This is a genomic window from Halobacillus sp. HZG1, from assembly GCF_035818575.1.
Lineage (GTDB): Bacteria > Bacillota > Bacilli > Bacillales > Halobacillaceae > Halobacillus > Halobacillus litoralis.
On the sequence record NZ_JAYLVQ010000069.1, the window covers coordinates 1 to 48,171 of the forward strand.

At 45.9% G+C, this 48,171-nt stretch carries 46 protein-coding genes and 1 riboswitch; of the genes, 33 read left to right on the forward strand and 13 right to left on the reverse strand.

Going from position 1 to position 48,171, the window contains the following annotated elements; translation table 11 throughout:
• Positions 1 to 716: 716 nt before the first annotated feature.
• Both VKA52_RS12915 and VKA52_RS12920 read left to right on the forward strand, forming a co-directional pair.
• On the forward strand, positions 717 to 1,097 hold the full coding sequence (locus tag VKA52_RS12915) for a sporulation protein (protein WP_326315944.1): 381 nt from the start codon (positions 717 to 719) through the stop codon (positions 1,095 to 1,097).
• A 27-nt stretch (positions 1,098 to 1,124) separates the two neighbouring features.
• The gene (locus VKA52_RS12920) at positions 1,125 to 1,910 is read left to right on the forward strand and encodes a TerC family protein (RefSeq protein WP_326315945.1); all 786 of its coding nucleotides are present in this window, start codon (positions 1,125 to 1,127) and stop codon (positions 1,908 to 1,910) included.
• Positions 1,911 to 1,984: 74 nt separating this feature from the next.
• On the opposite strand, the gene VKA52_RS12925 is transcribed toward VKA52_RS12920, so the two are convergent.
• Together VKA52_RS12925 and VKA52_RS12930 are read right to left on the reverse strand one after the other, a co-directional pair.
• Complete coding sequence (locus tag VKA52_RS12925) at positions 1,985 to 2,461, reverse strand: DUF456 domain-containing protein (protein WP_326315946.1); 477 nt, start codon at positions 2,459 to 2,461, stop codon at positions 1,985 to 1,987.
• A gap of 179 nt (positions 2,462 to 2,640) precedes the next feature.
• Positions 2,641 to 3,645, reverse strand: a complete 1,005-nt coding sequence (locus tag VKA52_RS12930; protein WP_326315947.1) for an aldo/keto reductase — start codon at positions 3,643 to 3,645, stop codon at positions 2,641 to 2,643.
• A 109-nt stretch (positions 3,646 to 3,754) separates the two neighbouring features.
• On the opposite strand from VKA52_RS12930, the gene VKA52_RS12935 reads away from it, so the two are divergent.
• Positions 3,755 to 6,109 carry a penicillin acylase family protein gene (locus VKA52_RS12935; protein ID WP_326315948.1) on the forward strand — a complete coding sequence of 785 codons (2,355 nt, stop codon included), beginning with the start codon at positions 3,755 to 3,757 and terminating at the stop codon, positions 6,107 to 6,109.
• A 4-nt stretch (positions 6,110 to 6,113) separates the two neighbouring features.
• Here VKA52_RS12935 and VKA52_RS12940 read toward each other — a convergent pair whose 3' ends face one another.
• Complete coding sequence (locus VKA52_RS12940) at positions 6,114 to 6,593, reverse strand: SRPBCC family protein (RefSeq protein ID WP_326315949.1); 480 nt, start codon at positions 6,591 to 6,593, stop codon at positions 6,114 to 6,116.
• Between the two features lie 266 nt (positions 6,594 to 6,859).
• Between VKA52_RS12940 and VKA52_RS12945 the strand changes: the two genes are divergently transcribed.
• From VKA52_RS12945 to VKA52_RS13000, 12 genes are all read left to right on the forward strand, one after another.
• A complete protein-coding gene (locus VKA52_RS12945) occupies positions 6,860 to 7,084 on the forward strand; it encodes a hypothetical protein (RefSeq protein ID WP_160912703.1) in 225 nt (74 codons plus the stop codon).
• A 190-nt stretch (positions 7,085 to 7,274) separates the two neighbouring features.
• Entirely contained in the window at positions 7,275 to 8,105 is an 831-nt protein-coding gene (locus VKA52_RS12950) for an ABC transporter ATP-binding protein (protein ID WP_160912705.1), read from the forward strand.
• Between the two features lie 336 nt (positions 8,106 to 8,441).
• Entirely contained in the window at positions 8,442 to 9,098 is a 657-nt protein-coding gene (locus VKA52_RS12955) for a response regulator transcription factor (protein ID WP_326315950.1), read from the forward strand.
• Between the two features lie 170 nt (positions 9,099 to 9,268).
• Entirely contained in the window at positions 9,269 to 10,330 is a 1,062-nt protein-coding gene (locus VKA52_RS12960) for a hypothetical protein (RefSeq protein WP_326315951.1), read from the forward strand.
• Positions 10,314 to 10,880, forward strand: coding sequence for a signal peptidase I SipW (gene sipW / locus VKA52_RS12965; RefSeq protein ID WP_326315952.1), 567 nt, complete (start codon positions 10,314 to 10,316; stop codon positions 10,878 to 10,880). Before VKA52_RS12960 ends, sipW begins: the two co-directional genes overlap by 17 nt.
• Before the next feature lie 57 nt (positions 10,881 to 10,937).
• Positions 10,938 to 11,534 (forward strand): CalY family protein, encoded by a 597-nt coding sequence (locus VKA52_RS12970; protein ID WP_160912713.1) that lies wholly within the window; start codon positions 10,938 to 10,940, stop codon positions 11,532 to 11,534.
• 51 nt (positions 11,535 to 11,585) lie between these two features.
• Positions 11,586 to 13,250: a M4 family metallopeptidase gene (locus tag VKA52_RS12975; RefSeq protein ID WP_326315953.1), complete on the forward strand. Its 1,665-nt coding sequence runs from the start codon at positions 11,586 to 11,588 to the stop codon at positions 13,248 to 13,250.
• Between the two features lie 209 nt (positions 13,251 to 13,459).
• Positions 13,460 to 14,014, forward strand: a complete 555-nt coding sequence (locus VKA52_RS12980) for a hypothetical protein (RefSeq protein ID WP_326315954.1) — start codon at positions 13,460 to 13,462, stop codon at positions 14,012 to 14,014.
• 25 nt (positions 14,015 to 14,039) lie between these two features.
• Entirely contained in the window at positions 14,040 to 15,071 is a 1,032-nt protein-coding gene (locus VKA52_RS12985; RefSeq protein WP_326315955.1) for a DUF2332 domain-containing protein, read from the forward strand.
• A 129-nt stretch (positions 15,072 to 15,200) separates the two neighbouring features.
• Positions 15,201 to 15,617 carry a hypothetical protein gene (locus tag VKA52_RS12990; protein WP_326315956.1) on the forward strand — a complete coding sequence of 139 codons (417 nt, stop codon included), beginning with the start codon at positions 15,201 to 15,203 and terminating at the stop codon, positions 15,615 to 15,617.
• A gap of 4 nt (positions 15,618 to 15,621) precedes the next feature.
• Positions 15,622 to 16,101 carry a hypothetical protein gene (locus tag VKA52_RS12995; RefSeq protein ID WP_326315957.1) on the forward strand — a complete coding sequence of 160 codons (480 nt, stop codon included), beginning with the start codon at positions 15,622 to 15,624 and terminating at the stop codon, positions 16,099 to 16,101.
• 87 nt (positions 16,102 to 16,188) lie between these two features.
• Positions 16,189 to 16,827 carry a GNAT family N-acetyltransferase gene (locus VKA52_RS13000; RefSeq protein ID WP_326315958.1) on the forward strand — a complete coding sequence of 213 codons (639 nt, stop codon included), beginning with the start codon at positions 16,189 to 16,191 and terminating at the stop codon, positions 16,825 to 16,827.
• Positions 16,828 to 16,904: 77 nt separating this feature from the next.
• On the opposite strand, the gene VKA52_RS13005 is transcribed toward VKA52_RS13000, so the two are convergent.
• Positions 16,905 to 18,272, reverse strand: coding sequence for a DUF2254 domain-containing protein (locus VKA52_RS13005; RefSeq protein WP_326315959.1), 1,368 nt, complete (start codon positions 18,270 to 18,272; stop codon positions 16,905 to 16,907).
• A 332-nt stretch (positions 18,273 to 18,604) separates the two neighbouring features.
• On the opposite strand from VKA52_RS13005, the gene VKA52_RS13010 reads away from it, so the two are divergent.
• The 5 genes from VKA52_RS13010 (at position 18,605) to VKA52_RS13030 (ending at position 25,140) form a co-directional block, all read left to right on the forward strand.
• A complete protein-coding gene (locus tag VKA52_RS13010; RefSeq protein ID WP_202412409.1) occupies positions 18,605 to 18,919 on the forward strand; it encodes a heterocycloanthracin/sonorensin family bacteriocin in 315 nt (104 codons plus the stop codon).
• A gap of 150 nt (positions 18,920 to 19,069) precedes the next feature.
• Positions 19,070 to 20,977: a bacteriocin maturation protein gene (locus VKA52_RS13015; protein ID WP_326315960.1), complete on the forward strand. Its 1,908-nt coding sequence runs from the start codon at positions 19,070 to 19,072 to the stop codon at positions 20,975 to 20,977.
• Positions 20,974 to 22,920, forward strand: coding sequence for a TOMM precursor leader peptide-binding protein (locus VKA52_RS13020; RefSeq protein WP_326315961.1), 1,947 nt, complete (start codon positions 20,974 to 20,976; stop codon positions 22,918 to 22,920). The genes VKA52_RS13015 and VKA52_RS13020 overlap by 4 nt, the downstream gene beginning before the upstream one ends.
• A gap of 19 nt (positions 22,921 to 22,939) precedes the next feature.
• Positions 22,940 to 24,484, forward strand: a complete 1,545-nt coding sequence (locus VKA52_RS13025) for a SagB/ThcOx family dehydrogenase (protein ID WP_326315962.1) — start codon at positions 22,940 to 22,942, stop codon at positions 24,482 to 24,484.
• Between the two features lie 197 nt (positions 24,485 to 24,681).
• Entirely contained in the window at positions 24,682 to 25,140 is a 459-nt protein-coding gene (locus VKA52_RS13030) for a DinB family protein (RefSeq protein ID WP_326315963.1), read from the forward strand.
• A gap of 104 nt (positions 25,141 to 25,244) precedes the next feature.
• On the opposite strand, the gene fdhA is transcribed toward VKA52_RS13030, so the two are convergent.
• Positions 25,245 to 26,456, reverse strand: coding sequence for a formaldehyde dehydrogenase, glutathione-independent (gene fdhA / locus VKA52_RS13035; RefSeq protein ID WP_160912730.1), 1,212 nt, complete (start codon positions 26,454 to 26,456; stop codon positions 25,245 to 25,247).
• 246 nt (positions 26,457 to 26,702) lie between these two features.
• Positions 26,703 to 26,803, forward strand: a riboswitch (purine riboswitch).
• 67 nt (positions 26,804 to 26,870) lie between these two features.
• On the opposite strand from fdhA, the gene VKA52_RS13040 reads away from it, so the two are divergent.
• On the forward strand, positions 26,871 to 28,163 hold the full coding sequence (locus tag VKA52_RS13040; protein WP_206946264.1) for an NCS2 family permease: 1,293 nt from the start codon (positions 26,871 to 26,873) through the stop codon (positions 28,161 to 28,163).
• A gap of 77 nt (positions 28,164 to 28,240) precedes the next feature.
• On the opposite strand, the gene VKA52_RS13045 is transcribed toward VKA52_RS13040, so the two are convergent.
• A complete protein-coding gene (locus VKA52_RS13045; protein WP_326315964.1) occupies positions 28,241 to 28,909 on the reverse strand; it encodes a peroxiredoxin in 669 nt (222 codons plus the stop codon).
• 255 nt (positions 28,910 to 29,164) lie between these two features.
• Between VKA52_RS13045 and VKA52_RS13050 the strand changes: the two genes are divergently transcribed.
• Positions 29,165 to 29,746 carry a DUF4256 domain-containing protein gene (locus VKA52_RS13050; protein WP_326315965.1) on the forward strand — a complete coding sequence of 194 codons (582 nt, stop codon included), beginning with the start codon at positions 29,165 to 29,167 and terminating at the stop codon, positions 29,744 to 29,746.
• A 72-nt stretch (positions 29,747 to 29,818) separates the two neighbouring features.
• On the opposite strand, the gene VKA52_RS13055 is transcribed toward VKA52_RS13050, so the two are convergent.
• Positions 29,819 to 30,724: a VanW family protein gene (locus tag VKA52_RS13055; protein ID WP_326315966.1), complete on the reverse strand. Its 906-nt coding sequence runs from the start codon at positions 30,722 to 30,724 to the stop codon at positions 29,819 to 29,821.
• 74 nt (positions 30,725 to 30,798) lie between these two features.
• Here VKA52_RS13055 and VKA52_RS13060 point away from each other — a divergent pair, with 74 nt between their 5' ends.
• Positions 30,799 to 31,302, forward strand: coding sequence for a hypothetical protein (locus VKA52_RS13060; protein WP_326315967.1), 504 nt, complete (start codon positions 30,799 to 30,801; stop codon positions 31,300 to 31,302).
• Between the two features lie 393 nt (positions 31,303 to 31,695).
• Positions 31,696 to 32,340, forward strand: a complete 645-nt coding sequence (locus tag VKA52_RS13065; RefSeq protein ID WP_326315968.1) for a hypothetical protein — start codon at positions 31,696 to 31,698, stop codon at positions 32,338 to 32,340.
• An 82-nt stretch (positions 32,341 to 32,422) separates the two neighbouring features.
• Here VKA52_RS13065 and VKA52_RS13070 read toward each other — a convergent pair whose 3' ends face one another.
• On the reverse strand, positions 32,423 to 33,157 hold the full coding sequence (locus tag VKA52_RS13070) for a poly-gamma-glutamate hydrolase family protein (protein WP_326315969.1): 735 nt from the start codon (positions 33,155 to 33,157) through the stop codon (positions 32,423 to 32,425).
• A gap of 280 nt (positions 33,158 to 33,437) precedes the next feature.
• Here VKA52_RS13070 and dacB point away from each other — a divergent pair, with 280 nt between their 5' ends.
• Positions 33,438 to 34,934: a D-alanyl-D-alanine carboxypeptidase/D-alanyl-D-alanine endopeptidase gene (dacB, locus tag VKA52_RS13075; protein ID WP_326315970.1), complete on the forward strand. Its 1,497-nt coding sequence runs from the start codon at positions 33,438 to 33,440 to the stop codon at positions 34,932 to 34,934.
• 97 nt (positions 34,935 to 35,031) lie between these two features.
• Positions 35,032 to 36,243 (forward strand): cation:proton antiporter, encoded by a 1,212-nt coding sequence (locus VKA52_RS13080; RefSeq protein WP_326315971.1) that lies wholly within the window; start codon positions 35,032 to 35,034, stop codon positions 36,241 to 36,243.
• 77 nt (positions 36,244 to 36,320) lie between these two features.
• Here the strand turns inward: VKA52_RS13080 and VKA52_RS13085 are convergent, their stop codons facing one another.
• The 3 genes from VKA52_RS13085 to VKA52_RS13095 are packed head-to-tail and all read right to left on the reverse strand — an operon-like array spanning position 36,321 to position 38,492.
• Positions 36,321 to 37,046 carry an NAD-dependent protein deacylase gene (locus VKA52_RS13085; RefSeq protein ID WP_160912752.1) on the reverse strand — a complete coding sequence of 242 codons (726 nt, stop codon included), beginning with the start codon at positions 37,044 to 37,046 and terminating at the stop codon, positions 36,321 to 36,323.
• Between the two features lie 15 nt (positions 37,047 to 37,061).
• Positions 37,062 to 37,802, reverse strand: coding sequence for an oxygen-insensitive NADPH nitroreductase (nfsA, locus tag VKA52_RS13090; RefSeq protein ID WP_326315972.1), 741 nt, complete (start codon positions 37,800 to 37,802; stop codon positions 37,062 to 37,064).
• Positions 37,803 to 37,814: 12 nt separating this feature from the next.
• Entirely contained in the window at positions 37,815 to 38,492 is a 678-nt protein-coding gene (locus tag VKA52_RS13095) for a hypothetical protein (protein WP_326315973.1), read from the reverse strand.
• A gap of 165 nt (positions 38,493 to 38,657) precedes the next feature.
• Between VKA52_RS13095 and VKA52_RS13100 the strand changes: the two genes are divergently transcribed.
• A complete protein-coding gene (locus tag VKA52_RS13100; RefSeq protein ID WP_326315974.1) occupies positions 38,658 to 39,005 on the forward strand; it encodes a hypothetical protein in 348 nt (115 codons plus the stop codon).
• 12 nt (positions 39,006 to 39,017) lie between these two features.
• Here the strand turns inward: VKA52_RS13100 and VKA52_RS13105 are convergent, their stop codons facing one another.
• Positions 39,018 to 39,266 carry a hypothetical protein gene (locus VKA52_RS13105; RefSeq protein WP_160912760.1) on the reverse strand — a complete coding sequence of 83 codons (249 nt, stop codon included), beginning with the start codon at positions 39,264 to 39,266 and terminating at the stop codon, positions 39,018 to 39,020.
• A 379-nt stretch (positions 39,267 to 39,645) separates the two neighbouring features.
• Here VKA52_RS13105 and VKA52_RS13110 point away from each other — a divergent pair, with 379 nt between their 5' ends.
• From VKA52_RS13110 to VKA52_RS13125, 4 genes are all read left to right on the forward strand, one after another.
• Positions 39,646 to 40,614, forward strand: coding sequence for an ATP-binding cassette domain-containing protein (locus VKA52_RS13110; protein WP_326315975.1), 969 nt, complete (start codon positions 39,646 to 39,648; stop codon positions 40,612 to 40,614).
• A complete protein-coding gene (locus VKA52_RS13115; protein ID WP_115822165.1) occupies positions 40,604 to 41,383 on the forward strand; it encodes an ABC transporter permease in 780 nt (259 codons plus the stop codon). Before VKA52_RS13110 ends, VKA52_RS13115 begins: the two co-directional genes overlap by 11 nt.
• Before the next feature lie 155 nt (positions 41,384 to 41,538).
• Complete coding sequence (gene rsgA, locus VKA52_RS13120; protein WP_326315976.1) at positions 41,539 to 42,564, forward strand: ribosome small subunit-dependent GTPase A; 1,026 nt, start codon at positions 41,539 to 41,541, stop codon at positions 42,562 to 42,564.
• Between the two features lie 70 nt (positions 42,565 to 42,634).
• Entirely contained in the window at positions 42,635 to 44,398 is a 1,764-nt protein-coding gene (locus VKA52_RS13125) for a dihydroorotate dehydrogenase (RefSeq protein ID WP_326315977.1), read from the forward strand.
• 303 nt (positions 44,399 to 44,701) lie between these two features.
• On the opposite strand, the gene VKA52_RS13130 is transcribed toward VKA52_RS13125, so the two are convergent.
• A complete protein-coding gene (locus tag VKA52_RS13130; RefSeq protein WP_160912767.1) occupies positions 44,702 to 46,012 on the reverse strand; it encodes a glutamine synthetase family protein in 1,311 nt (436 codons plus the stop codon).
• A 222-nt stretch (positions 46,013 to 46,234) separates the two neighbouring features.
• Here VKA52_RS13130 and VKA52_RS13135 point away from each other — a divergent pair, with 222 nt between their 5' ends.
• Entirely contained in the window at positions 46,235 to 46,627 is a 393-nt protein-coding gene (locus VKA52_RS13135; RefSeq protein ID WP_160912769.1) for a hypothetical protein, read from the forward strand.
• 116 nt (positions 46,628 to 46,743) lie between these two features.
• A complete protein-coding gene (locus VKA52_RS13140; RefSeq protein ID WP_206948575.1) occupies positions 46,744 to 47,670 on the forward strand; it encodes a manganese-dependent inorganic pyrophosphatase in 927 nt (308 codons plus the stop codon).
• Positions 47,671 to 48,171: the final 501 nt, after the last annotated feature.

The following is a 48,171-nucleotide window of genomic DNA, read 5'->3' on the forward strand; positions in this document are numbered from 1 at the left end:
CGATAAGTCAACATCGAATCACTTCGTTCTTCGTGTTTCCTTTATCTCCGCCAGCTCAGTCCAGTCCATACGCCGCTGAGCGAGGCGCTTCCACACTTAAGATAGGAGTCTCGCCATTCCCCTCCGCCCCTTTGCTATATAACTATCCCGAAACCACTTTCCAATCTTCAGCTTTTCAGTTTGATGGGAGTATAAGCATGAAACTCTCATGCCGGGGTGATTGAACCCTAAAAGCTTGATACAGAGCGTTTTATGCTTACAACAATCGGGATAGAGGAAGACCTTCCAACTTGGCAAAGGGGTTCGTTATCCCCTTTATCGAATGGGGTAGCTTCCCAGCCACCCCTGACTCCAAATATGGCAAACGAAGCCCCCAAACATCTCGAAACTGAGTCTTCAAGAAAACTGCCATATACTTTAATATTAAAAAGCTGCTAAAAAGCAGAAAAAAGAATTGACATTTTTCTGAAAACTTATTATGATTTAGTTACAGTCAGCGAGTGAAAACTGTGCTCATAAGAGCTTATATGACTCCAAAGGGGAGTAGCTTACAGTTATGTCGTCATTACGTGGCCTATCCGGCCTCCGGCATACCTGGCAACGTAACGTTGTTCGCGAGACCTTTGCCATAATGGTAAAGGGATTAAATGAAAACTCTCAAAAACCTTTACCATTTGTTGGTAAAGGTTTTTTTATATTCATAGGAGGGATTTTCATTGTTAACCAAATGGATGAATGGATTAAGAATCGGCAAGCCGAAGGTGGATCTTGTTCTTGATCCTAAAGGAGAAGATCCTTATGTATTGTCCGGAGTCTTCCAACTATCCGGGAGTTGGAGAAAACAAAACATCAAGCGTCTGGAATGCGATTTGGTCGTCATAGAGCGAGGGAAGAAGCCCTTATTGGTCCAACCGGTCACCACTGTCCTCATGACACGGACAATGGAAGCAGGTGGATATGATGAATATCCTTTCCGTTATGAATTACCTCGAACCCTTCCTCCATTATCTGAGGGAAGGTCTTATAAACTGCAGACGCGCCTAGTCTATGAGAACAATGCTAAAAGTTTTGATCATGATGAGCTCATCGTAAACTAAAAAACTTAAAAATAGGGAGAAAAGAAAATGGACTTCGCTTTAGTTTTGGAATACAGCTGGGTGTTGTTGATTTTAATTGGTCTTGAGGGGATTCTTGCTGCGGATAATGCGCTCGTGATCGCGACGATGGTCAAACACCTTCCTGAGGAGAAGAGAAAGAAAGCCTTGTTTTACGGTTTGGCAGGGGCCTTTTTGTTCCGCTTCGCTTCTTTGTTCCTCATTTCCTATCTCGTCAACATTTGGCAGGTTCAGGCAATCGGGGCGATTTACCTGATCGGTATTGCTGCTTACCATTTGTTAAAAAAGCATGTGCTGAAGCCAAAAGTGAAAGCGAAGAAATCGCCAGTTAAAAAGGGCTCAGGTTTCTGGGCTACGGTCATAAAAGTGGAGCTTGCGGATATTGCTTTTGCTGTCGATTCTATTTTAGCTGCGGTTGCTCTAGCCGTAACCTTACCCCTCACCAGTCTCCCGCAAGTGGGCGGTTTGGATGGCGGCCACTTTGCTGTCATCCTCGCAGGAGGTATCATCGGGCTCGTCATCATGAGGTTTGCGGCCAGCTATTTTGTCGTCTTGCTGGATCGCCGCCCTGGTCTTGAAACAGCCGCTTACCTGATCGTCGGCTGGGTAGGTGTAAAGCTTGCCGTCTATACGATGGCCCACCCGGAGATCGCAATTTTATCCGAGGGTTTTGCAAAAAGCGCTCCATGGAAAATCACGTTCTGGTCAGTTCTATTGTTGATCGCTGTCGGCGGATGGTTTTTATCCAAAGAAAAAAAACTTGAGAAGAAGTCTCCTGTTACTGAAAGTCTTTGATTAGGTAGATAGGGAAATGAACGAAATACAAAAAAATCTCAGAGCCTTCAACTCTGAGATTTTTTCTATTCTGTTTAAATGTCAAAGAAAAACCAGATGATGAGAATCGCCTGGATGATGATTTTAGCCACTGTCCCGCTGAGAAAACCGAACAGAGAGCCGATGGCTGCTTTGAACGCCTCTTCTGATGATCGTTTCTGGACAAGTTCCACAACGATGACCAGCACAAAAGGAATGACGATGATGCCGAACGGCGGAATAACGAACGATCCGATGATGACACCGATCGCCGCAGAACGCTCGCCCCATTTGCTTCCTCCGTACTTTTTCACGAAGTAGCTGTTAGCGATGATATCAGAGACGATGAGCAGTATGGTCAAGACGACGGCTCCGATCCAGAAGAAGACCGATAGTCCGCTGCCGTTGATGAAGAACGCATAAGCCAGGAATCCGATCCACAGCACGAGCGGTGCCGGTATGATTGGAAAAATGACGCTTGCAAAACTTGCGATGAAACAGGCGATGATGATCACCCAAATAAGTATATCCATAAACGCGTACCTCCTGAGTTTCTGATTCTTTCTTTTATACGATTGACGAGAATAAAAGTTTCTAAACTTTTATTGGTTTCTAGTGCTTGGCTTGCTCAACCTTTTTCATGTTCTTTAACTGGGTTCGAATTTCCTCCTACGTAAAAAAGGACCCTCATACGTGAGGGTCCGTCCATCAGTTATTTTAATCCTAATTCCTGACGATCAGGGGGAGCCATAAACTCCGGTCCCACTGGATCATTGACGTGTTTCAGCAGAATTTCATCAATGTCGTGACGTGTTTCTTCATCGATGGTGAAGCTGTCGACACCATCAATCGGATTGAGCTGATCCGGACGGCGCCCTCCCATGAGAGCGATGCCGGATCCCGGCTGGTCAAGCACCCAGCGGATGGCGAGCTGAAGCACGCTCTTGCCGAAACGGTTTTCGGCGAGCTGTTCGAGTTCGCTCACGGCATTCAAGTACTGCTTGAATCGCGGTTGTTGGAATTTGGGATCATTGTTTCTTAAGTCGTCGCCTTCAAACTCACGGTTTGAGGACATTTTTCCTGACAACAGGCCTCGGCATAACGATCCGTAAGAGATGGTCGTGATATTATGGTCCTGAACGTAAGGCAGCGTCTTCGACTCGATGTCCCGTTCGAACATGTTGTACGGAGGCTGCAACGTGTGCAGCGGCGCTGCTTCGCGGAAAGTGTCCATTTGTTCTGGTGAAAAGTTGCTGACACCGATGGCGCGGATCTTTCCTTGTTTGTACAGGTAGGAAAGAGCTTCAGCCGTCTCGTGGATCGGTGTCATCGGATCCGGCCAGTGGACCTGGTAAATATCAATGTAATCAGTTTTTAAGCGTTTCAACGAATCTTCGACTTCTTTATGGATGCGCTCTTTGCTGGCATTACGGAAAACGGAGTCTTCGTTCCAATCGATGCCCGCTTTCGTAGCAAGCAGAAGGTCTTCACGCCGTCCATATTGTTCTACAGCTTTTCCGATGATTTCTTCTGAGCGTCCGAACCCATAAGCAGGTGCGGTATCGATCAAGTTGATGCCCTGATCAAGCGCGGAGTGGATGGTTTTTACGGATTGTTCTTCATCCGTGCCTCCCCACATCCAGCCGCCGATCGCCCATGTGCCAAGGCCGATGCGGCTCGCTTCCATGGATGTATCACTAATTTTGATTTTTTCCATTATTACACCTCCAAAGTCAAGCACACTCGTTCCATACCCGTTTCGGAAATTCTTTAATCTATTTTCTCGAAAATGAGATATAATGAAGGAAAGTTCAGGAGGTGGGGGAATGGAGACAGCTAGACAGATCGATCCACAGAAAAAGAAAAGACCACGCTGGAAAAAGGCGACCTGGCTGACGCTCGGAATCGTCATAATTTTACTGGTTAGTGCTGTTGTTATTGTAAACGCTTACACTTTGAGGAGCCTGCCGGAGACGGACGGGGAGGCATCTCTTTCTGGACTGGAAGCGTCCGTGACCGTGACGAGAGATGATCAGGGGGTGCCTCATATTCAGGCCGAAAACGAACTCGACGTCTTTCGTGCCCAGGGCTATGTACAGGCGCAGGACCGCCTCTTTCAAATGGAGCTTGCACGCAGGCAGGCCTCCGGCCGGTTGAGTGAAGTGGTCGGGGAGGCCACGGTGGATCAGGACCGTTATTTCCGGACCCTCGGTCTTAGACGGGCGGCAGAAAAGTCTCTGGCTGTTTATTCAGACGAAGCGACCGAACGTCTGGAGGCGTTTGCGGAGGGAGTCAATGCCTTCATGGAAAACGAACCGCTGCCCCCGGAGTTTGCGATGATGAACATCGATCCCGAACCGTGGACACCGCTTGATTCATTAACGATAGGAAAATACATGGCGTTCGACCTTGGCGGCCACTGGGAGCGCCAGGCGTTCAACTACTACTTGCTGCAGAATTTTTCTGAAGAGGAGGCGTACGAACTTTTCCCGGCATACCCTGAAGATGCCCCGACGGTCCTTGCCGAAGCAGACGCTGTGGATATCGAGAAAAGTTTTGCCAATGTCATCATTCCGAACGAATTTAACGGGAGTAACAACTGGGTTGTGAGTGGAGAGCGTACGGCCTCTGGATCACCGATTCTCGCTGATGATCCGCATTTAGGGATGGCGACACCGTCCATCTGGTATCAAATGCACTTGGAAGCGCCAGGTTACAACGTTTCAGGGGTTATTTTCGCAGGTATTCCCGGCATCATTCTTGGACATAACGACAACATCGCCTGGGGTGTGACGAACGTTGGACCTGATGTGCAGCAACTGTACTTAGAAAAAAGGAATCCTGAGAATCCGCACGAATTTTTATACGAAGATGAATGGGAAGAAGCGGAAGTGTTCACAGAAACGATCGATGTGAAAGACGGCGATGATGTGGAACTTGAGGTTGTAGAGACCCGCCATGGACCGGTGATCAGTGATTATGCAGGGGAGTCTGGGAAAGATACGCTGCTCTCGTTACGATGGACTGCCCTTGATGCGACGACAGAACTGGAAGCGGTGCTTGAGATGAACCGTGCCGATGATTGGGCGTCTTTCGAGAAAGGGTTGGAGAAGTTCCTGGCCCCGGCGCAGAATTTCGTTTTTGCAAGTAAAGACGGAACCATTGCCTACAAGGCGAATGGCCAGGTGCCGATCTACAATGAGCCGGAGGATGCGCTGCTTCCGATGCGCGGCTGGGAGTCTGAGGATGAGTGGCAGGGGTTCGTCCCTTTTAATGAACTGCCGAGGGTGGTAAACCCGGAAGAAGGATTCATTGCAACGGCGAACAATAAAATTACGACGGAGGAATATCCTTACCATATCAGCCACAATTGGGCACAGCCTTATCGGTACGCACGCATCAATGAGATGCTCAAGGGAGAAAACGAACTGACGCCGGAGCAATTCCAAGCGATGCAGATGGATGTGAAAAACCTTCAGGCAGAAGAATTCTTACCCCTTCTTTTGGAGCAGGTTGAGGCTGTAACGGCCCTTGAAAAAGAAACGATGGCTCTGATGGAAGAGTGGAACAGGGAGGATGATCGTACACTTGCCCAGCCGTTGATTTTCCACCGTTGGATGGCGAACATCGAGGATCAACTTTACAATGTGGATCTGTCAGGAGACATGCAACAATTTTTCAAAGGGTCCGGACAGACAACGGATGAATTGTTGCGGATGGGCGATGAGTCCCGATGGATGCAAAAAGCAGGAGGGATGGGATCAGTGATCTCTGAAGCTTTTCAAGCGACGCTGAATGAGGTGAAGGAAGAGTATGGAGAAGATCCTTCAGAATGGGAATGGGGAGAAGCGCATGCGGTTGAATTCACCCATCCTCTTTCAAGTATCGGATTTCTGGATAGGTTCCTGAATCCGGGCGATCCTCATCCGGTCAGTGGCAGTCGAGTAACGGTCCGTGCCGCTGGTTTCAACAGTGAAGGCCTCGTCAATCACGGAGCATCGTGGCGCTTTGTCATCGACATGGAAGATCCGACCGAAGCATACCATGTCGTCGGCCCTGGGCAATCCGGTCATTTCAGAAGCGACTGGTATCACGATCAACTGGAAGATTGGGTGGAAGGGGAGTATCACCTGACCTCTACGGATGAAGTGGAGGGGGAAGTCCTGACTCTTCAACCGTGATTATTTAAGGCTCAGAGTTCAACTCTGAGTCTTTTTCATTTTCTGCCATCTTTTTTAGTTCATGGGCACGAAATTTGATCAAGCTTTTCATATAGTTCTCCAGAAAAAGACGGTCGGCCATACGACCAAGGAGGCCGAGTGGTGATTGATAGGCGAATGTATCCACCATCATCGTGCCTCCTGATTCTTCAAAGAACTCATGGGTGTGGGTGAAGGAATGAAAGGCTCCTTTGACCATCACATCGACGAAGCGGTGCGGCCGATCCATTTCTATAATCCGGGCCGTCAGTCGTTGACGGATGCCGAAGTGTGTCGCTTCCCAAGTCACTTCGTCTCCTTCTTCCATCCAGCCTTCCGTCACACCAGCCACCGCCTTTTCGTTTGTCTTGCTCGTGGTTTGTGTATGGACATCTACATTTCTCGCGAGATCAAAACATAGATGAGCGGGTGCTTTTATAAATATACGATGATTAATCACAGGCACCATTCACCACTCCTTCCCCTTAACTTGCCTATCATTATACCGTACTTCCGATCTTCTCGATAAACGGTTGTGGAAGACACTGTTTCGAGACAAAGGGGTGGGTCTAGGTGCTCCGGGAAAGCGAGTCATCCCCGTAGTCCCATTCGCTTCATAGAAATTTCGAAACCAGTCCTTCAACATTCCTGCCTTATTCTTAAACAGTTTAAAAGCTAAATGGAATATGAGAGAGGCAATCGTGCCACCCTAGAGAAAAGGAGTGTGCGCTCATGAGGGAAGAACAAATGAAAGATGTTTTTGAAACATACGGATATGGAGAGGTCTACAGCCGTTTTCAAACCCCCTTGTATGTAACAGGGCTTTTGGATGATGTGGAAGAAGAGGTTCTTGAGGATTTCTTTGATAACATCGAATTGACAAAGGAAGTCTTCTTTGATGAATTCCGGTTTTGGTTTCAATATTTTTCAACAGCTCAACGCGGTCCACAGTATTAAAGAAGGATGACCGTCGCTTGCCCCCGATCGTAGTCAACTTTCCTAGAGGCCATCTTTGGTGTAAAGGTGGCTTCTTTTTTATTCTGCCTTGACGAAAAATAAAATTGCGTATACGATTAATTGAGAATGATTATTACTATCTGCATTGAATGGATATCATTTTTGCAAATATAAGGTGAGGTGCTCAACAATGGTGAGAATGTCCATGCAGGACTTAGGGATAGCCTATGGTGAAGTGAAAATTGTCGAAGATTTGAACCTGCATATTCCTGAAGGAGAAATCACGACGATCATCGGGCCGAACGGCTGTGGGAAATCAACGATCTTGAAAACGATGTCGCGCCTGCTTGAACCGAAGTCTGGTACCGTCTATTTAGATGGCAAAGCGATACATAAAGAATCGACGAAGGAAATCGCTAAGAAAATGGCCGTTCTTCCCCAGACCCCTCAGGCACCCAGCGGTTTGACGGTTTATGAGCTTGTTTCTTATGGACGTTTTCCCCATCAGCGCGGATTCGGTAAATTGACGAAGGAAGACCGTGACATCATCGAGTGGGCTCTTGAGGTAACCGGTGTTCAGCAATTTTCTGAACGTGAAATCGATGCTTTGTCCGGCGGTCAGCGTCAAAAAGTGTGGATCGCGATGGCCTTAGCGCAGGGGACGGATTTGCTGCTGTTGGATGAACCGACCACTTATCTTGATCTTGCTCATCAGCTTGAAGTCCTCACCCTTTTGGAAAAGTTGAACAAAGAAGAAGGCCGAACGATTGTCATGGTGCTTCACGACTTAAACCATGCAGCTCGCTTCGCCGACCATTTAGTCGCTTTGAATGGCGGGAAGATTGTCAAGGAAGGGACGGCACATGAAGTGATGACTTCGGCAGTCCTTAGGCGGGTCTTCAATATCGATGCTGCCATTGTAACGGACCCTCGCACCCATCGCCCGGCATTGATCACGTATGATTTGATTGGGCAGGAGAAAGAAACCGAACCTCAACAACCTGTTAGTATCTATGGATGAAGCCTGGAGGATTTCCCCTCCAGGTTTTTTGTTGGTGAATGTAGGTTTCTATATTTTTCTTTATCCTTCATTAAGAACGGCTTCTGTTGAAATGGTAGCATGTGGAAATAATTGTGTGTTACTATATGAACTATACATATAGGATAGGGGTCCCTGAAAGTACGATAGGGAAGGCAAAAAGAGAACATACCTTCTAGTGCCAGGTGTTAATGTTTACAAAAGTTTTTTTGTAGTATTGTTCGTTATGTCGAATGTTGTCGTTGAGCGAACACCTGGGTGTTTCTAAACATCGTCTTACTAAATCTTTGTTTGGTTAAACGGGAGGTAGAGAAGGTAATGATTCGAGTCATGGTGGTTGATGATCATGTTGTTTTAAGGGATGGAATCACACACGTTATCGGTTTAGAGAAAGGGATGGAGGTCGTTAGTGAAGCGAGCAGCGGGGAGGAACTTCGAAGGAACTTAATGACTTGCATGGCTGATGTCATCATTTTAGATATCCATTTACAAGATGTAAGCGGGATTGAACTGACGCAGTTCGTGAAAAAAGAATATCCTAAGTGCAAGGTTTTGATCCTTACTTTCACTGACCAGGATCATTATCTGCAAGCCGCTATGGATGCCGGGGCGGACGGGTATTTACTTAAGGAAATGTCTATTGAAGAGCTGATCTATGGGATTAAAAGCGTAGAGAAAGGAAATTGTGTCATTCCTCCTTCTATGACAAAAGCGTTGCTTCATAATCAAAATAAGAAAGAGGATATCCGAAGTAAAACACTTACACAGCGCGAATTCGAGGTTTTAAGAGAGTTGGCGAAAGGGCTCAGTAATAAAGAAATCGCCCATATGCTTTTTATCAGTGATAAGACAGTCAAGATTCATATAAGTAACATCTATAAAAAATTGAAGGTGAAAAGCCGTTCACAGGCTTTGCTTTATGCGGTTCAACAGCAGTGGTTCAATCCATCAGATGTCCATTCATACGCTGAGTAGTCCCCGGTATGGGGGCTTTTTTTTTTGGCTTTTTTTAATTTTAAACGAATCTAATACTTTTGGTGTATACCTAAAACTCAATCAAATAGTCTAACAGATTAGTACGCTTAGCCAATTTAAAGAATATTCAAAATAATGGATGATAGGAGTATGTCAAAACAAGGGAGGTCATGATGAAACGTCGCAAGTTTTTGACTCAAGTAATCCTAAGCGTCTGTATCCTGTGTGTAGTCATATTTCTTTCATCGCAGCTGGTCTCTCAAACTAAAGCATCTTTTATGGATCATGAGCAGCGGTCCATGAAGATCACGACTGCGCCTATATTTCCAGGCACTGCTGAAGACTACACAGCAAAAGTTGAAAAGGCCTTTCACTCTGTAAGTCAAACATACGCCAAGCTGATTGACCTCTCTGGAAATGAAGAATCATTAAAGGACATCGAGAAAGCTTTAGAAGAGGCGGCTGAAAAAAGAATCGTTTTTAAAGAGCAGACGGAGAGTTATCACACCGTACATAATGAAGCGATGAAGTTCTTCCATAAGTATGATTTCAGCAAGTATCCATTCTTGTTTCACCAAGTTGACAAGGTTAAAGAAGTAAATAAAAAGTTCGAAAGATTATCATCTCATAAGATCGAGGAGACCATTGAACATCTAAAAGTCAAGAAAGAAAATAGGCTGAAAAAAGATAAGGAGTCTCCTTCCCAAGAGGGCGAAGAGGAAAAGATCCAAGAGGAGGCTGATCAATCTGAGGAAGAAGCAGAGAAAAAGGCAGATGATGTAAAGGTAAAAATGGATGAAGCAGAAGAAGCATCGGATGAAGCCGAGGAAACAGCAACAGAAGAAGCGGAAGAAGCAGCGGATGAAACAAAGGATATAGCAACAGAAGAAGCAGAGAATTCGTCAGAGGGGACAGATGAAGCGGAACAAACGAAGGGATCTGAGAAGCAGCAGAATGAAGAAAATGCAGATTCGGTGAAATCGACCAGTAAGAAAAGCGAAAAAAATGCTTCCCCTTCTGAAGATAAAACGAAGCAAAAAAAGGAGCAACCAGCAGAAAAGAGTGAAGAGGAAGAAAGAACGCAACAAACCAATGCTGCATCGGAGGATTCCGATGAACGTCCAGTTGATGAAGAAACTGAAAAGCAGTCGGATGGCAAGGGTGTATCAATGACTGATAAGGAATCAGATCATGAATCTCAAGGGGGGAAAGACGATGAAGAAGATCTTTAACATTATAAGAAAGACGGTTTCTGTCATCGTTGTCGGATTCATTCTTTGCTTGGCGGTTTTGGTGTTATCCGTCAAAGCCAGCGGAGGAGAACCCACGGTTTTCAATCATCAATTCAAATCCGTTTTATCCGGATCGATGGAGCCTACCTTTAAAACCGGTTCTATCATCACTATCGAGCTGACAGATGACGGAAAAGGATATGGTAAAGGGGATGTCATCACGTTCATCGATAAAAATGAGAATCTGGTGACCCACCGCATTATCGAGGTAGAGGAAACAAAAAAGGATACGATTTACACAACAAAAGGAGATAACAATGATGGATCAGATGTGGATCCTGTCCTGTCACAAAATGTGGTCGGGGAATACACAGGATTTACGGTCCCCTACATTGGTTTTCTTATAAATTATGCAAGTTCCAAAACGGGTGCTGCGCTCCTGTTATTTATTCCAGGGGCTGTTTTATTCTTCTATTCGATTTTCTATTTTCGGAAAGCCGTGGAGGACTTTAAGAAGGAGCACAGCGCTCCAGCATCTGATCAATCGTGAGACACTTCTTATGTTTATCTTACATAGGAGTCCAAATATAAAAAGGAGGAGTTCAAAATGGGTTTATTCAAAAAAGTGAGTGTAGGAGTCGTGACAGCATCCTTAGGCTTGTCGCTAATGGGGGGCGGGACATATGCCTACTTCAGCGATACCGAAACATCGAATAATACGTTCGGTATGGGGACGCTTGATATGTCCCTGGATCCAGAAGTCATCGTTGATATTGACAACTTAAAGCCTGGGGATACGGTTCTGAGAGAATTCAAACTGGGGAATGAAGGGACGCTGGATATTAAGTCTATCAATCTATTGACGAACTACAGTGTCACAGATGCACAGGGAGATAATGATGGCATGGATTTAGGAGAGCATATCCGCGTCAACTTCATGTGGAACTGGGATAAGGAAAGCGAACCAGTCTTTCAGACGACGCTGGCTGAATTGCAGTCCGAAGATCCGGATGTCGTAGCAAAAGATATCTTTGATCCTCTATGGAAGAAGCGTGGAGGTTTGGATGTGGGAGACGAGGATACGCTGTGGGTTCAATTTGAGTTCGTCGATAATGATGAAGACCAAAACGCCTTTCAGGGTGACAGTCTGAACTTAGAGTGGACGTTCAATGCGGAACAAACTGAAGGCGAAGATTACGAGTAAAACCAGCCTTACCTTCAGAGTTCATATAAACGATATTAGGAGGGAGATTTTATGAAGAAGACATTATTTACGTCTTCCATAGCGCTGACGGTCGCATTAAGCGGCCTTGGGGTGAGCGCTTCAAGTGTACATGCAGATGAGGACAAAGTGAAGATGAATGAAAAGTACGACACCCCGTCCTATATTATTGAAAAATGGGAAATGCCTAAATTCCCATCCATTACGAAGCAAAAGGTGTCGGAAGAGGAGATTGCGTTGTCTTACTTGAACTACCAGAAGGACAAGTTCAAGTTGAAGGGAAACATCAATGACTATTTTGAAGTGGTGGAAACACAGAAGGATGAGAAAGAAGGAACCACTCATGTCCGTCTTGTTGAACAGTTCGAAGGTGTCCCTATTTACGGGTCCTCCCAAACGGTGACGTTAAACGAGGAAAATCAGGTGAAAGCTTTCTTTGGACAAGTCGTTCCTGAACTGGAAAAGAAAGACTTGAATACAGACGCCTCCATTAAAGGGGAAGAAGCGATTGCTGTGGCGACAAAATCCATTGAGTCTGAAATCGGGAAAGTGGAGGACTTTGATGCTCCGCCTTCCAGTGAATTGTTCCTTTATGAGCATGAAGGAGAGTTTCACTTAACGTACCTTGTGAAAGCATCCACCTCAAAGCCGGCCCCTGGTTATTGGCATTACTTTGTTGATGCTGTCGATGGAGATGTGATTAAGGGCTATAACGCCATTGATCATGTGACAGGTTTCGGTGAAGGAGTCCTCGGAAACAAGGAAATCTTTGAAGTTACCAAAGAAGAAGGGCAGTATTACCTGTTTGATGGTACCCGCGGAGATGGGATTCACACGTTTGATGCCCTTAACATGGATCCGCTTTGGTTCAATATTTTCTCCCAACTATTAGGCTACCATGGGGAAGAAGTGGTGAACGGTCATAAATTCTTCTCAGATCCTGCAGCCGTCGATGCCCACGTTCATGCAGGTGAAGTCTATGACTATTTCAAGGAGACCTTTGATCGTAACTCCTTTGACGATGCGGGGGCACGAATGATTTCTTCTGTCCATGTCGGTGAAAATTGGAACAATGCCGCATGGAATGGCGTACAGATGATGTATGGAGATGGAGACGGAGAAACCTTCCTTCCACTCTCAGGCGCCCTTGATGTCATCGGTCATGAATTGACTCACGCGGTGACAGATCGAAGTGCCGATCTTATTTATGAAGATGAACCAGGAGCCTTGAATGAGTCTATGTCTGATATTTTAGGCGCTATGGTGGATCGGGATGATTGGCTGATGGGTGAAGATATTTATACTCCAGGAAAAGAAGGGGATGGACTCCGCTCCTTGAAAGATCCTTCCTCAATTCCGCACCCATTCTATCCGGATCGTGGATACCCGGATCATTATAGTGAATTGTACACGGGGGATTTAGATAATGGCGGAGTGCACATCAATTCCAGTATCAACAACAAAGCTGCTTACTTACTGTCTGAGGGTGGCACTCATTATGAAGTCAACGTAGAGGGAGTCGGCAGGGAAGCGACAGAACAAATCTATTACCGCGCCCTGACTAAATATTTAACAGAGTCTTCCGACTTCAGCATGATGAGAGAAGCCGCGATCCAATCAGCGGTGGATCTATATGGAGAATCTTCTCAAGAAGCAGCATCTGTCGCGAGTGCCTACGATGCGGTAGGTGTCCAATAAATAAGAACAGCAACATTTTTATGAAGGCTTCTTCGCTGAAAGGGCCATCAAAGAAAGCCATGAAGACTGTACAAAACCTGGAGGGTTCCCTCCAGGTTTTTTCTTTAGGAGATCGGGGATATCTTTGCAGGAGTCTAGTGGTATGTTATGTTTTGATGGAGATTGTTTCCAGAAGGGATATAAGCCAATAAAAACGCTTGAAGCAGGTGATGATGTTGAAAAGCAGAGGAGTTCTCTCCATCCTTATAACGGTGCTCCTGATCACGGTTGTAGTGGTGATGGTAGGAAAATCAAAGGCCTATGAGGAACCAGAAGAAGCCCTTCACGCTGTTGAAGAGGGGCTCACGCTCATTCCGGTTAAACAAATCAATGAAGCAGCTTTATACTTTTTCATCAAGGATGACCAGCATATAGGGGCCGCTAAAGTTAAAAAAAGTATCTTTGGCTGGAAGGCAGGACTGGTGTCCGTCAACCCCTGGGAAAGGGAGAGAACAGGGGAGAAGTTGAATCGTATGTTCGTTCATGGTGAAGACCTTCTTTATGGTGTGGTCCGCAGAGGAGACGAGCGAACGGTGAAGGTGGGAAATGAAAGAGCTGCGATGCTGGATGTAACAGCCGTGCTTCCTGAAAATAAGTCGATAGAGCACCAATGGAAGGGTTTGTCCATCTGGTACATTGAAAAAAACTTGCAATCACATAATGAAATTGAACTTATACATAATGGAGATCGAGAAGTGATTGATTCAATGGTCCTGAAAAGATAAGAGAAATAGATGAAGGAGGAAACGGATGAAAATAAAAAGATTGGCTGAAAGATTCATTGATTTTGCAAGGGAAGAATGTGAAGGTTCCAGTGACATTTACAAACAGTTGTCGCTGCAAATCGCTGATGACGCGTATGTCTTGCACCTTTGTCTTAAAGCAAAAGAAGGGCAGCCTGTACCTAACCTGCTCTTCGCTGCTGTCCACGATTTGCTGTTAAGAGGGACTGACCATGAGCTTAGAAGCTTCTACCCGAGTGTAACGGACAAACCTGAAGAAGAGCGCAATCCTTTCCCCCTCTTTAAAGCGTTTTGTATGGATAATGAAGACGCGATCATTCATCGTCTGCAGACGAAACGTGTCCAGACAAACGAGGTCCGCCGGTGTGCGTATCTTTATCCTGTATTCTGTTCCATTCATCAACAAACAGAAAAGCCTCTATCGCTTATTGAAATTGGTACAAGTGCCGGACTGCAATTACTTTGGGATCAGTACAGCTATTCTTATGGAGTCGATGGATCCTATGGAAACCCGGATTCCTTTGTTCATCTCACATCAAAGGTAAGAAAAGGAGAGCTTCCTTTAGATGCTCTTGAACAGACCCCCCAGGTGAAAGAACGAATAGGGATCGACTTACATGTCAGTGATTTAACAAAAGAGGAAGATGTTCATTGGCTGAAGGCGCTCATATGGCCGGAGCATGAGGAGAGGAGAAAGAATTTTGAAACAGCCGTTCAACAACTGAGACTCCACCCTCCCGTTTTAAAAGAAGGGGATGGTGTAACCATGCTTCCTGAAATTGCTGATGGAATTCCAGAGGATACGACTCTATGTATCTTCCATACCCATGTCGCCAACCAGATGCCGGCAAGTGTAAAAGATGAGCTTCTTCATCAAGTTGACCGGATTGGACAGAAAAGAGAGGTCTACCATATCTACAACAATATGAATGATCGAAAGCTTCATGTGGATTCCCTGGTAAAGGGCCAGTTTACAACAGAGACGATCGGCGCAACGGATGGCCATTGCCGGTGGTTTGACTGGCAGTGGGGAAGGTGAATTGGTGTTTTCGCTAAAACGGCATCTATGATCCTCTAATTACTTTTTAGGTTTATCTTTGTTTTTCCATCTTATTCCCTTTTATACAACTATTCCCCACAGAAACAGTTGTTTCAATCCAATCTGTTGATGCTGTCTTTGTTCATGCTTTTTGTCATGCTCAATGAGAATAGTGGTGCGCTCACTGTTGTGATCGGCATCTGTTGTGTTGTCCTTTTGGGCAGTGCTGCGAATACGTTGTACTCGATCGTAACAGGTAAAGTGATTGGTACTAAGACCCATCAGCGTGTGATGGCTTTTGATACCGACTATATAGGCTGGAAACGTTGGAAAAGAAGAAAAATAATAGAGTTCATCATCCTTATTATTCTTTGCATTGGTATTTCAGTCGTTTTGTTTACGGTCGACTTTGGTTCTGCAAGGTTGAATTTCCCTATGGATGCTTTTCCTATGCTTGGCGGGTGGATCGGTATGAATATAGGGAAAATGAGTAGATTTAGAATTTATCATAACAAGAGAAATTTATCATTAACAAGGGGACAGTGATGAAATGACGATGGATACACTTCTTCTGTTCTATAAGATACAAACAGAAACGGTTTCAGCGAAAGATTACATATCATGGGCAGAGACTGAATTGATCAAGGGCAGGGAGTCTCCATCTCTATTCATCATAACTTCTCTATCAGAAGTAGATAATATTTTTGAAGTGGAAGCTTATTTTAAGAGAGCCTGCAAGGAGTTGGAAATCGACCATCATCCTTCTTTTGAGAGTTGTGCAAGAGCTTATTTACATGGATTGGCTGAAAGGATTTTAAACAGTCAACGTGCTTCCGAGGGGTTCACCTTGGCCCGTCATGTGTTTACTATTGTGGTCGATCTCGATGATCCTGATGATTTGATGGCCTGGCATTTCATCAGTGATCAGATTGATCAGCTCTTTTATGACCTATCCAATAATGACTTAAGTGGGGAAGGTATAGTAAGGCGCATCAAAGAAGAGTGTTCCATTATCGTTAACCAAACCTGACTACATTCGGAGTGAGCCTATTCATATAAGGAAAGGAAGACTGATCTAAGTTGGATATAATAAATAGGGAGGTAAAGGAGGATTTGTATGAACATTACGATCAGAAACGAAAAACCACAAGATTGCAGAAGAGTGGAAGAATTAGCGCGAGAAGCCTTTTGGAATTTATATTTCCCTGGATGTCATGAACACTTCGTCATCCACAAAATGAGGGACCACGCAGACTTTATTAAGGACCTCTCCTTTGTGATCGAGGTTGATGGTGAGATCGTCGGTGGGATTTTCTATACCCATTCAAAAGTAGTGGCCGAAGATCAGACAGAATATCAAACGATCAGTTTTGGTCCGGTTTTCATCTCTCCTGACTATCATAGACAAGGGCTCGGAAGAAAGTTGATCACGCATTCCATTCAAGCAGCTAAAGAAAAGGGATACCGTGCGATCCTGACTCTGGGTTTTCCCTATCATTATGAACCATATGGCTTCCTGGGTGGGAAAAAATACAACATCTCCATGCCTGATGGGAAGTTCTATAAAGGCCTGCTTGTCCTGCCGTTATACGAAGGGGCGCTTGAGGATCTATCCGGTTATGTCGTTTTTTCTAATGCCCTGGAGGTTGATGAAGAGGAAGTCGATAAGTTTGATCAATTGTTTCCTCCAAAGAAAAAGAAGGTCCAGGAGAGCCAGCGTGAATTTGAAAAAGCTGCATCTATGCTTGATGAATAAGTGACTGTAGAGGATTATGTAAGCTGACTGCCCACTTCCCTGATGGGATATAGTGGGAGTCAGGCATGGTCATCAAATTAGGAGAACACTCGTTTCAAAAGCATTTCTTCTAAAGGAGGATAAGCCTCCGCATGATTGGTATGAGCAGCAACTGCTTTTAAATTTCTTAAAATGTAATAACAATCTTCTTGGTAGAGCGTGTACTGTTGGTACCCTTTGATCGTATGCTTGGCAAACTGCCAAATGTCTTTGTGGACGTTTTCATCCATCGATTCCGCTAAGAGACTGAGCATTTCCATAATCGTTATGATGACGGTGGAATTTTGACCTGCATATTCTCGAATGTACCCATAACTCTTATAGAGAAAGTAATCAAAACCATCATATTTCAGCTTCAATCTTACATGATTTTCGTCATCCACCAGAATCGGCGAGAAACTTGTAGCATTGCCTATCTCTTTTAACAAGTCTGTAATCTGGTAAAGTGTATTGTTAACAGTTAGTGGATCATTATTTCCTAATCCCTTCGCCGCAACTTCCACGAGTTTCTCCAACCCGAACTCCAAATCTTGAATTTCGGTTTTTTTCGTGTCGACACGGACGAGCTTTCTGTATTTTTCTTCATCGAACGTTTTTTTACCTTGCCAGTAATCAAAGAGTGGAGTCCCTTCCAGTATGAATTGTCCAATAGATACTCTTAATTGGATGACGATATCATCTTTTTTCGCTTCCTCAATTAATTTTTGGAAATTAGCGGACTGTAAATGACCTGATTTACTAGCGTAGATGGTTTTTGTTTCTTTCCTGGAAGAAATTTCGTCTCTATATTCCTCTCCATCCGTTCTGTAAGGACCGATGTCCTCCAATAAAGAACTCCTAATCGTATTTCTTGTTGTCTTTTTCATGTTTGACGTGATGTTATGAACTTGCAGCCATGTGGAGGTATGGTTGACGAAATAGATAAAGGTGATTGCAGCCATAAAAGTAACCATGACAGAAAGAACGGGAATAACAAAATAGGCTTCGTTGGAGCTATTGCTCAGGAAAAGGATATTTAATAAGACATAAATAAAGCTTCCGTTGAAAATCCCAAGAACATGTTGGGTTGGAGGTTCACTGATGAAATTCAAGACCATCCGTGAAGAAAATTGTCCGCTAAGAGTAGTTAAGGCTACCAGCAAGGAGTTGATTGTAAATGCACTCAGTGTAAGAACGCCGCCTATTAGTGTTGTAATTAACAACCTGGCCGTAGGACCATTGAATACCATAACATCCGGCAAATGCTTAGGTATGTCTAAATATGTATCAAGGAATGCACTGATTAAGGATAGTAAAAGAGCCACCCCTATGTAACGAAGAGGCATCAACCATAACGTTTGGTTTAGTTCATTTCGTCTTTCCCTTTTGGTCATAAAAAAATAACGCTGAATATCCGGTTTTTTCATTTTTTCACTCCTGTCCTTGTAGTAGAATGACGTTCCCTTAATCATCCATCTTACAGTTCTTCCACAATCCTCTATCTTTTAACCTTTTTTTGATGGAAGCCATTTATAAAGAGTAGCGTTTTGGATCATAGATAAGGATATGTCGTAGTGATGTCAGAAGCCCATTTCCGAATTATATAAAGGAGAGACACCTTTAGTAGTCTCTTTCCTATTTTCCTCCTTATCTTCCGTTCAGAGTAGTAACAATCCTTAGGCTTTCCTCATACGTTGTTGTGAACGCAGTGCTTTGTGCAGTCAGAGCACAGAGGCTGGACCAATGGAGGGGAAACAAGTTGAATGAATTTCAAAATCAAATTCAGAACTTAGATGTCGGTGAATTTCATGCTCAACAACTAGTCCCGAGTCAGCAGGGAGAAGTTTATTCAAATGATGCTCGGTTATGTGTAGGGCTTGGCTTGGGCGGGTTTGGAATCGGTGGCTGTTTCGGCTGTTTCAGCTGCTTCGGATGTGGGGGATGCGGAGGCTGCGCGCGTTGCGGAGGTTGTGGTGGTTGTGCCCGCTGTGCAGGCTGCGGAGGCTGTGCTCGTTGCGCCGGCTGTGCTCGTTGTGGAGGCTGTGGCCGCTGCGGACGTTGCGGGGGCCGTTGATCCATCGATCAAGACATACAATATGAACCAAAAAAATTCCCCCTGTTGGATATTCCGACAGGGGGTCTTGTATGTTGTCCACGCATAACCCTGGTGTTGGATTACATAAAATCGGTTAGGAAGTCACCTTAGAGGGCAAGGAGGAATGTTATGACAAAGGTCAAACCTTCCATGTGTCTGAAAGTTAAAAAGGGTACGTTTTTTATGCCGGAGACCGACCGGGTTTATTTCAGAAACAATGCGGGTTCTTTCCGAATGGAAGGTCCGATGATTCAACAATGGATTGAAAAGCTGATTCCTATGCTGGATGGAAGCCATTCATTGGAGAGCCTGACGGATGGCTTGCAGGATCCTTATCGCAAGCGGCTGTATGAAATTACGGACACCCTTTATCAGAATGGGTTCCTTTCAGATGTCAGTCAGCAACGGCCTCACCAGTTGGACCCTCAAGTAGTGGAAGCATTCGCTTCACAAATCGAATATTTAGAAAGTTTCGTGGAATCCCCTGCCTGGCGTTTCCAACAGTTTCGGACGAAAAAAGTGTTGGCGATTGGCGAGGGGACCATGTTGACCGGACTTGTATCGGCTATGTTTCAATCTGGGTTGTCGAATGTTTCTGTGTTCCTGACAGATGTGAAGAAGACAAACATCCACAGGCTGTCGGAATTAGAAACAGCAGCCAGAAAAATAGACGATGACGCATCGGTGGAGATTTATTTTGAAAAGGAGTCCTTTTCCTGGTCCGAGATCATCGATCCTTATGATGCGGTCCTATATGTTTGCCGGGAAGAGAAGATGGAAGAACTTCAGAGCATCATGAACGGCTGCCTGGAAAAGAAAAAAGACTTCTTTCCGGGCGTCCTGATGGGGACTTATGGAATCGCAGGACCTTACATCGATGAGGCTGCAAATAATGGTTGGGAATCGGCCTGGCGCAGCCTGCCTGAGCCTATGAAAAGCGGATCGCCATCCTTCCTGGCCTCAGGCCCCGCTCAAGCGTTGTTCGCAACGGTTATGACATTTGAATTGTTCAAAAAAATGACAGGAGTACTGGAGTCTCACCGGAGCGATCACGTCTATTTGATGAACTTGGAAACCCTGGAGGGAGGGTGGCATCCTTTTAAACGCCATCCCCTCACTGAAAAGAAATTCTCAATGGAAAGGATAGACCCTGGCGGAGAAATTCCGCACGGGAAAAAAGACGAGAAGGAATGGCTCTATTACTTTGGTGAGTTAACGGCGAGCCCTCTCGGCATCTTTCATGAATGGGAAGAAGGTGATCTGGAACAGCTGCCCCTTTCCCAATGTAGCGTACAAGTGGTCCATGTGAAGTCCCAGGATTTGAACCCAACGATCATTGCCGGAGGAAGAACCCATGAAGAGGCACGGCGGGAAGCGGGCTTTATGGGTGTGGAGGCATATGTGAAGCCGCTGAAACGTGACATCTTAAAAAGTCCTGATTCTTATGAGGTGTCTGATGACGCCTTCTTCATCGGGGCCGGTGAAAATCTAAGCGAAGGCTGCTTAAGAGCTCTGCAAAAAGCGGTCGAAAACCAATGGACGGTACAGAAACATTACAAAGCAAGAAAAATCACGTTAAACAAGATTGAGGATGAATCTTGCCGTTATTATTGGCAGGTTCTCAAGACGATGGATACGAATCCTGAGCTTGCTCTTTCAAAGGATTGTTTCGGTTTTCCTGTGGTGTGGGTAAAAACACGGCACAGCAAGTGGAGGGGAGCGGTGGCGCTGCATGAGACACTGGCTGTCCGCAAGGCGTTATTTCTTCTCCTCTTGGAGCAGCAAAATAAACACCTTCCTTCCGGCTATTCATTCCTTTCTTGTTCCGATCTTTCTTTTGAAAAAGAGTCTGTGGACTCTTTGGACCTTCCTTCTCTGGAAGCGACAGATGACAAAGAGGTCCTTCGTCATGCTATTACCCAGTTGGAAAAACGACAGCACAAACCTTCCTTTGCCAAGATCCACATGGAACCTTTCCATGGTGACGGGGTGATCGACCTTTGCGGGGTGTGGGTGGAAAGGGAGGAATATCGATGAGTACTTTCATAACTGCTGTAGGTGAGGGCGTTCTGCTTGATCATGTGGTCAAGGAACTGAAGGCGCATTATGAAGTCACCTGTATACGTAGTTTGGAAATGCCGGTTCCAGAAAACACGGATCTGCTTCTCGTGTTGGAGGACGGCTGGAATCCAGCCTCCTCAATCATGGGAGAAAAGATTGCCCGGGAATATGGGATCGGTTGGCTGAGAGGTTTTGTGGCTTTTGGTGAAGGCGTCATCGGGCCGTTCGTCACCCCGGATAGCGCAGGATGTTCGCAGTGTGCGGATGTGAGAAGAATCATGACAGGAAGCGATCGCGAGGATCTTTGGAACATTCAACACACACTGCTGGAAGGGGCACAGGCAAGACAGGATGAGTGGGTATCCCGGAACGGAATCCAGCAGATGGCGTGTGTCATCTGTCACGAGGTCAACCTTTGGAGCGAAGGGAAACGTGTCCGGACAGATCAGGCGGTCCATCTTGTCAATATGAGGACACTGGAAAACTCCCGGCATCTTTTTTTGCCAGATTCCCAGTGTCCGATGTGCAGCAGTCTGGTAGACGATTCCCCTCTCCTTGCTGAGATGACTCTGAAGCCGAGTATGAAAATCAGTGAAGACAGCTTCCGCTCAAGGTCGATGGAAGAGTTGAGCACATTCCTGACGAAAGATTATCTCGATCCTCGTACAGGGCTTCTCAATCATAAAATGATTGATTTTGAAACTCCATTTGCGGATGTGATCGTGAATCTTCCACTCATGAACGGTAATGAAGGGTCGGCAGGGCGGACGAATTCCTACGCTGTCAGTGAAAAAACCGCTATCCTGGAAGGGTTGGAACGATTCTGCGGCATGGATCCAAAAGGCAAAAGGACGAAGGTGTATGACTGTTACAGCAACCTCGAGTCAGCTCTTCATCCTCTGGATGTCGGCGTTCATTCTGCTGAACAGTATGCGGAGAAAGGTTTTCCTTTCACCCCTTATCATCCCGATAAGAAAATGAACTGGGTGTGGGGGTACTCGTTATTGAAAAATACTCCGATCTTAGTGCCGGAAAGGCTTGCCTACTACAGCATGGGCTGTGGAGGCGGGTACATTTTTGAAACCTCCAACGGGTGTGCCATTGGGGGGAGCAGAGAAGAAGCAATTTTCCACGGGATGCTGGAAGTCCTGGAACGGGATTCTTTTCTTATGTCCTGGTATGCAGAACTTCCTCTTCCTCGTATAGACCCCCGCTCTTCCGGTGATCAAGAGCTGCATATGATGATCGATCGGATGAAAGAAATCGCAGGATACGACCTTTATTTATACAATGCCACGATGGAACATGGCATCCCTTGTATCCTGACTATCATCAAGAAAAGTATAGTGGATACCGGAGATTTGAATATGATCTGTGCAGCCGGGGCTCACCTGGATCCTGTCAAAGCTGTGAAAAGTGCGGTGTTTGAAAGTGTCGGCATGATTGAACCATTAAACAAAGAGTTCAAAAAGAACAAAGAGAACTATGTGAAGATGCTGCACGATTCTTCCCTCGTGAAAAAAATGGATGATCATGGGATGGTGTACGGACTTCCGGAGGCGGAGGAACGCCTTGGCTTTTTGTTGAATCAGGACCGTCCTCTGCAAAGTTTCGAAGAAGCTTTTCAAATGAAGCCAACCCATCCCGATCTCACAGAGGATGTCAAAGGTCTATTGGAAGTTTTTCGGGAATTGAATAGGGATGTCATCGCTGTAGACCAGACATCCAGCGAATTGGCAAGGAATGGACTGCACTGCGTCAAAGTGTTGATCCCGGGGATGCTGCCTATGACTTTCGGACATCACCTCAGACGTCTTGAAGGGCTGAACAGAGTCCTGGAAGTTCCTAAGAAGCTCGGGTACACCAATCGTCACCTTACCCCCGGTGAACTCAACCCTTATCCGCATCCATTCCCTTGATGGCTGAAGGAGGCGTGAAATGGATCTTGACCGTTTCTTATACTACCTGCAATTTCAAAGTGAAAGGGTCATTCCGGCGGATTGGAAAGTCGCCTGGGAGGACGCCCCACTTCCTTATAAACTCTATCAGTCTCTACATGAAATCCCGCTCGACTGTGATCTTCCGCATTCGTTAAACGAGGATACAACAACTGGACTTAAGAAGCTCAGTCATTTACTCTGGTATGTTTACGGACAGACAGGATACAGTGAAACAACCATGCCACAGCCAGACGGGCCCGGTGAAGAAACCATCCATACGTTCCGCCGCTACGTCCCTTCGGGTGGAGGATTGTATCCAAGTGAATTGTATATCTATTTAAAAATGGAGGGTATTCCAGACGGGATCTACCATTATGATGCGGCTCACCACCGTCTGCATCTGATTCGGGAGGGGAATTTCGATACTTTTCTAACGGGAGCACTTGGAAATCGCTGTGATGTTTCTGAAGCGCAGGGAGTCCTTTTCGTGACGACGATGTTTTGGAAAAACTTTTTTAAATATAATCACTTCGCCTATCGTCTTCAGGGGCTGGATGCAGGCGCACTCCTCGGTCAATGGCGGCAAGTTAGTGCACGTACTTCACTTTATACAAGGGTATATTTTCAATTCCTTGATCGCCCCATCAATCATTTGCTTGGATTGAATGACGAAGAGGAGAGTATCTACGCTGTTGTCCCGTTTGCTGAAGGAAAGCCTTCTTTTCTGCAGGATCAAGGGGAAAACCTGCCTGCCGGAGCCTGGAGCAAAGACATTCCGGAAGTCAAAACCAGCCATTATCAACGTTCCATAAACGTTCTCGGTTTCCCGTACATTAAAAAAATCAATCAACAGGCCATGTTTGACTCTCCCGCACAGTTCGGGGCGATCAAACCCAAAGAGGCTCATGTGAAAATGGGGCCGGCCCACCCGCTCCCGGACGTTGAACCATTGGTCTATGACCTTGCTGAGGCGTGCCGGAAGAGGCATTCGCCAGAATTGAATTTTATAAACCGCCCCATTCCTTTAAAGCAGCTCGCTTTGCTTTTGAAAGAGACGATGCAACCGTCCGGTACAGACCTCTATGAAAAAGACGGTCGAAGCGCCCTGACGATCTATGGATGTTTTCATGGTGTCGAAGGATTGCCTGACGGCGCCTACTGGTATGATGCTGACTCGCACTCATTGCTTGAGATCCGTCAGGGGGACTGCCGTCTCCCGCTGCAGAAGGCGATGAAGGTCGATAACGTCAATCTCCATCAAGTACCGCTCTGTCTTCATATCATCGGTGAACGGACGCACTATAAAGAAGAGCTCGGGTACAGGGGATACCGGATTCAGCAGATGGAAGCGGGCATGCTTCTGCAAAGGTTGTTGTTGACAGCCAGTGCACTCGGTATGAATGGTCATCCGCTGCTGGGGTATGACGGGAAGGCATGTGATGATCTTTATCAGTTGGAAAAAATGGGAGAAACGACACTTATTCAAATCCCAATTGGCTGTTACCAACCGAAAAGCTCGCTCGTTGGGTATCTGCACACTTAACTTATAGCGCAGGCCATTTTTAACGGAGGAGGAAATCTCCTGAGAGATGTACAGGAGATTTCCATTTTTTATCTTGTAATGGAACGTAAGTCGATCTTATGCAGCTGGAAGAGACTGGCCTTGGCAACGAGCAAGGGAGTTGTGTACAAATGCAGAGAAAGCTAGAATAATAGATAGAGAAGAAGGGAGAGATTCATATGAACGAAGAACAACTGTTTAAACAGATCATTCTTGTAAGACAAGCCACATTAAAACAACTGGAAGGTGTTACAGAAGCCCAGGCAGACGAGCAGCCGGAAGGGTTCAAAAACACCATCCGCTGGAATATCGGCCACATTTACGTTGTGCAAAACTCACTACTTGCAAAATTCGGAGGCAAACCGGTCGCAACTCCATCCCGCTACATAGAGTTGTTCGCACCAGGAACAAAGCCAGCCGACTGGGAGGGGGACATCCCGTCGCTAGATGAGCTGAAGCAAGAACTTGAAGAGCAGCCGGTGAAACTGAAGGAAGTACTGAGTGGACAGCTCGATGACGAAGCAGCTCAACCTTTCCTATCTCTGCCAACCGTTGGTGAAATCCTTAACTTCACGATCTATCATGAAGGTGTGCACACTGGTACAGTGAAAGCCTTGAAAGACAAGGCAGCTAAGTAAATGAAACGAAGAAAGCTGACTGGAGGTACTGGTCAGCTTTTTTTTAAATTTCCCGACAGCACATAAAAACGCCTCCATCCTTAGAGGATGAAGACGCTATTTCTTTAACTCCGGATCAAGTTATGGGGATCGAGGACAAACTTTTTCGCTGCTCCGCTATCAAACTCTTCATAACCACGGGGAGCGTCTTCTAAACCAATCACGGTTGCGTTAACGGCGTGTGCGATGTTGGCTTTTCCTTTTAAAATCGACATCATCAAGCCGCGGTGATACTGCATAACGGGTGTCTGCCCAGTCGCGAACGATTGAGCCTTTGCCCATCCAAGACCAAAGTCCAGTTTCAGTGACCCGCGCCTTGCATCCTCATCGGAAGCGCCGGGGTCTTCGGTTACGTAAAGACCGGGAATCCCTAAGCCTCCGCCAGCTTTTGTTGCGTCCATGATGTCATTCAAGACAGCAGCAGGAGCCTCCTGGTGATTATGTCCATGGGCTTCGAAACCGACACAATCGACCGCTGCATCCACCTCAGGGACACCCAGGATCTGGTCAATCTGTTCTGTAAGATCATCATGCTCGCTGATGTTGATCGTTTCACAGCCAAAGCTGCGGGCCTGGGCCAACCGTTCTTCGATCAAATCCCCTACAATGACGGCAGACGCACCGAGCAATTGGGCGGAGTGGGCAGCGGCAAGGCCTACGGGGCCGGCTCCTGCAATGTAAACGGTCGATCCCATTTTCACTCCGGCTGTGTAGGCACCGTGAAATCCGGTAGGGAAGATGTCCGACAGCATGGTAAGGTCGAGCATCTTCTCCATCGCTTCGTCTTTGTCTGGAAATTTGAGCACCTGAAAATCAGCATAAGGAACCATCACATATTCGGCCTGACCGCCGACCCAGCCTCCCATATCCACATAACCATAAGCTGAACCAGGTCTGTCGGGGTTAACGTTCAGGCAGATGTGCGTTTTTCCTTCGATACAGTTCCGGCAGCGTCCGCAGGCAATGTTGAAAGGAACAGAAACAAGGTCCCCTTTTTTGACAAATTCAACATCCCTTCCGGTTTCAATGACTTCGCCTGTAATCTCATGGCCGAGAACAAGACCTTCTGGAGCTGTCGTTCTTCCGCGTACCATATGCTGGTCACTGCCGCAGATATTCGTCGATACGACCTTCAAAATGACCCCATGTTCACATTTCCTCCCGACATTCTGCGGGTTTACACCTGGCCCGTCTCTCAGGACCAATTCTGGAAAATCAATCTCTTTTACCGTCACTCCACCATTTCCTGTGTACGCTACAGCTCGGTTATTTGTCATTTTTCTCCTCCTTAAAGGGTCATTCAACTAGAAACGACAAGATACAGTTACCTAAGAGAGGGGGATATAAATAGTAGTAAGAATATTCCCTTATTTTGGAAATGAAAACCTACTATTGGAATAACCTGTCGATCACCGGCGTGAAGACGGGATCAGACTAGGTAAATATCAGAAAAAAGTGAATTCCCGAACATTTTCTATATTCATTGACCTCACCCGTTTGGATTGTTATGATTCTCCCTATCATTTCATACAAATACAGCACCTTGTATAAGTTCAGGAATATGGCCTGGACGTTTCTACCAGCTACCGGAAATGGCTCGTCTACAAGGGAGGGAACGTCTATGTTCCTTTCCTTATGTAAAAGCACCGGTAGATGGCCGGTGCTTTTTTCGTTTTATAGGAGGGAACATCATGAGAAACTTTTTTCAATTCAAAGAACGTGAAACGAACTTCCAAAAAGAAACGCTCGCAGGAGTAACGACGTTTCTTTCCATGGCTTATATACTAGTCGTCAATCCGATCATTTTAAGTCAGGCAGGGATGGACAAGGGGGCGCTTTTCACAGCGACCGCTCTATCCGCGATTGTCGGCTCGCTGTTGATCGGACTCCTTGCCAACTTCCCTGTAGGGATTGCGCCGAGTATGGGGTTGAACTCATTCTTCACCTTTTCGGTCGTAATTGGAATGGGGATTGAGTGGCAGGTCGCTTTAACCGGGGTCTTTATTGCAGGGATTATCTTTATGATTCTAAGTCTTCTTAAGATCCGGGAAAAAATCATCAATGTGATTCCGAAAGATTTGAAACATGCGATAGCGGGAGGCATCGGCTTTTTCATTGCGTTCATTGGCTTGAAAAACGCCGGCATCGTCGTTGGGAACGAAGAGACATTCGTATCCATCGGACAACTGACTTCTCCAACGACGGCTCTTGCTGCGTTCGGCTTTATCGTGACGCTGATGATGCTTGTCCGTGGGATCCGCGGGGGCATTTTTTACGGAATTGTCATCACCAGCATCATCGGTATGATTGTAGGCCTGGTGGATGTGCCTCAATCGGTCGTCGGTGAAATTCCAAGCCTTGAGCCAACTTTCGGCGTCGTTTTTCAACATCTGGGGGATATCTTCAGACCGGAAGTCTTAGCCGTTATTTTCACCTTCTTATTTGTTGCGTTCTTTGATACGGCAGGAGCTCTGATTGCGGTAGCCAGTCAGGCAGGAATTATGAAAGACAACAAAATTCCAAACGCTGGCCGTGCGCTATTGGCTGACTCTACGTCCGGAGTAGCAGGAGCGATCTTCGGGACATCGACGACGGCTTCATTCGTTGAATCGTCAGCGGGGGTTGCAGTCGGAGGCCGCACAGGGTTTACGAGTGTGGTCATTTCCATCTGTTTCTTCATTGCGTTGTTCTTTTCACCTATCCTCGGTGTCATCACACCCGAAGTGACTGCACCTGCGCTCATCATCGTCGGTGCTCTCATGGCGACAGAAGTGAAAGAAATCGACTGGAGCCGATTTGAAATCGTTGTGCCGGCGTTCGTTACGATCATCATGATGCCGCTCACGTTCAGTGTAGCTACAGGTATTGCACTTGGCTTTATTCTTTATCCATTCGCTATGATTGCAAAACGGGACTGGAAACAGGTACACCCGATCATGTACACGCTTGGCGGACTCTTTATTATGTACTTTGTATTTTTATAATTCTCCTATCTATGAAAAAAGATCTGCCTCGCGCTTTGATGAAGCGCGAGGCAGATCTTTTTTGTTTCATCCCTGTATTAGGAGTTCAGGTCCTTTTTACAGAAGTACCAGTCGACACAATCATAATCCGGGTTATCCATCCGTGCTTTGGCGTCTTCCGTCGTTTTTGGAGGAGAGGCAATGACTTTTTCTCCTTTTTTCCAATCAGCCGGGGTGGATACGCCGTGTTCATCCGTCGTTTTCAGTGCTTCGACAAGGCGTACGATCTCTCCCATGTTCCGTCCTGTGGTTAGGGGATAATAGATGACGGAACGGACGGTCCCTTTATCATCGATGACAAAGACAGCTCTTGAGGTTTCTGTTCCGTTGCTTTCCGGCATAATCATCCCGAACTTTGTCGCGACCTGCTTATCCAAATCAGCAATGACGGGGAATTCAATGGTCGTTTGGAAATTCTCTTCAATGTTCCGGATCCAGGCAATGTGTGAGGTCACACTGTCGACACTCAAGCCGATCAATTCCGTATCCAGCTCGCGCAGTTGATCATACACTCCCTGGAAGCCCACGAACTCGGTCGTACACACGGGTGTGAAATCAGAAGGGTGGGAGAAGAGAACCACCCATTTTCCTTCATAATCGTTCAATGAGATTTCCCCGTGGGTCGTTTGTGCGGTGAATGCTGGTGCTTTTTCACCGATTCTAGGTAAACTGTAGGTTTGTTCCTGTACCTGGTTTTCGTGTTCCATACCAACACTCCTTTTAGCGATTTTTAAGTACACAGTAGTTTCATAACCGATTTCTCATATACCAAAACGGGTATGTTGGGTAAAATATGTAAATTCAGTGAATGGCTCGTTTGACTTGGTATGGATTTAAAAGCTGGGATGATGACTTCCTCAGGGATTCTTCCAGGGTATAACATGAAGGAAGAAGCGATTGTTATTTTATAGTAAGATAGAAGATACATACCATATCTGATTGAAAAAAAGGGAGGAACCATCATGACAAAGGAAACGGAGACTCGGAATAAAGAGGTGTTACCGCTTGAAGAGAAGGAAGCGTTGATCAACGTTTTACAAGCACGCTTTGAAAAGAATGAGGCACGCCATGAGGGGATGGAATGGTCGGAAGTCATGGCTAAACTTGCCGAACAACCAGGGAAACTTTGGTCCCTTAACGAAATGGAAAGAACCGGCGGCGAACCGGACGTCGTCGGTTACGATCAAGAAAAAGACGCTTACATTTTTTATGATTGTTCCAAGGAAAGTCCGAAAGGCCGGAGAAGTGTGTGTTACGATCGTGCCGCTTTGGAATCCCGCAAGAAATATAAACCTGAAACCAGCGCGGTGGATCTCGCTACGTCGATGGGCATCGACCTATTGACCGAGGAACAGTACCGAACGCTGCAGGAATTAGGGGAATTCGATTTAAAAACCTCGAGCTGGGTCTCCACCCCTGAGAAGATTAGGGAACTTGGCGGGGCGCTTTTCTGCGATCGTCGCTACGATCATGTCTTTTTGTACCACAACGGAGCAGAGTCTTACTATAAGGCGAGAGGCTTTCGGGGTTCATTGCTTGTCTAATTGTTTTTGAAAAAAAAGCCAGCCCCTCCGCTGATTTAAAGGAGGGGTTGGCTTTTTCGGTAAGCGTTTCCATTATTGATACATCTCTTCCGGAAGCTGCTTGCTCGCATCAGGGACGTCATTCGGTTCAATATTGATCACATCAGAAGAATACACTTTGACAATCATCTGTCCTCCATACACTTTCGACCGGATCAAAATAGGCTGATTATAAGGGTTTTTAAACGTGAAATCCGGACCATACCAGCTCACCGTCGCATCTCGCCCTTCCGGAACATAAGGGACGCGCTTGCTGTGTGAATAGCGTTCCATGATCTTCACACCCGCTTTGTCTACGGAGTTAAACAGAGTGGAAGATAATTGACAGATGCCTCCTCCGATGCCTTCTGACACTTCTCCTTTGACGATGACCGGTGCTTTCTTATATCCCTTTTCCACCGTCCTTTTTCCTACCACTTTATTGAAAGAAAAAACCTCGCCGGGAAAGACGACATGACTGTCCAGGGCCTCTGCAGCCAGTCGGATATTGTGGGAGCGTTCTTGATTATTTTTATTGAAATAGGTCACATACTGGCCGATCTGTTTTGTGCGTATTGTTGCGAGCAGTTCACTATCGACTCTTGGATGAGCAGGTAGTGTAGGTACCTTGATCGAAGATGGCCCGGTTGCATGCAGGTAGCGGTGCAGTTCTTCGGTAAATGTACGCACATCCACTTTGGATCCCGGTTTGCCCGGGATGATTTCATCCGCTTGTCCGATCTTCGCAGGAACGGGCTCACGGTTGATTGTATCTTCCAATTGTCCGATCAACTGCGCGGTTTTTTCCTGATCGACAAAAGGCTTTCCTAACATCTCATCCTGGAATTCTTTTCGATTCACGGTCATCAATTTTTTCCCGTCGTGCGTGATGGTTAGATGCTCTTCCTGAATGAACGGTGCAGTGATGAATAAGCAAAGGGATAAGATGGCAATTTTCATTCCTGATTCCTCCTGAAGTTAGTATGAGTAGGAGCGAGAAGAAACATGTGAAAATTGTATCTTTGTGTGAGTGTATGAAACGATTATTTCTTTCAATCGTATGGAAAGGAAGAAAAGGAGGGATGACCTTGAGTGAAGAGTTACTGAATAAAGTCAGACGAATTCTCCTTTACATTGCATTTTTAATGGTTGCCTTTTTCTTTTCCTATATTCTCGCTTATCCGCTCGGGTATTCTCCGCTCGGTTATGAAGTCGTGAAAAACCATGACAACACGGTCGTGGTACAGTCTTTGAATACGTGGGGCATTGAAGAAGAGAGGATCACCTATCAAGCGCCTGAAGAGGATAAATGGAAAGCGGAAGCGCTGGTCGATCGCATTGAGAGACAACCTATGGAGTACCATCTCTTTTTCACTTCGATCATGGTAGCGGTTTTCTGGCTCGGGATGGAGGTCCGGAAAGGTCAATCATTGAAGAAAGTGCTTGTTCTCAGTGGTTTTTATGTTTTTGTATCAGGATTATCACTGATCCGCCACTTGCGCGATATTCAAGAAATTTTGGAGGGTACCCTCTATTAGTCATCGTCAGACGAAAGTGGTCACCCCAGTAATTCAACCTATACATAGGCACTACTGTTCATCAGGGAATGGGCAAGAAGTTGAAACCTTTCGAGCTCCTTGAACGTAAAAAAGTCAATGAATACTTGGGGGAGGGAAAAAATATGGGGATTGGCTCGTGGATCATTTTGTTCTTTATCATTTTCATTGCTATCGGTGGATTTAAAAAGATGAAAAAATAAGCAAAAGAACATCCAGGGAGCATTCCTTCAATGATTTGGCCCTCCCGGTGCTTTCCAATCAGTGGGGCTTTTCTGGAGCTTCTCGTCTAATTTTTCAGTAGTGATTTTTTACGAAGTGGAGAGCAGCCCACGGGTTTCATCTCAACAGATGAAAGAAGGGAGGATTCTTTTTTTGGTCGACGAACGTTTGCGCAAAGCATTGCTCCTCGTGCTTCCGACTTTGACAGTGGTGACACTGATTGGTGTTGGTTTGTCAGGGATGTATTTCAAAGATGATGTGGAAGTAGGGAATATCGTTCTATTGATTAGCTTGATAGGAGCGGCTCTTTTAACTTTTTTATCCTTGCTCTTCAGGAAAAAAGCAAAAGGGGTGACAGGAATCGTGCTGGTTTTTGTTCTTGCGGTTCCTGTTTTATTTTATTTTGTAAACAAGCCGACGACGACATCATTTGGTGCAGCGCTCCCGGATGAAATAATCTCAGCAGAAGTCATTTCGGAAATGAAGATCTATAGTGAAAGGGGGCGGCCGTTCAAATCCGTCACGTTGGAAAACCCAGATGAGAGGAAGAGAATTTTACAAAAGCCATCGACTATGACACTGGTGACCTCAGATGAAGGTCTCCCCCAACACCTCTATTCGATTTGGATTCAGGGGGATTCTTATGAAAACGAGATTCAGATCATTGTCGGACAAGAGGCTATTCGTATTTTGGGGAGTATCGACGGTGAGGATGTGGGCGGTGAGTATGAAATAGAAGGCGGGAATAGGCTGTTGCAAGTGATTGAAAATGGAGAGTTAGACTGGAAGGAAGGTTGAAGTGAAGGGCTTTCAGCAAAAGCATATGCTATAAGCAAAGAAACGCTCCACGTGATGGTGGAGCGTTTGCATGTGGCGGTTGTTATTCCTGGTATTCTTCCATCGCTTTCTGAATGGCTTCAACATAAGCTTTAAAGTCTTCCGTCTCATTAGAAGTTTCTTTCCTTGAGGAGTAACTGATGTCTCCGTCCTTATAAAACGCCTTCCTTTGCGCACGCGTTATCTCAAGCTGTACGCCTTTCTCTGTCCTGGTCTTGTTGACGTAGTTGTCGGGGTGGTCACCGTCCAGGTGTTCAGGAGCTATTTCAACGGAAAAACCCTTTTCCTCTAAATGACGCTCTACGATTTTCATCAACTTTTGATCCCGGCCACCGATGAGAGTCATGGGTTCATCACCACCTGCCCCATGAATGGAAATGTGATAATCGGCCTTCCCGACCATTTCCAGTGCTCGGGGTTCATCAAAGTTTGTGGAAGTAATATGTAAGTTCCTGAAATTATGAGACGCTAACCTTCCTTTGAATGCGTAATAGGGATAATCATCTCCGGCAATCGCCTCGGCAAGGGAAGAGGTCGTTTCTTCAATCCCACCGCCATGGATGGCGCTGACCAGCCATTGGTGATTACCTACGGAACTCGTGGCAATGCCCCAGTCTTTCCCTTCATTATAGACTTCCTTCAATTCTTCAAACGAACAGAATCGATCCCCGGAACAGTCGTCTTCCGTCATTTTTGATTTCTCTTCTTTTCCCTCATTTAAGAACCATAGCACCGCTGCAATCGAAACAGCCACGGCCAGGGCGAGTTTCAGCTTCATCTCTACACCTCTTCCTTCTAAAGGTACTCTAACAATGATGAAGGCATATGGATAACAATATGCTTCATAAAGAAAGGAAATGAAGGGGAATTTTATTGGGTGGGTAAGTAAGACAGACAGGTTACGGGTCAAACAAAGGCCTGGCTAGATCTGCTTGTTAGGGAAAGCATCATAAACGCATGGAGCATGTGACACGATAGAAGAGGAGAGAAAGTTACAAATTCTTACTGCTCTGCTACTATGAATGTAGTCAAGATTTTTAGGAGGCCTGTACATAAAGATGTCTACACCAAAGAGAATGCAGCTGGTCATTCCTTTTCTTACCGTTCTTATGATGTTGTTTTTCCATTCAGCGGAACAGGAAAAGGAGGTCTCGGAAGGGGAGACGGCATTGAAAGAAAAAATCGATCATGTGTTAGAGAATGAAGTTCTTCATGGGGCGGTGGCTGGAGTGAGCATTCGCCATGCCGAGTCAGGCGAGGTGGTTTATGAGAAAAACGCGCATTTGCGTCTGACGCCTGCCTCGAATACAAAATTGTTTACAGGAGCTGCCGCCTTGGAAACGCTCGGACCTGCGTACACGTTTACTACAGAATTATGGACGGATGGGGAAATCGAGGATGGCCGGTTGAATGGAAACATGTATTTGAAAGGAAAAGGGGATCCGACCCTATTGGAGAAAGACTTGAGGGCTATGGTTTCTTTTTTGCGGGAAATGGGAGTCCGGGAAATTACAGGAGACGTCCTGGTGGATGATACGTGGTATGACAACATCCGTTTATCTGATGGCATCCAATGGTCAGAGGAAAGTGAATACTACGCGGCTCAGGTGTCTGCTCTGACTGTCTCACCGGATGATGATTATGATGCAGGGACCGTGTTGATCACCGTCTCCCCTGCAAACAAAGAAGGGCAGCCGGCGGATGTTAAAGTCACCCCGGATAATGAATATGTGGAGATCGTGAACAGGACAAAGACCGGAAATACAAAGAAAGAAGAGGAAGTAAAGGTTGAGAGGGAGCACGGGACTAACACCATCTTCATAGAGGGGACAATGGAGAAGGATGATCCTGTTTCAAAGTCGTGGATTGCCGTTTTTGAACCGACAGGGCTCGTGCATGAACTTTTTCATCAATCGTTAGTGAAAGAAGGCATACGGGTAAAGGGTTCATCCACTAAAATCGCAGAAACGCCTGAACACGCCACGCGCTTGTATGAGCATGCGTCCATGCCTCTAAAAGAGTTGTTTATTCCGTTCATGAAATTGAGCAACAACGGTCATGCGGAAGTATTAGTGAAGGAAATGGGCAGAGTCGTCCATGGTGAAGGGAGCTGGGAAAAGGGACTGGATGTGGTTGAAGCGGAAATGCGTCGTTTAGGGGTGAACATGGATACCGTACAGCTGAATGATGGATCAGGAATGTCTGCGACCAATTTCATTCCCGCGCATGAAATCTCCCAGCTGCTCTTCCAGGTTCAACAAAGAGAATGGTTCCCTGCATTCCGACATTCGCTGCCTGTGGCCGGGAATGAAGAGAGATTTGAAGGAGGCACCTTGCGTGAGAGAATGCAGGAAACCGGGGCGGAAGGGAATGTCCGTGCGAAAACAGGGACGTTGACAGGTGTTTCTTCCCTTTCCGGGTATGTCACTACAAAGGATGGGGAGCCTTTGATTTTTGCGATGGTGTTCAATCATTTCTTGGCGGAAGATGTGGACGAGATCGAAGACCAATTAGCAATCATCCTTTCGGAGCATGTGCTGTCAGTGAAAGAATAACAAAGCGCCGGCATTCCTTATGCCCGTTTTTTATGGGTAAGGGCCGGTCAAGAAGGGAAAGACTAACTGTAGCTCATTTCTTACCGGGAGGTTTCTCATGCACGGATTTCATGATGTTTTTATTCAAATTCTACTGTTACTCGCCATCTCTGTCACCGTTATCGCTATCGCCAAGCTTTTGAAAGAACCGGACTCGATCGCTCTTGTTCTGGTTGGCCTCGTTCTCGGGTTGACGCAGCTCCCGTTCATTGAGGAAGCGGAAAGCTATATTACACAATCGGAAGTGTTCCAAGCGACCGTCATTTCATTGTTTCTTCCAATCCTGCTTGGGGATGCGACACTGAAGCTTCCTTTTCACCATCTATTTTCACAAAAGAAAACGGTCATGGGACTCGCCTTTTTGGGGACGTTCATATCCTCGCTCACGATCGGGGCCGCGTCTTATTTCTTATTGGACCTGCCCCTTGCGGTCGCCTTTACATTTGCTGCACTGATGAGTGCGACTGATCCGATCAGCGTGCTTTCCATTTTCAAGTCTCTTGGAGTGAAACAAAAAATGTCGACGGTTATGGAAGGCGAGTCACTATTCAATGATGGCATAGCCGTCGTACTCTTCAAAATCGCCAGCATCTACCTGCTCACCTACATTGAAATGGGCTGGGCGGGGCTCGGCAGTGGGGTATTCATGTTCTTGAAATTCGCGGTCGGTGGTGCTGTTATCGGTCTGATTTTGGGTTATGTGTTTTCTCAAGTCATCCGTGTCTTTGATGATTACCCGTTGGAAGTTGCCTTCAGTGCTCTGCTGTTTTTCGGAAGTTATTTTATTGCTGAGCATTTCCATACATCAGGGGTCATCGCTGTTGTCGTCGGTGGATTCGTCTTCGGCGATTACGGCGCAAAGATTGGGATGTCAGAAGAAACGAAAACAAACCTGAATACTTTCTGGGACAGTATCACTTTGCTTGCGAATGCCTTGATCTTCCTGATGGTCGGCCTTGAGATACGGAACATCGATCTTGCCGGCAACTGGGGATATATCGTGGGAGCGATTGCCATTGTACTGGTGGGACGTACCATCGCCGTGTACATCGGGACAGGATGGATCAAAGAACTGTCTTCGAAAGAAAGAATTCTCATCAACTGGGGTGGCTTGAGAGGGAGTCTCTCCATCGCTCTCGCTTTAAGTCTGCCCATGGATTTTGACGGACGAGAGCAAGTGCTGCTGCTCACCTTCTCCGTCGTCCTTTTCTCATTAATCGTCCAGGGACTGACCCTGAAACCCGTCATCAAAAAACTCGGCCTTGCTTAGCATCCAAATTTTGGTGTACCAGGTCATACAGATAATGGAAAAAGCCTCCTTCGACGAATCGTCGAAGGAGGCTTTTTTTACATTTTTTCTTTGATTTTTGAGAGTGCTTTTGATAAATCTTCATGGAGGACATAGTCAAAAAGACGGTCCTTTTCTGTTGGTTCATTGTTGATGAGCACGGTCGTCGTGTTTTCCTGTTCATAGGCAAGATACGGCAGCAGGTTGAATGGCGTCACGAAAAGCGATGTGCCCATGACGAGCAAAAGGTCCGCTTTCTCGATGATCGCCTCAGCCTCATCATGAGCCGTGATCATGTCGCCAAACAGAAGGACATCCGGTTTCAAAACCGTGCCGCAGTCCTTGCATACCGGTACAGCTTCTCTCATGATATCATCCAAAGAATAGGAGCGGCTGCAGTCCGGACAGCTCGACCGGTTCAATGTCCCATGATATTCAAGGACACGGGAGCTGCCGGCGAGCGAATGAAGCCCATCGACGTTTTGCGTAATGACGGATACTTCCCGTTCATCAGTTTCCAACTCCTTGATGAAGTGATGGACAAGGTTCGGCTTGTAGTTTTTCAACAGTTTCATCCGAAAGATCGCTTTATATTTTTTCCAGAAGTCTTCAGGATCATGAAAAAAGTAATCCGTGGACATGTAAAACTCGCGATCATGATTTTCTGTCCATAATCCTTCACTTGAACGGAAATCAGGGATTCCGCTTGCGGTTGACACCCCGGCTCCTGTGAGAACGGCGATCTGTTCTGCAGATTTTATATGGAGAGCAATGGTTTCATGCATAGACGAAAGCTCCTCTTACTGTTTGTTAAAGCCTTTCTTTTTGACGATACTGGTCACGTCCATACGCATCGGTTTTGTAAACCGTCGCAGCATTTGATCGGTCCAGGAGTCTTTCCTTGTGTTCGTCTGACGCGACTGATAGTAGGCGGTGATTTTCTCATCAAAGGCTCCAAGTTCATCTTTGTGATCACGCTTGTATTCATTTTCAAAGTAAACCGCTTCTTTCGGTAGCCGCGGCTTTTTGTCAGGCTGGTGATCAGGTTCACCAAGGACCATGCCGAAAAGCGGAAGAACGTGTTTAGGCAGTCCAAGGATTTCATCGACTTTATCGAGCTGGTTTCGGATGCTTCCGATATAGCAAATCCCGAGCCCCATCGATTCCGCAGCAATGGCCGCGTTCTGGGCAGCAAGCGCTGCGTCGATGGCAGAAACAAGAAAATGTTCACTGTTTTCAAGGTTTGTAAGCATCTCTTCATACTGCTCTGAAGAAGCGTTAAGAGTATGCCGGTAAAGATCGGCACAGAAAATCATCAGATGGCCGTTATCTTTCACATATCCTTGACCGGTGATTTCAGCGAGTTGGGCTTTTTTCTTTTCATCTGTCACCCCGATGATGGTATAAGCCATCATATAGCTCGAAGTAGACGCTTGCTGGGCCGCTGACAAAATGGTGCTCAGCTGCTCGTCAGTGACCGGGGTGTCTTTGAATTTCCGAATCGACCGGTGATTTAATAATGTTTCAATCGTTTCATTCATCATCGAGTCCTCCTATTTGTAAATCCAATGTGTCTGAACCGAATCCTCGGTCTCAGAACCGGCCATTGGATCGCTACTGGTGATTTGCAATCGTTCTTCATCCATAAAAGTAACAGAATGAATAGTGTATTGATACTGATTCGGTTTCGGCAGGAGGTGATCTTCTCCGGCTTCAAGATCAATCGGCTCAAGTGTCTCACGATCCATCACGACAAGCTGATGCTTCGCCTGCTCCTCATACGTACGTTCGAAAAGGTAAGCCACATACCGCTCGTCAGAAGAAACGTGACTTGAGACAAGTTTGCTCAAATCACTCATTAAAAAGGAGTGCTTCTGTTCGAAATCAATCATCAAATGCGAGCAGCGCTGTTCGTGACAGGCAAACTCCACCAAATATTGATTCTCTGCTATTTTAGAAAAAGGAAGCTCTTGCAGTTTTTGGTCTGGTTGATCAAAATTATGTATATATTGAGATAGAATGGGATAGTCTTTGGCCGTGAATGGGTAGGAAGATCCATCGAGAGTGAGCTGCATGTTGTCGCTGCTATTTTCAGCTTCTGCTTCTTCTATGAAGGGGGCGTCCCCTTCAAGTGGTTTCCTATTTAAAGAGTCTTCTGCTTCAGCATTCGAGCTGCATCCGACCATCAAAAGGAGGAGGAAGACGATCCACCACACGTTTTTCTCTATCATAGGCAATTCCCTCACTTAAAAAACCTCTTTTCTACAGGATACCACAACAGGCACTCACTCATGAGGATGAAACTTTTACAAAAATTTATCCGCATTCTTAAAGGAATAAGGGATTGAAGAAAAGAAATATATTCTCATAGGAAAAAGAAGAATGAGGTGGGGGTAATGGGAGAAATCTACAGTTTCAAAGCTTTTCAGTCAAAGAAGGAAAAGAAGAAGGTCCAGGACCCGAGAACAACGGTAGCGATTTATCGAAGCGTTGTTTACTATGTTCACTTGTACAGCGAGGAAACCTACGAACATCCGCTGGAGCATTTAACGACGAATATTCAACTTGCCGTCATTTTTAATAATGACCGGGCTGCATTCCTGGATGCTTTTGCCGCCCTCATTCAACATTGGGACCTCCCTCTGAACACTCATCAGGAGCTGCCTCCCTATGAAGAATTAGCCCAATTCACAACCCTCGGTGATCTTTGTTTATATATAGAAAAAAAGGTGAAAGACCTATAAGACGATGATTTCTCATGTCTCATAGCCTTTCACCTTTTTCATGTTGACGATTCCTACATAAAATTGCGTCAACCCAATTCCAAACAAAAGCGGCCCGACACTCGTCGCGAGCATCGTACTAACCAGCGTCTGTACCATCCCGATCGCCACTAACATCATGTATTTTTCTGCTCTAAACGCTAAGTATGAAGCAAACAACGTACCGATACTGATGATCAAAAGGGCCGGCATCAACCAAGGATACAATTGAGTGAGTTCCATGGTATTCACCTCCTAAAATATATTCTGAAAATTCTTATTATTGAAGATTCTATCACGTTTTGAAACACTGTTTCAACCGTGAAAACCGTCTAGTTTTGGCGGTTTTCCTTGTCGACGTAAAAATAAAGATTCCCCGCTTGAAACAGTTTCAAACCTCTGAGTCTAAATTCCTAAAATTCTGTTAATTATTAAAGCCTCGATTCACGAAGATTCCCTTTCTGCTTTCGAATGGATGAAATTTTTCCAGGGTCAAACCCCTACAGGGAACATTCAAACATGTAGTCGTGTATGCGTGTGTGTTGATATTCGTTTGTAAAAGTGATTATAGTGGGACTTATGTATATAGTTAAGGTAAGAAATGGTGACTGGAGGGATTGTAGTGAACGGAAAAATCGTTGTAGAACATTTAACCAAGACTTTTAAAAAAGGAAATGTCCAAGCGGTAAAAGATGTCTCCTTTGAAGTGGAGGAAGGAGAATTCTTTGCATTTCTTGGACCGAACGGTGCAGGCAAATCAACAACTGTTCAAATTTTGACCACACTCATCAACGCAACTTCTGGAAAAGCAGAAGTGGCTGGTCATGACGTCATTCAAGACCCGGAGAAAGTGAGGCGCTATATCGGGGTAGCCCTGCAGGAAACAGGTGTCGATCCTGATCTGACAGGCAGGGAAATGATTGAACTTCAAGCGAACATTTTTGGATTCCGTAAAGAAGACGGAAAGAAGAGGGCACAGGAACTGTTGGAGATTGTGCAATTGACAGAAGCGGCAGAACGTAGAATCGGCAATTATTCAGGTGGGATGCGCAGGCGGCTTGACCTCGCTCTGACGCTCGTTAATGAACCGAAAATCCTTTTCCTTGACGAACCCACGACAGGACTCGACCCTTCCAACCGAATGGCGATCTGGGAGGAATTGAGGCGGCTGAATGAAGAAGTCGGCACGACCATTTTCCTTACCACCCAGTATTTAGAAGAAGCCGATTCGCTTGCTCACCGCATCAGCATCATCAATGATGGAGAGATTGTTGCGACAGGGACTCCGAAAGAGTTGAAAGCTCAAATCGGCAATGATCTGATCACACTTACATTGAAAGATGAAAATCAGCAATCCCAAGCTGTCGAGTACTTACGTGGGCAAATGACAGACGTGGACGTCATCAGTCGTCAGAATAAGGTGCTCATTTACGTGGAAGAAGGAACGAAGCAGCTGCTTGAAGTCGTCCGCCTGTTCGACCAAGAAGGCTATGAAATCGAAGATATCCAGCTCTCATCGCCAACCTTGGATGATATCTTCCTGAAAATTACGAGTGAGAAAAAGGAAGGAGTGAGAGCAGATGGGCAATAACTTATGGAAAGACACATGGCTCATGACTGTAAGAAACATAAAAACAACGCTGCGTAATCCGTTTTCTTTTATCCCGAACCTGATTATCTCTGCTTTTTTCCTCCTCGTTTATGAAGGTGGGTTGAGCGGGATCTCCCAGCTCCCGACTTTTGAAGGGGCGAACTATTTGGCCTTCATTCTTCCTGTATCCATCGTTTCGGCTGCCATTGGTGGAGCAGGTGGGGCCGGGCAGAGCATTGTGAAAGACATCGAAAATGGTTTTTTCTCACGGCTGCTGCTGACACCTGCCTCAAGACTGGCGATTGTCCTTGGACCGATTATTGCCGGGATGCTTCAGCTCGTTGTGCAGACGTTGCTTATTATAGGCATCGCCTTTCTGCTTGGACTAGAAGTGGTGACAGGCTTTGGCGGCATACTGTTCGTACTGCTTATTGCAGTCGGATGGGGGCTTGCATTCGCCGGATATTCAGCTGGAGTTGCCCTTCGTACAGGGAATGCTCAGGCGGCTCAGGCCGGAACGTTCATCTTTTTCCCGCTTATTTTTCTAAGCACGACGTTTGTTCCGTATGAACTGATCGAAGCCCAATGGCTGAAAATCGCGGCCACCATCAACCCGACCACCTACATTTTCGAAAGTATGCGGACGGCCCTGATTGATGGCTGGGTGTTCTGGGACTTGATGCAGGGGGTATTCGCGATCGTCATTGTATGCACCATCACGATTACCTTTGCAGCCATTTCTGCGAAAAAAGCGGTTTCCCGTGGATAAATCTGATCACTGGCAAAAAATTCTGATATAATAGAACTAATTAAAAAGTTAGGAGTGATGTTTTATGGCAAACGTAACCATTCTAATCCATGCAAATCAATCAAATCACGGAGGACATCACTCGTAACGTCCTCCAAATACTCAGGAGGAATCGAATGAAACGGAACGATTGTACAGATTTTTTTAAAGCGCAGATGATTGAAGGAGAACAAATCGGAAGAATCACCCGTCTGACCCACGGCTTATACACCGTCGTGGATGATGAACAGGAGCGACACGGTGAAGTATCCGGAAGGTTTCATCATACCGTCCAGCTCGACAAAGATTACCCGGCCGTCGGGGATTGGGTGGTTTTTGAACCCTATGATGATGGAGCACGTGCAAAGATCCACCGCGTCCTGAATCGAAGGACAACATTGTCCAGGAAAAAAGCGGGAGAAAGTCATCAGGAGCAAATCATTGCGGCGAACGTGGATACCGTATTTATCGTCACCGCTTTGACCCAGGAATTTAACGTGAGAAGAATCGAACGTTATGTGCAGCAGATCTATGAGAGCGGCGCAAGCCCTGTCGTAGTTTTAACAAAAAGGGACTTATGCGCCACGGTTCCTGAACACATCGCTGAAGTCGAAAGTGTGGCACCTGGTGTTCCTGTCTATGCGGTCGATAGTTTGACAGGGGAAGGAATGGATGAGCTTGGCACTGAAATACGTGCGGGCGAAACGATATCTCTTGTAGGATCCTCAGGTGTTGGAAAATCGACACTCATCAATCACCTGCTCGGCATGGAAAAACAAGTGACCCAAGGTGTGCGTGAAGAGGATCAGCGCGGAAGGCATACGACGACTCACAGAGAGCTGTTTGAACTGCCGAACGGAACCTATATCATCGACACTCCAGGTATGCGGGAATTGCAGCTATGGGGTGGAGATGAAGAAGGGGTGGATCAAACCTTCTCTGACATCGATCGTTTGAGCACGTCCTGTAAGTTCAGAGACTGCAAGCATGAACAAGAACCAGGATGTGCAGTGAAGCAGGCAATAGAAACAGGAGAGCTTGAAGCGGCACGTCTGAAAAGCTACAACAAGTTGAAACGGGAGCTGAAGCGGCTCGAGCTGAAAGATCGGTACGGGACGCATCGCACAAACCGGATGCTGCACGGACCGAACGCAATCAAGTAGAAATGAGAGGTGCCGGGTCCGGTGCCTCTTTTCTTATATAGTTTTTGATTTTATAGTAAAGGAAGATTGTATGCCGGATTGGTCGTATCATGTGTTGTTCAAACCATGGCTTTCAAAGATATCCCCTGTAACTTCAAGGGAATTTATACATAAAAATATGAACCGGATCGCGTCTCTACCTGGAGGCAGCCATATCATCGATTTTCTAGGCAGGGAGGAGATCTCTGAAAGATTATCCGTTTATATTGGGAACGAGTATGTCCGTGGACCTGTCGGATTATCGGGGAAAATCGATCCGCGGTTAACGGGTACGAAGGCTTTCAGCAACTTAGGATTCAGCATGATTGAAGTTGGACCAGTGACAGTGGAACCGCAGAAGGGGGACTCTCCCGAACGCAAAGAAGGCCGTATCCTGCTTCCCCATCAAGGGGAGTCGATTGGTCTTGAAGAAACGGTGCGTCGTTTGAAAAAGGTGGAGAGAGACGTTCCTTTTCTTTTCCATCTGCAAGGATCGCAGGATGAAATAGTGACTATGGCCAAAGCACTCCAACAATTTAACGGGGTATTCAGTATTGCGCATCAGGATTGGGAGCCGAAATTAGTTGAAAGACTAGCAGTATGGAAACCCGTATTTTTAAGAATGCCAAGCAAAAACGTGTCTGACAATGATCGATTTCCAGGAGCCGCGGGCATTATTTTAGAAGAATCTTTTAATGAAGGGAATTTAGAAGAACATAAGAAGGCATTGGAAATGTTGAGACGCTATGATGTGATTACGATCGGTGGGGTGAAAGAACCGGAAGATGCGCTCTCCCTCCTTTCTGCCGGTGCAAGCATGGTGTTCCTCTCTGCTGAATACGTTGATTCAGGTCCTGGATTACCGAAGCGGATTTACGAGGCGCTGTTGGACGAAAAAACAGAAACATTCGAAGGGGAAACCGGCTGGATGTGGTATTTTCTGTTCGGGCTGGCGGTTTTCCTCGGGGGCCTCCTCGCGTTGGTGTTCAGCTTGACTTCGGTGATCCTTCCTTATGATGAAGCTTTTTTAGGAATATCCCGCCAGGAACTGCTGTTGTTTAATGAACGGATTCTCTGGTTTATGGCCCATGACCGGATGACTCTCGCTGGAACGATGATCTCAGGCGGACTGCTTTACATGTGGCTCTCGAGATTTTCTGTTTCCAAAGGAGAGAAATGGGCCAAACAAGCGATTGACTTTGCTGCGATTGTAGGCTTTTTAGGGATCCTTTTCTTTATTGGTTATGGATATTTTGACTGGCTGCACCTGTTGTTCTGGGTGATCCTCCTGCCATTATATGTTACAGGGTGGTTCAAATCCCGGGGCCTCTCCGGAAAGCCAGCTTCCAAGAATCGTAGAAATCATAGAGTTTGGCTCCTTGGCGTCTATGGGCAGTTTTGCTTTGTTGTCCTCGGATTCTCTTTTGTTCTCGGGGGGATCATCATATCTTATATCGGAGTGACAGGGGTCTTTATCCCGACCGATATTACCTACCTGTGCATGCCTCCTGAATTGATTCAAAATTTCAACGAGCGATTGATTCCCGTCATCGCTCACGACCGCGCCGGATTCGGGAGCGCCCTGTTCAGTGTTGGCTCTCTTGTGCTGATGAGTGCTTTGTGGGGCTACCATCAGGGGAAACGCTGGTTCTGGTGGATGTTCCTGATTGGAGGAGTGCCTGCCTTTGCCGCGGGGATTTTTGTCCATATCATGATCGGCTATACGACATTCATTCACTTGCTGCCTGCTTACATCGCCTTGTCTTTTTATGTTGGAGGCTTGGTTCTGTCGTATCGTTATTTAATGAATAAATGAAGCGAAAGGTCATCCGTATTGAGGATGACCTTTCGCGCGCAGGAAGAGTGAGCCGCGCGCAGGAAGAGTGAGCCGCGCGCAGGAAGAGTGAGCCGCGCGCAGGAAGAGTGAGCCGCGCGCAGGAAGAGTGAGCCGCGCGCAGGAAGAGTGAGCCGCGCGCAAGAAGAGGGAAACGCGCGCAAGAAGAGAGAAACGCGCGCAGGAAGAGTGAGCCGCGCGCAGGAAGAGTGAGTCGCGCGCAGGAAAAGAGAAGAGCACACAAAAAAGCAGCGCCCCATCGGAGGGGCGCTGCTTTTCTAATTCTTACTTGTTCATATATTTGTCGATTTCCCACTTGCTTACTTGCAAGGAGTATTGAGTCCACTCATCTTCTTTGTCTTCGATATAAGCATTGGCTGTGTGATCACCAAGAGCTTTAAGAAGAACTTCGTCTTTCTTAAGTGCAGAAAGAGCTTCTTTCAAGTTTGTAGGAAGTGTTGGTACGCTGTCGTCCTCAACTTCGTACAGGTTACGGCTTTCTGCTTCACCTGCATCATATTCGTTACGGATACCTTCAAGACCAGCTTGGATCAATACCGCAAGTGTCAGGTAAGGGTTCGCTGTCGGGTCCGGGTTACGGACTTCGAAACGAGTACCTTGTCCACGTGTTGTTGGTACACGGACCATACAGCTACGGTTGGAGTGTGACCAAGCGATACTTACAGGTGCTTCATAACCAGGAACAAGACGCTTATAAGAGTTCACGTTCGGGTTCGTGATCGCTGCAATGGCGCGGGCGTGGTGAAGAATACCAGCGATGAATTGTTTCATCGTTTTAGAAACGCCATCTTTCGCATCTTCATCATAGAAAGCACTGTCGCCATCTCTGAATAGGGAAAGGTGTGCGTGCATTCCAGAACCGTTTTCGCCTGCAATTGGCTTAGGCATGAATGTCGCATGATAATCGTGGTTTGTTGCGATATCTTTTACGACATTTTTGAACGTCTGGATGTTATCAGCTGTTTTCAGCATGTTGTCAAAACGGAAGTTGATTTCGTGCTGCCCCATCGCAACTTCGTGGTGGGAAGCTTCCATTTCGAAACCGAATTTCTTAAGTGTACGAACGATGTCACGACGTACTTTATCTCCTTTATCTTTCGGAGAAGCATCGAAATATCCACCGCGGTCGTTCATTTCGCGGATCGGGTAACCGTCTTTATCCAATTTGAATAGGAAGAATTCAGGTTCTGGACCGACGTTTACTGTGTATCCCATGTCTTCAGCTTCTTTCATTGCTCGCTTAAGGATGTAACGAGGGTCTCCTTCGAATGGAGTGCCATCTGGCTTGTAGATATCACAAATGAAGCGCGCACTGCGATCTTCATCGACCAAAGAAGGAAGTAGTAGGAATGTATCTAAGTCTGGTACGAGATACATGTCACTTTCTTGGATATCGGAAAAACCGGAAATGGAAGAACTGTCGAACATCGCTTCATTATCTAAAACCATTTCTAGTTCTTCAGCCGGTAGTTCAACATTTTTCGTATCCCCATACATATCTGTGAATTCTAATAGTAGGAATTCAACGTTGTTTTCTTTTACTTCCTGAATAATTTGCTCTTTTGTGTAAGTCATACATTACCCTCTCTTTTACAATTTTATTATGAGATTTGTATCCGGAATAGTGCTGGATATGTACCTCACTTTTTCTTATGTAAGGAATTCTAACACATAGTGTAGACAAATCTCAAATCTCTTTTATTTAAATTCCCTTATTTTTTTCCCCTAAACCTATGATTTAGTAAAAAAATTCGTCCTTCAACATAAGGTAGATTATAAGGATAACGGAGGTGTTGTATGAACAGTAAAAACCTTGTATTCATGCAGTCTGTGGCTATTTTTGGTTACCTGGTTTTCATCTCACTCGTGACTGTGAAAGTACAGGGCACCGCTCTTGTGACAGAAAATTTTTATTTTTATATTATTTTCTCACAATTTGTATATGTCCCTGTAGGAATTTTGCTCGCACTGCCAGCTTTCCTTAAACAATGGGGAGGAGAAGGACAATGGAAATGGAAGAAAAGATATGGCCTTTTCTTTCTTTTTCCTTCTTTATATGTATTGCTTGTACCCTATGTCATTCCTGTCGATTCTATTTTACCGAATCTATTGATTACGAATCCTTCTGTGAGTTCGGTGATTCAGGTTCTCTGTGGGTACTTTTTGGTAAAAGGATTCGAAAAAGAATAGTTTTCCTTCCATATTAAGGGGAATGATAGGAGAAGATGGACTATGGATGCAATCTATTTTATAATCGAGACGGACAAGACATCCTACATACCCTTGATAAAGAAAGGAAGATTTTTGTGAGTAAAACATTGATTTTCGGGCACAAGAACCCGGATACGGATACGATTACTTCAGCACTTGTGTATGCTGAATTGAAAAAAGCCCTTGGCGAAGAGGTAGAAGCGGTTCGTCTTGGAGAAGTAAATGGAGAAACTCAATTTGCCTTGGATCAGTTCAATGTCGATGCGCCACGCCTGGTTGAGCGTGTATCTGATGAAGTCGAACAGGTCATCCTTGTCGACCATAACGAGCGCCAGCAGAGTGCAGAGGATATTGATGAAGTGCAGGTGCTTGAGGTCATCGACCACCACCGTATTGCAAACTTCGAAACAAAAGGACCGCTTTACTACCGTGCGGAGCCAGTCGGCTGTACGGCAACGATTTTGAACAAGTTGTATAAGGAAAAAGGACAGCAGGTTTCCAAGCCAATGGCAGGGTTAATGCTGTCAGCGATTATTTCTGATTCCCTTCTATTCAAATCACCGACATGCACGGACGAAGATCGTAAAGCTGCCGAAGAACTTGCAGCGATGGCCGGTGTGGATGCTGAAGAATATGGCCTAAAGATGTTGAAAGCAGGCGCGGATATCAGTGACAAGACAGCTGAAGAGCTGATTTCCCTTGATGCGAAAGGATTCAACATGGGAGATAAAAAAGTAGAAATCGCCCAGGTGAATACTGTGGATACAGATGATGTACTTTCCCGTAAGAGTGAGCTTGAAGCAGCCATCGAAAAGAACGTTTCTGAAAAAGGTTTGGACCTGTTCCTGCTTGTAGTTACAGACATTCTTGAAAGCGACTCGACAGTCGTAGCAGTCGGTAACGAAACAGAAGCGGTGGCGAAAGCTTTCGAAACGGAGCTTGATGGTAATCAGGCGGTCTTGAAAGGTGTCGTCTCCCGTAAGAAGCAAATCGTCCCTCCATTGAACACTTATTTCGGATAAGAAAAAAAGCGAACCCTCTTTGTGAGGCGTTCGCTTTTTTTATAGCATTCATTCTCTTCCATATAAGCTCACTATATTCTTGAAGACTCAGTTTCGAGATGTTTTCAGGGTTCGTTGCCTAGTTAAGCGTTAGGGGTGGCACGAACCCCTATACCGAGAGTGAGTGTCTCTTATTCCTCTATCCTAAGTAGGCATAAAACGCTCTATATCAAGCCTTAAGTTCTGTCAGCCCGCAGTAGAAAATTTTATATGATTCATTTCGTTTCATTATTCAAGGTGATCTTTTAGAAGTGGTTTCGAGAATCAACCTAGGTAAAGGGCGAAGGGGAATGGCGAGACTCCTGCGGGAAAGAAGTGCAGGGTGAGACCCCACAGGACGCAGTCCGAGGAGGCTCACCGCGCTCCCGCGGAAAGCGAGTTATTACCCGCAGCCCCCATCCACTTAACAAAAATCTCGAAACTGAGTCTTCAAACCTGCCATATAGTTTTATAGACGGCGGT

Coding starts and splice junctions, on each gene's coding strand:
- VKA52_RS12920 (WP_326315945.1), top strand. CDS start 1,125: ATGGACTTCGCTTTAGTTTTGGAATACAGCTGGGTGTTGTTGATTTTA.
- VKA52_RS12925 (WP_326315946.1), bottom strand. CDS start 2,461: ATGGATATACTTATTTGGGTGATCATCATCGCCTGTTTCATCGCAAGT.
- VKA52_RS12930 (WP_326315947.1), bottom strand. CDS start 3,645: ATGGAAAAAATCAAAATTAGTGATACATCCATGGAAGCGAGCCGCATC.
- VKA52_RS12935 (WP_326315948.1), top strand. CDS start 3,755: ATGGAGACAGCTAGACAGATCGATCCACAGAAAAAGAAAAGACCACGC.
- VKA52_RS12945 (WP_160912703.1), top strand. CDS start 6,860: ATGAGGGAAGAACAAATGAAAGATGTTTTTGAAACATACGGATATGGA.
- VKA52_RS12950 (WP_160912705.1), top strand. CDS start 7,275: ATGGTGAGAATGTCCATGCAGGACTTAGGGATAGCCTATGGTGAAGTG.
- VKA52_RS12955 (WP_326315950.1), top strand. CDS start 8,442: ATGATTCGAGTCATGGTGGTTGATGATCATGTTGTTTTAAGGGATGGA.
- VKA52_RS12960 (WP_326315951.1), top strand. CDS start 9,269: ATGATGAAACGTCGCAAGTTTTTGACTCAAGTAATCCTAAGCGTCTGT.
- sipW (WP_326315952.1), top strand. CDS start 10,314: ATGAAGAAGATCTTTAACATTATAAGAAAGACGGTTTCTGTCATCGTT.
- VKA52_RS12970 (WP_160912713.1), top strand. CDS start 10,938: ATGGGTTTATTCAAAAAAGTGAGTGTAGGAGTCGTGACAGCATCCTTA.
- VKA52_RS12975 (WP_326315953.1), top strand. CDS start 11,586: ATGAAGAAGACATTATTTACGTCTTCCATAGCGCTGACGGTCGCATTA.
- VKA52_RS12980 (WP_326315954.1), top strand. CDS start 13,460: ATGATGTTGAAAAGCAGAGGAGTTCTCTCCATCCTTATAACGGTGCTC.
- VKA52_RS12985 (WP_326315955.1), top strand. CDS start 14,040: ATGAAAATAAAAAGATTGGCTGAAAGATTCATTGATTTTGCAAGGGAA.
- VKA52_RS12990 (WP_326315956.1), top strand. CDS start 15,201: ATGCTGTCTTTGTTCATGCTTTTTGTCATGCTCAATGAGAATAGTGGT.
- VKA52_RS12995 (WP_326315957.1), top strand. CDS start 15,622: ATGACGATGGATACACTTCTTCTGTTCTATAAGATACAAACAGAAACG.
- VKA52_RS13000 (WP_326315958.1), top strand. CDS start 16,189: ATGAACATTACGATCAGAAACGAAAAACCACAAGATTGCAGAAGAGTG.
- VKA52_RS13005 (WP_326315959.1), bottom strand. CDS start 18,272: ATGAAAAAACCGGATATTCAGCGTTATTTTTTTATGACCAAAAGGGAA.
- VKA52_RS13015 (WP_326315960.1), top strand. CDS start 19,070: ATGACAAAGGTCAAACCTTCCATGTGTCTGAAAGTTAAAAAGGGTACG.
- VKA52_RS13020 (WP_326315961.1), top strand. CDS start 20,974: ATGAGTACTTTCATAACTGCTGTAGGTGAGGGCGTTCTGCTTGATCAT.
- VKA52_RS13025 (WP_326315962.1), top strand. CDS start 22,940: ATGGATCTTGACCGTTTCTTATACTACCTGCAATTTCAAAGTGAAAGG.
- VKA52_RS13030 (WP_326315963.1), top strand. CDS start 24,682: ATGAACGAAGAACAACTGTTTAAACAGATCATTCTTGTAAGACAAGCC.
- fdhA (WP_160912730.1), bottom strand. CDS start 26,456: ATGACAAATAACCGAGCTGTAGCGTACACAGGAAATGGTGGAGTGACG.
- VKA52_RS13040 (WP_206946264.1), top strand. CDS start 26,871: ATGAGAAACTTTTTTCAATTCAAAGAACGTGAAACGAACTTCCAAAAA.
- VKA52_RS13045 (WP_326315964.1), bottom strand. CDS start 28,909: ATGGAACACGAAAACCAGGTACAGGAACAAACCTACAGTTTACCTAGA.
- VKA52_RS13050 (WP_326315965.1), top strand. CDS start 29,165: ATGACAAAGGAAACGGAGACTCGGAATAAAGAGGTGTTACCGCTTGAA.
- VKA52_RS13055 (WP_326315966.1), bottom strand. CDS start 30,724: ATGAAAATTGCCATCTTATCCCTTTGCTTATTCATCACTGCACCGTTC.
- VKA52_RS13060 (WP_326315967.1), top strand. CDS start 30,799: ATGAAACGATTATTTCTTTCAATCGTATGGAAAGGAAGAAAAGGAGGG.
- VKA52_RS13070 (WP_326315969.1), bottom strand. CDS start 33,157: ATGAAGCTGAAACTCGCCCTGGCCGTGGCTGTTTCGATTGCAGCGGTG.
- dacB (WP_326315970.1), top strand. CDS start 33,438: ATGTCTACACCAAAGAGAATGCAGCTGGTCATTCCTTTTCTTACCGTT.
- VKA52_RS13080 (WP_326315971.1), top strand. CDS start 35,032: ATGCACGGATTTCATGATGTTTTTATTCAAATTCTACTGTTACTCGCC.
- VKA52_RS13085 (WP_160912752.1), bottom strand. CDS start 37,046: ATGCATGAAACCATTGCTCTCCATATAAAATCTGCAGAACAGATCGCC.
- nfsA (WP_326315972.1), bottom strand. CDS start 37,802: ATGAATGAAACGATTGAAACATTATTAAATCACCGGTCGATTCGGAAA.
- VKA52_RS13095 (WP_326315973.1), bottom strand. CDS start 38,492: ATGATAGAGAAAAACGTGTGGTGGATCGTCTTCCTCCTCCTTTTGATG.
- VKA52_RS13100 (WP_326315974.1), top strand. CDS start 38,658: ATGGGAGAAATCTACAGTTTCAAAGCTTTTCAGTCAAAGAAGGAAAAG.
- VKA52_RS13105 (WP_160912760.1), bottom strand. CDS start 39,266: ATGGAACTCACTCAATTGTATCCTTGGTTGATGCCGGCCCTTTTGATC.
- VKA52_RS13115 (WP_115822165.1), top strand. CDS start 40,604: ATGGGCAATAACTTATGGAAAGACACATGGCTCATGACTGTAAGAAAC.
- rsgA (WP_326315976.1), top strand. CDS start 41,539: ATGAAACGGAACGATTGTACAGATTTTTTTAAAGCGCAGATGATTGAA.
- VKA52_RS13125 (WP_326315977.1), top strand. CDS start 42,635: ATGCCGGATTGGTCGTATCATGTGTTGTTCAAACCATGGCTTTCAAAG.
- VKA52_RS13130 (WP_160912767.1), bottom strand. CDS start 46,012: ATGACTTACACAAAAGAGCAAATTATTCAGGAAGTAAAAGAAAACAAC.
- VKA52_RS13135 (WP_160912769.1), top strand. CDS start 46,235: ATGAACAGTAAAAACCTTGTATTCATGCAGTCTGTGGCTATTTTTGGT.